General features: G+C 47.4%; 54 protein-coding genes. 30 read left to right on the top strand and 24 right to left on the bottom strand.

Going from position 1 to position 57671, the window contains the following annotated elements:
* Positions 1 to 237: 237 nt before the first annotated feature.
* Both Q0393_RS06855 and Q0393_RS06850 read right to left on the bottom strand, forming a co-directional pair.
* Positions 238 to 1002, bottom strand: a complete 765-nt coding sequence (locus Q0393_RS06855) for a hypothetical protein (RefSeq protein ID WP_298978952.1) — start codon at positions 1000 to 1002, stop codon at positions 238 to 240.
* A gap of 322 nt (positions 1003 to 1324) precedes the next feature.
* On the bottom strand, positions 1325 to 2383 hold the full coding sequence (locus Q0393_RS06850) for a hypothetical protein (RefSeq protein WP_298978950.1): 1059 nt from the start codon (positions 2381 to 2383) through the stop codon (positions 1325 to 1327).
* Between the two features lie 311 nt (positions 2384 to 2694).
* Between Q0393_RS06850 and Q0393_RS06845 the strand changes: the two genes are divergently transcribed.
* A complete protein-coding gene (locus Q0393_RS06845; protein ID WP_298978947.1) occupies positions 2695 to 3432 on the top strand; it encodes a DUF2314 domain-containing protein in 738 nt (245 codons plus the stop codon).
* Between the two features lie 467 nt (positions 3433 to 3899).
* Here Q0393_RS06845 and Q0393_RS06840 read toward each other — a convergent pair whose 3' ends face one another.
* From Q0393_RS06840 to glmU, 17 genes are all read right to left on the bottom strand, one after another.
* Positions 3900 to 5294, bottom strand: a complete 1395-nt coding sequence (locus tag Q0393_RS06840) for a cytochrome C (RefSeq protein WP_298978945.1) — start codon at positions 5292 to 5294, stop codon at positions 3900 to 3902.
* Positions 5295 to 5554: 260 nt separating this feature from the next.
* Positions 5555 to 6121: an AAA family ATPase gene (locus Q0393_RS06835; RefSeq protein WP_005873246.1), complete on the bottom strand. Its 567-nt coding sequence runs from the start codon at positions 6119 to 6121 to the stop codon at positions 5555 to 5557.
* Between the two features lie 9 nt (positions 6122 to 6130).
* The gene (locus Q0393_RS06830; protein WP_298978944.1) at positions 6131 to 6823 is read right to left on the bottom strand and encodes an LrgB family protein; all 693 of its coding nucleotides are present in this window, start codon (positions 6821 to 6823) and stop codon (positions 6131 to 6133) included.
* Complete coding sequence (locus Q0393_RS06825) at positions 6820 to 7278, bottom strand: CidA/LrgA family protein (protein WP_298978942.1); 459 nt, start codon at positions 7276 to 7278, stop codon at positions 6820 to 6822. The genes Q0393_RS06830 and Q0393_RS06825 overlap by 4 nt, the downstream gene beginning before the upstream one ends.
* Before the next feature lie 199 nt (positions 7279 to 7477).
* Entirely contained in the window at positions 7478 to 7729 is a 252-nt protein-coding gene (locus Q0393_RS06820) for a hypothetical protein (protein ID WP_298978940.1), read from the bottom strand.
* A gap of 169 nt (positions 7730 to 7898) precedes the next feature.
* On the bottom strand, positions 7899 to 8795 hold the full coding sequence (locus Q0393_RS06815) for an alpha/beta hydrolase-fold protein (RefSeq protein WP_298978938.1): 897 nt from the start codon (positions 8793 to 8795) through the stop codon (positions 7899 to 7901).
* Positions 8789 to 10912 carry a TonB-dependent receptor gene (locus Q0393_RS06810; RefSeq protein ID WP_298978937.1) on the bottom strand — a complete coding sequence of 708 codons (2124 nt, stop codon included), beginning with the start codon at positions 10910 to 10912 and terminating at the stop codon, positions 8789 to 8791. The genes Q0393_RS06815 and Q0393_RS06810 overlap by 7 nt, the downstream gene beginning before the upstream one ends.
* A gap of 677 nt (positions 10913 to 11589) precedes the next feature.
* Positions 11590 to 13671, bottom strand: coding sequence for a TRAP transporter permease (locus tag Q0393_RS06805; RefSeq protein WP_298978935.1), 2082 nt, complete (start codon positions 13669 to 13671; stop codon positions 11590 to 11592).
* Between the two features lie 8 nt (positions 13672 to 13679).
* Complete coding sequence (locus tag Q0393_RS06800) at positions 13680 to 14621, bottom strand: TAXI family TRAP transporter solute-binding subunit (RefSeq protein ID WP_298978934.1); 942 nt, start codon at positions 14619 to 14621, stop codon at positions 13680 to 13682.
* A gap of 233 nt (positions 14622 to 14854) precedes the next feature.
* Entirely contained in the window at positions 14855 to 15583 is a 729-nt protein-coding gene (gene truA / locus Q0393_RS06795) for a tRNA pseudouridine(38-40) synthase TruA (protein WP_298978989.1), read from the bottom strand.
* Between the two features lie 452 nt (positions 15584 to 16035).
* The gene (locus Q0393_RS06790; protein ID WP_298978933.1) at positions 16036 to 16188 is read right to left on the bottom strand and encodes a hypothetical protein; all 153 of its coding nucleotides are present in this window, start codon (positions 16186 to 16188) and stop codon (positions 16036 to 16038) included.
* Positions 16172 to 17203, bottom strand: a complete 1032-nt coding sequence (locus Q0393_RS06785) for an LptF/LptG family permease (protein ID WP_298024948.1) — start codon at positions 17201 to 17203, stop codon at positions 16172 to 16174. Before Q0393_RS06785 ends, Q0393_RS06790 begins: the two co-directional genes overlap by 17 nt.
* Positions 17196 to 17951 (bottom strand): A24 family peptidase, encoded by a 756-nt coding sequence (locus Q0393_RS06780; RefSeq protein ID WP_298978932.1) that lies wholly within the window; start codon positions 17949 to 17951, stop codon positions 17196 to 17198. Before Q0393_RS06780 ends, Q0393_RS06785 begins: the two co-directional genes overlap by 8 nt.
* 65 nt (positions 17952 to 18016) lie before the next feature.
* The gene (locus tag Q0393_RS06775) at positions 18017 to 18442 is read right to left on the bottom strand and encodes a hypothetical protein (RefSeq protein WP_298978931.1); all 426 of its coding nucleotides are present in this window, start codon (positions 18440 to 18442) and stop codon (positions 18017 to 18019) included.
* A 308-nt stretch (positions 18443 to 18750) separates the two neighbouring features.
* On the bottom strand, positions 18751 to 19428 hold the full coding sequence (gene uppS / locus Q0393_RS06770; RefSeq protein ID WP_298978929.1) for a polyprenyl diphosphate synthase: 678 nt from the start codon (positions 19426 to 19428) through the stop codon (positions 18751 to 18753).
* 3 nt (positions 19429 to 19431) lie between these two features.
* Positions 19432 to 20613 carry a bifunctional phosphopantothenoylcysteine decarboxylase/phosphopantothenate--cysteine ligase CoaBC gene (coaBC, locus tag Q0393_RS06765; RefSeq protein WP_298978927.1) on the bottom strand — a complete coding sequence of 394 codons (1182 nt, stop codon included), beginning with the start codon at positions 20611 to 20613 and terminating at the stop codon, positions 19432 to 19434.
* The gene (glmU, locus tag Q0393_RS06760) at positions 20606 to 21907 is read right to left on the bottom strand and encodes a bifunctional UDP-N-acetylglucosamine diphosphorylase/glucosamine-1-phosphate N-acetyltransferase GlmU (protein ID WP_298978926.1); all 1302 of its coding nucleotides are present in this window, start codon (positions 21905 to 21907) and stop codon (positions 20606 to 20608) included. Before glmU ends, coaBC begins: the two co-directional genes overlap by 8 nt.
* A 150-nt stretch (positions 21908 to 22057) precedes the next feature.
* On the opposite strand from glmU, the gene Q0393_RS06755 reads away from it, so the two are divergent.
* The 27 genes from Q0393_RS06755 to Q0393_RS06625 all read left to right on the top strand — a co-directional run bounded on the left by Q0393_RS06755 (position 22058) and on the right by Q0393_RS06625 (position 52817).
* Positions 22058 to 22927: an EamA family transporter gene (locus Q0393_RS06755; protein WP_298978925.1), complete on the top strand. Its 870-nt coding sequence runs from the start codon at positions 22058 to 22060 to the stop codon at positions 22925 to 22927.
* A 64-nt stretch (positions 22928 to 22991) separates the two neighbouring features.
* A complete protein-coding gene (locus tag Q0393_RS06750) occupies positions 22992 to 24176 on the top strand; it encodes an efflux RND transporter periplasmic adaptor subunit (RefSeq protein WP_298978923.1) in 1185 nt (394 codons plus the stop codon).
* 21 nt (positions 24177 to 24197) lie between these two features.
* The gene (locus Q0393_RS06745; RefSeq protein WP_298978921.1) at positions 24198 to 26126 is read left to right on the top strand and encodes a MacB family efflux pump subunit; all 1929 of its coding nucleotides are present in this window, start codon (positions 24198 to 24200) and stop codon (positions 26124 to 26126) included.
* Positions 26127 to 26139: 13 nt separating this feature from the next.
* Positions 26140 to 27498, top strand: coding sequence for an efflux transporter outer membrane subunit (locus tag Q0393_RS06740; RefSeq protein WP_298978919.1), 1359 nt, complete (start codon positions 26140 to 26142; stop codon positions 27496 to 27498).
* A complete protein-coding gene (locus Q0393_RS06735; protein ID WP_298978918.1) occupies positions 27495 to 27848 on the top strand; it encodes a hypothetical protein in 354 nt (117 codons plus the stop codon). The genes Q0393_RS06740 and Q0393_RS06735 overlap by 4 nt, the downstream gene beginning before the upstream one ends.
* 75 nt (positions 27849 to 27923) lie before the next feature.
* Positions 27924 to 28058 (top strand): 50S ribosomal protein L34, encoded by a 135-nt coding sequence (gene rpmH / locus Q0393_RS06730; protein WP_005873223.1) that lies wholly within the window; start codon positions 27924 to 27926, stop codon positions 28056 to 28058.
* Positions 28046 to 28381, top strand: coding sequence for a ribonuclease P protein component (rnpA, locus tag Q0393_RS06725; protein ID WP_367179177.1), 336 nt, complete (start codon positions 28046 to 28048; stop codon positions 28379 to 28381). Before rpmH ends, rnpA begins: the two co-directional genes overlap by 13 nt.
* The gene (gene yidD / locus Q0393_RS06720; protein ID WP_298978916.1) at positions 28378 to 28716 is read left to right on the top strand and encodes a membrane protein insertion efficiency factor YidD; all 339 of its coding nucleotides are present in this window, start codon (positions 28378 to 28380) and stop codon (positions 28714 to 28716) included. Before rnpA ends, yidD begins: the two co-directional genes overlap by 4 nt.
* A complete protein-coding gene (gene yidC, locus Q0393_RS06715; RefSeq protein WP_298978914.1) occupies positions 28716 to 30359 on the top strand; it encodes a membrane protein insertase YidC in 1644 nt (547 codons plus the stop codon). Before yidD ends, yidC begins: the two co-directional genes overlap by 1 nt.
* Complete coding sequence (locus Q0393_RS06710; RefSeq protein ID WP_298978912.1) at positions 30356 to 31111, top strand: Jag N-terminal domain-containing protein; 756 nt, start codon at positions 30356 to 30358, stop codon at positions 31109 to 31111. The genes yidC and Q0393_RS06710 overlap by 4 nt, the downstream gene beginning before the upstream one ends.
* Positions 31112 to 31113: 2 nt before the next feature.
* Positions 31114 to 32862: a tRNA uridine-5-carboxymethylaminomethyl(34) synthesis GTPase MnmE gene (gene mnmE / locus Q0393_RS06705; RefSeq protein ID WP_298978910.1), complete on the top strand. Its 1749-nt coding sequence runs from the start codon at positions 31114 to 31116 to the stop codon at positions 32860 to 32862.
* 59 nt (positions 32863 to 32921) lie between these two features.
* Complete coding sequence (locus Q0393_RS06700; protein WP_298978908.1) at positions 32922 to 33803, top strand: lysophospholipid acyltransferase family protein; 882 nt, start codon at positions 32922 to 32924, stop codon at positions 33801 to 33803.
* The gene (locus Q0393_RS06695; protein WP_298978906.1) at positions 33788 to 35209 is read left to right on the top strand and encodes an ELM1/GtrOC1 family putative glycosyltransferase; all 1422 of its coding nucleotides are present in this window, start codon (positions 33788 to 33790) and stop codon (positions 35207 to 35209) included. The genes Q0393_RS06700 and Q0393_RS06695 overlap by 16 nt, the downstream gene beginning before the upstream one ends.
* Positions 35206 to 36282 carry a glycosyltransferase family 4 protein gene (locus tag Q0393_RS06690; protein ID WP_298978904.1) on the top strand — a complete coding sequence of 359 codons (1077 nt, stop codon included), beginning with the start codon at positions 35206 to 35208 and terminating at the stop codon, positions 36280 to 36282. The genes Q0393_RS06695 and Q0393_RS06690 overlap by 4 nt, the downstream gene beginning before the upstream one ends.
* Complete coding sequence (locus Q0393_RS06685) at positions 36279 to 37466, top strand: O-antigen ligase family protein (RefSeq protein ID WP_298978902.1); 1188 nt, start codon at positions 36279 to 36281, stop codon at positions 37464 to 37466. The genes Q0393_RS06690 and Q0393_RS06685 overlap by 4 nt, the downstream gene beginning before the upstream one ends.
* Entirely contained in the window at positions 37463 to 38275 is an 813-nt protein-coding gene (locus Q0393_RS06680) for a polysaccharide deacetylase family protein (RefSeq protein ID WP_298978899.1), read from the top strand. The genes Q0393_RS06685 and Q0393_RS06680 overlap by 4 nt, the downstream gene beginning before the upstream one ends.
* Complete coding sequence (locus tag Q0393_RS06675) at positions 38272 to 39504, top strand: glycosyltransferase (RefSeq protein ID WP_298978897.1); 1233 nt, start codon at positions 38272 to 38274, stop codon at positions 39502 to 39504. Before Q0393_RS06680 ends, Q0393_RS06675 begins: the two co-directional genes overlap by 4 nt.
* On the top strand, positions 39492 to 40658 hold the full coding sequence (locus Q0393_RS06670; RefSeq protein ID WP_298978895.1) for a glycosyltransferase: 1167 nt from the start codon (positions 39492 to 39494) through the stop codon (positions 40656 to 40658). The genes Q0393_RS06675 and Q0393_RS06670 overlap by 13 nt, the downstream gene beginning before the upstream one ends.
* On the top strand, positions 40655 to 41446 hold the full coding sequence (locus Q0393_RS06665) for a polysaccharide deacetylase family protein (RefSeq protein ID WP_298978893.1): 792 nt from the start codon (positions 40655 to 40657) through the stop codon (positions 41444 to 41446). The genes Q0393_RS06670 and Q0393_RS06665 overlap by 4 nt, the downstream gene beginning before the upstream one ends.
* A complete protein-coding gene (locus Q0393_RS06660) occupies positions 41443 to 42198 on the top strand; it encodes a glycosyltransferase family 2 protein (protein ID WP_298978891.1) in 756 nt (251 codons plus the stop codon). The genes Q0393_RS06665 and Q0393_RS06660 overlap by 4 nt, the downstream gene beginning before the upstream one ends.
* 64 nt (positions 42199 to 42262) lie before the next feature.
* Positions 42263 to 44458, top strand: a complete 2196-nt coding sequence (gene purL / locus Q0393_RS06655; protein ID WP_298978889.1) for a phosphoribosylformylglycinamidine synthase subunit PurL — start codon at positions 42263 to 42265, stop codon at positions 44456 to 44458.
* Between the two features lie 3 nt (positions 44459 to 44461).
* Positions 44462 to 45442 (top strand): molecular chaperone DjiA, encoded by a 981-nt coding sequence (locus tag Q0393_RS06650; RefSeq protein ID WP_298978886.1) that lies wholly within the window; start codon positions 44462 to 44464, stop codon positions 45440 to 45442.
* Positions 45443 to 45896: 454 nt separating this feature from the next.
* Positions 45897 to 46928 (top strand): hypothetical protein, encoded by a 1032-nt coding sequence (locus Q0393_RS06645; protein ID WP_297949654.1) that lies wholly within the window; start codon positions 45897 to 45899, stop codon positions 46926 to 46928.
* A 479-nt stretch (positions 46929 to 47407) separates the two neighbouring features.
* Positions 47408 to 47998, top strand: coding sequence for a hypothetical protein (locus Q0393_RS06640; RefSeq protein WP_298978883.1), 591 nt, complete (start codon positions 47408 to 47410; stop codon positions 47996 to 47998).
* Between the two features lie 16 nt (positions 47999 to 48014).
* On the top strand, positions 48015 to 49553 hold the full coding sequence (gene purH / locus Q0393_RS06635; protein WP_298978882.1) for a bifunctional phosphoribosylaminoimidazolecarboxamide formyltransferase/IMP cyclohydrolase: 1539 nt from the start codon (positions 48015 to 48017) through the stop codon (positions 49551 to 49553).
* A gap of 1592 nt (positions 49554 to 51145) precedes the next feature.
* The gene (msrB, locus tag Q0393_RS06630; protein WP_298978986.1) at positions 51146 to 52093 is read left to right on the top strand and encodes a peptide-methionine (R)-S-oxide reductase MsrB; all 948 of its coding nucleotides are present in this window, start codon (positions 51146 to 51148) and stop codon (positions 52091 to 52093) included.
* A 451-nt stretch (positions 52094 to 52544) separates the two neighbouring features.
* Positions 52545 to 52817: a hypothetical protein gene (locus Q0393_RS06625; RefSeq protein ID WP_298978881.1), complete on the top strand. Its 273-nt coding sequence runs from the start codon at positions 52545 to 52547 to the stop codon at positions 52815 to 52817.
* A gap of 546 nt (positions 52818 to 53363) precedes the next feature.
* On the opposite strand, the gene Q0393_RS06620 is transcribed toward Q0393_RS06625, so the two are convergent.
* The 3 genes from Q0393_RS06620 to Q0393_RS06610 all read right to left on the bottom strand — a co-directional run bounded on the left by Q0393_RS06620 (position 53364) and on the right by Q0393_RS06610 (position 54936).
* The gene (locus tag Q0393_RS06620; protein WP_298978877.1) at positions 53364 to 53705 is read right to left on the bottom strand and encodes a hypothetical protein; all 342 of its coding nucleotides are present in this window, start codon (positions 53703 to 53705) and stop codon (positions 53364 to 53366) included.
* A gap of 65 nt (positions 53706 to 53770) precedes the next feature.
* Complete coding sequence (locus Q0393_RS06615; protein WP_298978875.1) at positions 53771 to 54394, bottom strand: hypothetical protein; 624 nt, start codon at positions 54392 to 54394, stop codon at positions 53771 to 53773.
* Positions 54395 to 54567: 173 nt separating this feature from the next.
* Positions 54568 to 54936, bottom strand: coding sequence for a hypothetical protein (locus Q0393_RS06610; protein ID WP_298978873.1), 369 nt, complete (start codon positions 54934 to 54936; stop codon positions 54568 to 54570).
* A gap of 268 nt (positions 54937 to 55204) precedes the next feature.
* On the opposite strand from Q0393_RS06610, the gene panD reads away from it, so the two are divergent.
* Positions 55205 to 55555: an aspartate 1-decarboxylase gene (gene panD / locus Q0393_RS06605; RefSeq protein ID WP_298978871.1), complete on the top strand. Its 351-nt coding sequence runs from the start codon at positions 55205 to 55207 to the stop codon at positions 55553 to 55555.
* Positions 55552 to 56505 (top strand): lysylphosphatidylglycerol synthase transmembrane domain-containing protein, encoded by a 954-nt coding sequence (locus tag Q0393_RS06600; RefSeq protein WP_298978869.1) that lies wholly within the window; start codon positions 55552 to 55554, stop codon positions 56503 to 56505. Before panD ends, Q0393_RS06600 begins: the two co-directional genes overlap by 4 nt.
* Positions 56506 to 56582: 77 nt before the next feature.
* Here the strand turns inward: Q0393_RS06600 and rimM are convergent, their stop codons facing one another.
* Positions 56583 to 57116: a ribosome maturation factor RimM gene (gene rimM / locus Q0393_RS06595; protein WP_178976732.1), complete on the bottom strand. Its 534-nt coding sequence runs from the start codon at positions 57114 to 57116 to the stop codon at positions 56583 to 56585.
* Positions 57117 to 57120: 4 nt separating this feature from the next.
* Positions 57121 to 57671: 30S ribosomal protein S16 (locus Q0393_RS06590; RefSeq protein WP_298978866.1), on the bottom strand; the 551-nt coding region annotated here is incomplete at its 5' end.

Below are 57671 nucleotides of genomic sequence, written 5' to 3'. Positions count from 1 at the left end.
TTTATAGAATCTTAAAATTTGTCCTAGTCAATCTTTATAATTTTTATAAATTTTGCAAAAGAGCTTTTGCGGAATTTTATCCACATTTTATTTCGCGCCTAAGCTTTTGCGTGCTTGTTTACCTAAATTTTAAAAATTTATAAAATTTCGCTCTATTTATGCGATCCGTCAAGCAGCGAAGTAAAAAGGGATAAATTCTAGCGACGATTGTACGGATTATTTGCTGCGCGAGCCGAGTTATTTCATTTTTGGGCGAAACGAGCGCTTTACGTCAAAGCCCTTGCTAGTGATTTTTATATCATTCGGTATCGTGCCCGCCGGAGCGGAGGCGTCCTTTTTGGCGGATAAAAACTCGACTAGGCTTTGCCAGACAAAGTCGGCATCTAGATAAAACCCCATCGCGTTAAGCTGCGGATTTATCGCTGCGGTGTGAATGCTTTGCGTGAGCTTAAAAAATACGATTGGGGCGCTCAAAATTTCATCTTTGCTTATAATTTTATCGTCGCGAACAATATTTTTTAGCGTCGTTTTGCGGTCGTCCTCTAACGCCACGAGCTGCAAAATTTCCTCGCGCGTAGCCTGCTTGCCGATCATCTTGCTTAGCCATGAGACGATATGGGCACGAAATCCATCGCTAAAGCTCAAAGTTCTGTCATTCTGATACTGCCTTCTTAGCTCCGTCTCGTCAAACTCTAGACTTGTGTAAATTTTACTCTGAGAGGCGAAAATATGGACTAAATTTTTGCCGATGAAAATCACGGAGTGAAGCAGGCGCGGCAGTTTATTTACGTCAGTTTTGCTCCAGTTTATAAATTTACCGCGGATAAAGCGGTACCCGCTAAGCTTTCTTTCAAAGACCTTTTTATCGCCCTCATCAAGCCTCCATAGCTCGTCCGCACCTACTAGAGTAGAGTTTCTGCGGTCATAGACCAAAGTCTCGTCAAGTCCGTATTTTGACACCATAAAATCGTAATTATCTTTAAATTTCGAGATAATTTTCATGTTCGTCCCTTAAAATTTTATCTTTCCTAAGCTTCTTAATCGGCGCGCTTTGTACTGAAACCGAAGCAAAATTTTATCATCGTAAATTCGCACTGCGAACCTCGCAAATTTTACTAAAATTTACTGCTAAATCGCCAAAATTTATATCGCAAGCTCACGGCTCGCTCAATTTTACCGCGTGTCGGCGAAATGGCAAAACCGAACGAAAAGCGTGCGGCGCGGCAAATTTTAAATTTATTTTACGCGGCGGCATAGAATTTTAAAATTTATTTTCTGCGATGGCGCAAAATCTCAAATTTATCTGCCGCAAAAACAGAGGCCGCTACCGCTTAAAGTCGTGGATTTCTATATTCGCACCGTATTTTTTGCAAAGCTCGCTTACTTTTTCTTTTAGCCTCTCCTCGTCATAGCAGATGAGATCGATGTATGCGTGCCTCTGCCCGGTTGCGCCGCCGATTATCTCTAGAAATGAGCTGCAGCTTTCTAGCTCCTCGTCCTCGATCTTGTTTCTCAGATCAAAGCCCGCCTGCATGTCGCCGCCGTTACCTATGCTAAGAAAGCAAAATTTGATGCCGAGCTCGAAGGCTTCGTTATAGATGTCGCGTTCGCCGTTTAGATATTGATTTACGATGGCCGTTAGGCAGGTGGTGCCTACGATCACGTCCTCGCGTACCTCGCTACCGCGCGGCTCCATCTCGTAGCTGAAAAAATTCTTTAGCGGTTCGCGCGCGGCTTTTTCGCCGAATTTCTCATCGACCAGATCGGCAAATTCGCTTAGCGGCACGCCGTTTTCCTGCGGCTGGGCCAGCACCTCGAGCTCGCCTAGCGTATTTATGATCGCCGTTTCGCCGATCATATTGTCAAGCAGGATAAAGCTAAGGTTATAGGCCTTGCCCTCGTCCTGCGCGAGCAGAGCCGCTAAATTTGCATTGTAAATTTTGATATCCACGTCGCTTTCGTTAAACTGCGCGTAGATCATCGACTCCTCGGCGTTTACGCTCGTGTCATACATCTCGATCCCGCCGATACCTCGCGGCGCGCGCGGCTTTCCGAGCGTGCAGAGCATCTTGGATTCAAGCTGCCTAGGCATAGCGTTTTTGATAAAGCTTAGCCAAAATAATCGGTGCCTCATGCCCTCGGGAGTTAGCACCAGATCGAGCTTATCGCCCGCAAGCCCCGTCATAAAATAAGGCTCGGCAAGGCAGATGCGAAGCTTTTCGTCGGTCTTTTGCATCGCCTTTTCAAACTCCTTCGCCGCCAAATCGGCCTTGATCTCGTCTACCATGCCGCTAAATTCCGCCCAAAATTTATCCACTCTGCCCGCGAACGTGCTCGGCTCCTGCGATTTCTCAGCCTTTTTGCTCAAACTGAATAGCCCCATAATCTCTCCTTTAATTAAATTTAAACGCAATTATAGCTTAATTTTTGCAGACGCGGAACGCAAGCCGTAAGACCGCCCTGCTCTTCTGCGCTCCGCTATACGGCTCGTGCGGTGAAATTTTACCCGCCATTTTAATCAGGCAAATGAAAGTAAATTTAAAATACAATACGAATCTCAACTAAATTTAAGGAGGGCAAATGGGACTATTTAAAAAACTATTCGGCGGCGATGACGCGTGCTCGAAAGATAGCGATAGCAAAGGCGCGCAGGATGAAAACGCCGCGGCAAAAGACGCAAAAGAGAGCTAGTCCGTGTTTTACGCGAACGGCGAAGATGAGGCGATGCTAAAAGCATTCGAGCAGGCGCGAAAGAGCTTTCGCTACTTCTGGCGCGAGCTGTACTGGGAGCGCCTCCGCATCGTCCCTGCGCTTAGCTTTGCCTGCGTCAAGGTCGCCTTTTCGCAAGAGCTAAACGGCAGCACCGAGGTCGAGCATATGTGGGTAAACGACGTGTATTTTGACGGCGAGCGCGTTTGCGGCGTGCTCGTAAACGACCCGAACGTGCTAAGCAACGTCAAAAACGGCGAGCAAGTCTCGGTGCCGCTAGAGCAGATCAGCGACTGGATGTTTGCGATAGAGGGCAAGACCTACGGCGGTTTTAGCGTGCAGGCGATGCGCAAAGCTATGAGCCAGAGCGAGCGCGCCGAACACGATGAGGCATGGGGGTTAAATTTCGGCGATCCTGACGTCGTGTTGGTGGCGTACGAGCAGCAGGAGCATCCGCAAAATTTAACCGAGCACCCGATGAGCGTCAATACGAAGAAAAATTTCGAGGAGTTTTTGCGCGGGTATCCAGACGAGATCACGCGCACGGACGATGAGGGCTACACGATGCTGCACCACGAGGCGATCGCGGGCAATCTGACGAGAGTTGAGCTTTTGCTTGCTAAGGGTGCGGATAAAAACGCTAAAAATATCCACGGCAAAACCGCGCTCGATTATGCTAGAGTGCTCGGCTGGGATCACGTCGCGGAGGCGCTTAGTAAGTAGGCGACGCAAATTTCTCGCTTGAAATTTAGCTTTTGCCATTTGTGAAATTTAGTGGCAAGTCTATGGCGATAAATTAGGCTGCGTGCGAGATGAAAATTTTATTATCGCTAGATGTGCCGAATACCGTTGCGGGCATTGTTTAAATTTCGCCGCTTGTAAATCCGTTTGTCGCCGAATACGTCCGATATAGCACGGCGGGCTTATTTAAAATTTGAAACTTTTAAAATTTAGGCTCGCTAGATTTATATATTTGGTTACAGTGCGAACTGCTTTGATAAAATTTCATTAGCCAAATTCAGTTATTGCGCGAAACGCCGGCGAGGTTAAATTTTATGGCTTGTAAATTTAACTAGCGCCTATTCTTTTTGCCGAGGCCAAATAGCCCATAAGCTCCGTCTTGATTAAATTTAAAGAACACGACGCCGATTTTTGCGCGGGCGCGGGGCGCAAATTTTAAAAGCCTACCCTCACGTGCACTGAAAGCAGCCGCCCAAAACCTCGCATTTCTCGCAGATCTGCACGTATATGATCCCCTCGCCCTGCACCAGCTCGCCGAATGGGATCTGCGCTAGATGCTTCATCGTCCCGCCGCAGCTAGGGCAGCTCAGATACGCGGCGTCCTGCACCCACTGCGGATAGCCGCCCACGGTCGTATCAAGCTCGCTAAAGCAGCCGTAAAAAGGCGAAACCTCGCCGCTTAGCTTAAATTTCATACCGCTCAGCCGCGCCATATCCTGCTGAGAAAAGTAGCTTTTCTCCATCCCTTCGCCCTCGCAGCGCATCTGCAGTTCGCCGTCCGCGCCGCATTTGCAAAAATACATTACCGAACCGACGCAGGTCGGGCAGCAGCGAAAGATCGCGTCGCGCTTTAAATTTAAAAACGCAAGCCGCGGCTCATCGGCCTTAAGACGCAGCATATCGAGCATCTCGCAGCCGCAAAACTCGCACTTTTGCCCCGTAGGTTTGCCGATTTGTACGGGCTCATCCGCGTTTTGGTTTGCGCCTTCGTAGCGGGCGTCCTTTGCATTTTCGCTTAAATTTAAACTGCCACTAGCGTCTTTTTGCGCGTCTGATTTGAAATTCGCGCGTTCGTTCTGCAAGATCGCGTCTTCGTCCATGCTTGCGTGAGCACTTTGCGCGCCCGCGTGTAAATTTGAAGTTTTATCCACGCCGTTTTGCGCGTTTTGTTCGTAATTTTCGCCGCCCGCGCCGCCTTTGAAATTTGAAATTTCGTTTGCGTTTTCATCTCCGCGCCCGTTCGCGCAGCCACCGTTTTTCTCCGCGCCGTCTCTCGCGCGCACTACCGCGAGGCACTTATCAAAAACGAGCGATTTTCGCTCGCCCCTCTGATCAAAGCTCCAACCGCCGATTTGCGCGTAAATTTCAGTGCCTGCGTAGAGCTTTTGGCGCCACGGCCTCGGGTTTTGATACAGCTCGTAAAAAAGCTGCATCGTCTGCTCGTCGCCCTGCCACGCAAGCGAGCGCAGAAGGTGATTTAGCGCGTTTTTGGAGTTATCTTGTAGCGAGTCTAGTTTGGCTATGAGCGAGTCTCTTACGTCCTTAGGCGCGCCGAAGTAGATTTCAGGCGGATAGTAGATCTGCTTCGCTGCCGCAGCTCGCGCGATCCTTGGATCGTGGATATCCAGCAGGCTAAAAAGCGCCCAAAAATCGTTACAAATCTCATCCCATTTTTCGATCTCATCGATTCGGTCTGCGATTTTTAGGATCATCGCCTCCACTTCGCCCGCGCCTAGGTTTAAAATCTCCTCTCGCCTCTGCTTTTGGCGGCACGAGTGGCAGATGCCGTCGAAATAGATCGTGTTTTCTCCGCATTTTGGGCATAGATGGGCTTTGCTTTGCATTTTATCTCCTTAAATTTGGATTTAAATTTCGTCAAATTTTAGCTAAATTTTACTGTTTTATGGCGATCAAGCGCGGTTTAGAATTTAATGTCGCATTGAATTCGAGGCTTTAATACACCTAAAATGCGTCATTTACAAATGGAATTCAAGCTGAAAGAGATGTGAATTTTAAATTACAATAGAAGTAGGGTGGGTTTGCGAGATCAAGTGAAATTCATCTTCGAAAAGATAAATTCCACTTTTATGCTCTTAGGCGCAAATCACTTTTCAATGTGATGTTTGACTAGATACTCGATGATATTTACCGCATTATCGATGCCGCAATACGACGTGTCGATGCAGATATTGTAGTTGGCGGATGCGCCCCAGACTTGGTTGGTGTAGTATTGATGAAAACTCATCCTGCCTGCGTCGCTGTTTTCCATATACTCTCGCGCGTCGGTGTGACCCTCTTTTTCCAATCTAGCGAGCTTAAACTCATCGCTCGCGCGTAAAAATACCGTCAGCAGATCCGGATGTCCGCGCAAGAAAAACCCGGCGCAGCGCCCAAGCACTATAACGTTGCCGCCCGAGACGATCTTCTCGTAGATTGCTACGATGCGATCGCGCTTTTGCTCATTGGCTAGCTCGTTGTGCGATATTGCCTGAAGTAGCGTATTTACGGGCATTTCGTTGTAGAACTCATACATCTGCTCGAAGCAGCCAAGCTCGTCTGCTTTGCGGAGCAGATCCGCCTTGGCTAGATAGGTGTAGCCTAAGCGCTCGGCTAGTTTGCGCGCGGTTTCGCGCCCGCCTGCGCCCGTTTGTCTAGCGATCGAGATTATCATATTTTCTCCTTAGATGAAATGTGCAAATATACCGGCGCCGATGACGGTAAGAAGCCCCGTAACCGCCATCGCTAAAGACGCCATCGCGCCCTCTACGTCACCGATCTCAAGAGCGCGTGCCGTTCCCATCGCGTGGCTCGCGCAGCCTAGGGCGATACCTTTTGCCATCGCCTTTTTGATGCCAAAAATTTTAAGTAGCGCCTCGCCAAATACGCTGCCGATGATGCCCGTAGCGATGATGCAGGCTACCGTTAGTGTCACGATGCCGCCTAAGCTTTCGCTGATACCCATACCGATCGGTGCCGTGACGGATTTCGGTAGTAGCGTGACATACATTGTGTGATTTAGCCCAAATATCACCGACATCGCGTAGATGCTGCCTAGTCCTGCGATCATACCCGAAATCAGTCCTGCAAAAATAGCTAAAAAATTACTTCGCAAAAGCGCCAGCTGCTCGTATAGCGGCACGGCTAGACAGACGGTGATCGGCGTTAAGAAAAAGCTAATGTGCGAGGCGCTGGCGTTAAATTTCTCATACGGAATTTTAAAAACCAAAAGCACGCAGACGGTAAGCACGATACCGATTAGAAGCGGGTTGAAAATCGTTAGCTTAAAGCGCTTTTTTAGATAAAGTCCCAGCTCAAACGAGCCTAGGCACAAAAACACGCCGAAAAAAGCGGAGTTCATTAAAATTTCTCTCATTTTTTGTCGTCTCCGGATAAAATTTCGCGCTCCAGCTTCGCATCCACGCCCTTTGTATTCACGCCGTCTTGTTCGTGCGCGGCTGCGTAGAGCCTGCGCTTAACGCGGGCGAGGGCAATTTTATAAAAAATTTGCGTTACCGCGCCACTTGCACCCATGACTACTACCGTAGAGACTGCTGTAATCGCGATGATTGCGAAAAGATGCTGGCGTAGCGCGTCGCCTGCGATGATGATCGCAGCGCCCGCCGGGATGAAGATCACAGGCATAATCTGCATAAAAAACGACACGGTTTCTCTGATCTGCGATACTTTGATGAGTTTGAAGATCAGGGCTAAAAGCATAATGACTAGCCCGTAGATGCTAGCGGGGATCGGCACAGGCACGAGCGCCGCCAAAATCTCCGCAACAAAAGATATTCCTAAAATCACACTAAATTGGATTAAGTAGTTCAAAGTTTACCTCGGATTAAAATTTAGGGCTAAATTTAGCACTTTGCAGTTAAAATAGATATTAATCTTGCTAGGTTTGGGCGAAATTTTGCGGCAAAATTTACTTAAGCAAGCTCTGTAGCTAGGCTGTAGGTAGAATTTTGCGATTTATCGTAACGCTAAATTTAGCCTTGCGGCACGGATAAAATTCGGCTACGACTACTCAATCAAGCGTCTCGCCTAGCTCAATTTTGACGCCTAGAACCTTGCAGACTAGATCAAAAATTTCAATATCGACGTTGGGCGCGTATTCGTCCAAGACCGTGTAAACTTCGGCGCGCATATCCTCGTCATGGCCCGGGTGCGAGCGCGAATACAGCTCGTCCGTGCGGCGCACGAGCGCGAGGTTATCGATATCTCGCTCGCGCATCGCCTGTTTGAGCCGTTTTGAAATCTGCCATTTGAAACTTTGCATTTTCCATCCTTTAAATTTGTGCGATACTAGCCAAAAGAGCTTTAAAATTTAATTTCTTAAATCCGGTGGCGCGTTTCGGCGCGATCAGCGAGCCTGCGCCACTCGGTCTTACGCTTGCAAATATAAACGAGCCGGGTTTAGATTAAGGCTTTACCAGCTAAATAGAAAATTATCTTTGCGTAAATAGCGCTAAATCTCGCAAAGCCAATGGGATTACTTCGCCGTGCGAAGCGCCTTCGTAGAGCTTAAACTCGCAAGAAAGCCCCTTTGTTTTTAAAATTTCAGCTAGATCGGCCGCTTTTAAAATTCCCGCTTTATCGGTTTTTCCTTTACGTATTTCACGCGAGCCGGCAACGAGTATTATGAATTTCGCTTTTAAATTTGATCTAAGCTTTCCTTCGTCTAGGGCATCTCTGATCAGCTGTGATTCGCCCCACCACAACGAAGGTGAGGCGATAAAAAACTCGTCGAAAATCCCATCGTCGCGCAGCAAAGCATAAATCCCGAATAGCCCGCCGAACGAATGTCCGAAGTAAATTTTATCGCTTTTTGCCGTAGAGTATTTTTTCTCCACGAGCGGAAATAGTTCATCTTTTACGAAATCGTAAAATTCTCCCGCGCCGCCGCCGTTTGCATATTCTTCGCCGCTCGCCGCAGGCGTTAAATCTCTCGTGCGACGCTTAGTATCATACGCTAGCGGGCTGTCGTATCCGATACCTACTATAAGGACGGTTTTGCTTAATTTCGGCACCGCTTTTGCGTTTTGCTTTGCGCCATTCGCATAAATTTTCGCATAGGAGTTTAAAAGTATCGGAAACTGCGCGTTCGCATCAACCATAAAAACTACCCTATCGTAGCGAGCGACATTTTTTTGGCGAGCTATAAAAATTTTATATTTTTCGCCGCTCTTGCTTTTTAGAATAAAATCGCTCACGTTAAACATTTCGCGCGCAACTTCACTTGCCTGCTCAATCTTTTGCGGCGGTTTTGCCCTCAGATCGCAAGCGAATAAGCATACTAAAAAGAGTGCGTCGAATATCACAAGGAAGTTTTTTAGGCTTACCATTTAGCGTTTACCTTAAACCAAAACCTCCTGCCCTCCTCGGGATACCAATAGTAATTGCCGTCGTCTGCGAGACCCTCGTCGTATCGGACGTTATCAAAGATATTATAAGCGGTTAAATTTAGGCTCAGATTATCGTTTAAATCGTATTGTGCGCCCAAATCCGTAGTAAAAAGCTTTTTGTCGTTTTTGCTGACTCTATTGCCCGGACCGAATTGTACGCTTGTAAGCTCACTTTCGTAATTAAGACCGATAAAGGTAGAAAGCGGAGCGATAGGCCTATAGCTAAGCGTCGCATGTGCGGCATGCTTCGGAGTAGCGGTCAGGGATTTGCCATCTAGCCTACTAAGATTGGTTTGGCTAAATTTAACGGCGCCGTTTGGCGTATAGATCGTAGGATCCCCGGTTTCGATCTCGGAGTGGCTATAGGTGTAGTTTGCCTTGAAATTTAGCCTTTTAGTAATATCGTAATCGCCACTCAGCTCAACGCCGTAAACCTCGGCTCCTTCTATATTAAAATACGTTCCCCAACCAGGACAATTAACGCTCGGCGCGCCGGCGCAGCCTCCGTAAGCGGGAATCCTATTGATATTGCTGCCATCGGTATCTAAAATTTTATCTTTGAAGTCGTTTTTAAATAGCGTGATATTGCCGCGCAGATCGTCTGCATTGTCGTAATAAAGCCCGATCTCGTAGGTCGTGCTTTTCTCGGGCTTTAAATCCTTGTTACCGAAATCTATAATCCTCCAGCCGCCCTGAATCGTGCCTACTTCAGGCGAAATTTGATTGACGTTGGGAGTTTTATAACCGGTTGCGACGCCGCCTTTGATCGTCCAAGTGTCGCCTATATTAAATGTCGCGTAGGCTCTAGGAGAAAAGTGGTTGCCGAAGTATTCGTTGTGCGTGAGCCTGCCGCCGAGCGTTAAAAATAGCGTATTTTCCAAAATTTCAATCTCGTCCTCTAAAAATCCCGCATGCTCGTTCATAGAAAATCGCTGCGGAGAGCGTAAATTTTGCCTGCTCGCGTTTGAAACGATGAAAGTCGTTTGCACATCCTGTTTGCTAAAATCGTAGCCGAAGGTAAGCGTATTTATACCGAGATAAGTCGTAAATTTGGAATTAAAATTTCTATTTTTTACGATTGCGGGCGAAAGGCTATCAAAAATGCTCGTACGGCGAGTCTTGTCCCAAAAATAACTTATATCAGCGCTTAAGCTTTCAAACTCGCCCAAATATCCGACGCCGTGATTTTCTCTTTTATATTTATAGTGATTTAATCCACGCGCGTTGGGATAAACGGCGGTTTTACCAAGAGTCCTTGAATAATCATGATTTTGTCTTCCGGTTTGAAAGTAAAATTTATTATTTTCATCCGGCATTAGCCAAAGTTTTGCGTTAGAATCCGATTTATCGCTCTTTTGATAGCCTCCCTTATAGCCGTCCTCGTCGCGCAGTTTCTTATATCCCCACAGCTGAAGCGCCGCATACTGCCCGAAGGGAATATTGACGTAGGCTTCGCCCATCTTGCCGTTTCCGATACCCTCGTGATCTTGGATAGTTGTAGATATAGCAGCACTTCCGCTAAATTTAGAAAAATTCTTTTTCGTAATGATATTTATCACGCCGCCTACTGCATCGCTCCCGTAAAGCGAGCTCATCGGTCCTCTAATCACCTCGATACGCTCTATCGCTCCTGCGGGCGGGATAAAATTCGAGTTCATATCGCCCGCTCCGCCTTTTGGGTTCGCCGCCGCGGAACTTACGCGTTTGCCGTCGATAAGCACAAGGGTTTGAGAGCTTTCCATTCCTCTGATAGATATCCCGCTTGCCGGGCCGTCGTCGCCTGCGATAACGCTGACGCCAGGCATTTTATTCGCGATATCGTGCAGCGAAGTGAAGCTGCCGCTTGATATCTCTTTATTATCCAAGGTGGAAATGGAGGCCGGCGCCTGCCTGATATCTTGGCGAAAGCCGCTCGCGCTTACTACGATTTCGCCAAGATTCGTGCTATTTGCGTCACTGCTTAGGTGTGAGCCTTCGACGCCGCATAAAATCGAAACGCTCGCGCATATCGATAATGCGATAAATTTCGCCTTTTTAAAATACATATCTTTTTGCATTTTTGTTCCTCTATTTTGAAATTTAATCGCGGATTATAACTCAAAGCGGATAAATTTAATATTAATTATTAAAGTATTTCTATAGAATTAAATTTAACTAATAATTCCCCATTACATCGATATTTTTATAAAAATTATTTTAAATAAAGTACAACATATAATCAAGAAATTGCTGTAAATAAGTAAAATTTTATAACGCCCGGTCTTAATTATCAAATCGTTTTGAAGAAATTTTGCACAGTTTTTGATTTTATCTGCTTTAAGAATCATTTTCGCTTTTGTGGACGTGTATATCTTAAACTATCGAAGGCATTACAAGCGGCAACGCGAAAACGGCTTTGCTCTATTGATTTCGTGCATCCTGCGGCTTGCAATAATTATTAGACTAGCATGGGATTAATATGCGACGTTTTTTAACACAGTAGCTTCGTATGAATAAATTTATCTTACTAAGGGGCATAATCGCTTCGGCGCAATTTAAAATTTTGAGTAGTTTATATAGGCGGATTTAATTTTAAAATAGTTTTATCAGCACGGCATAATCTGCCGAGGTTTTAAATTTATAGTAAAGAGTCGATTCAAATTTAAAATCCTGGCGCAAGAATGCAAAATAAGAAGATAAAATTTAATAAGACCCCGCAAATTTATCTTAAAATTTAGCGAGATCAAATTTGGATTTACGCCGTAGGCGTGCTATTTTCGGCGTGCGAATCGCCCGAATCTTTAGGTCTTAAAACCCACTGCTTTGCAAATATCAGCGCGTAGATCGCAGCGCCGATGCCGTAGCTAACGTATTCGCTCGGAATGAATTCTATAAATTTCGCGCAGATATTAGGCACCAGCATTAACGGCGTTACTAGCAGTAATAGCAGGCGCTCTAGCGGATTACATTTTGTAACAAACCAGCCTTGTAGCGAGGAGCTGAAGGCAAACATGCCCACGATCGCCGTGGCAAAAATCAGCACGATTTGCAGTGGATCGCTGATCCAAACGATGCTCTTTGAATCCATCGGATCGCCGATGCTTTGGATCAAAAGCAGCTTATTGTTGAAGAAAAACGCAAACGGAAGCACCGCGGTACGCAGATCGTAAATAAAGCCCTGAAGTCCCACGGTTACCGGATTTGCCTTTGCGATGCCCGCGGCGGCGTATGCGGCGATGCCCACCGGAGGGGTATCATCGGCTAAAATTCCAAAATAAAATACGAAAAGATGCACTGCGATCGCAGGGATCAAAAAGCCGTTTTTGCCCGCTAGTATCAAAATCACTGGCGCAATCAGGCTTGAAACGACGATATAATTCGCCGTCGTAGGAAGTCCCATGCCCAAAATCAGGCTCATTATCGCAGTCATCAGAAGTATCAGCACTATGCTATTTCCCGCGACCGCCTCCACGAGCTCTGAAAGAACCTGTCCCAGCCCGGTAAGCGAGATCGAGCCGATGATTATGCCCGCTAGCGCGGTGGCAACGGCTACCGTGACCATATTTTTGGCAGCACCCACCATAGCCCAAAAAATATCGACAAAGCCGACGATAAAATCGGACTTGCCAACCTTTTCGCCAAATATCGTTTTCTTTGCAGGCTCTTGTACGATCATTATTAAAAATAGCACGCAGATCGAGTTAAATGCTGCAGAGATCGCACTTTCTTTTAGAATCAATAGAGTAAAAAGAAGCACCAAAATCGGTATTATGTAATGAATGCCGCTAAATATAATTTTTAGCTTTGAAACCTTGGCGTAATCGCGGCTGCCGTGAAGCCCCAACTTACAGCTTTCCAGATGCACGATAAAAAATAGCCCCGCGTAGCAGACGAAGGCAGGAATCACCGCTGCGATCATTACGTTGGTGTAGCTCATACCTAAAAATTCTGCGATGATAAACGCCGCAGCGCCCATGATAGGCGGCATAAGCTGCCCGTTTACGCCTGCGGCGACCTCGATAGCGCCCGCTTTAGTGGCGGTAAGTCCTGCTTTTTTCATTAGAGGGATCGTAAAGGTGCCCACTGTCACGACGTTTGCGGTTGAGCTGCCGCTTACCATGCCGGTTAGTCCGCTAGCGATTACGCTAGCCTTGGCGGGTCCTCCGCGGAAGCGACCTAAAATCGCAAACGCTACGTTTATAAAATACTGCCCCGCTCCGGCTCGCTCCAAAAGCGCGCCGAATAGCACGAACAGATAGATGAAGCTGGTGCTGACCCCTACCGGCACGCCAAATACGCCCTCTGTAGTTAAAAACATATGCCCTGCAAGCAGTTCAAAGCTTGCGCCGCGGTGCGCGATGATATCGGGCATATAAGGACCGAAGTAGCAATACAGAAGGAAGGTAAAAGCGATAATGCCAAGCGCTGGTCCCATCATACGACGACCTGCTTCAAAGAGTATGAAAATTCCTATAAAGGCTGCTACGATATCTCTGGTTAGATAATTTCCCGGGCGCTGCGCTAGCCCGTTAAATTCTATTGCAGGATACAAGATCGCGGCGACTCCGACGATTAATAAAATATAATCGTAAAACGGGATATAAAAATGTGCTTTAGAGCGCGGGCGAAACGGAAAAAGCGAAAAAATTATAAAAATGGCGAACGCTAAGTGGATTGAGCGCGCGATATTCGTATTTAGCGTAAAATACGCGATGTAAAGCTGAAAGACCGACCACGCGAAGCAGACCAGCGTCACGAGCCAGAAGAGCTTTTTAGAGGTAAATTCTCTACTTTTTACCTCTAAAACCTGCTCGTCGTTTTGTGTAGATTTCTCCATCAACTAGCCTATTTCAGCAGCCCGGCTTCTTTATACACCGCCTCTGCCGCAGGATGAAGCGGCGCGCTAAGCCCCTCTAAAAGAGATTCTTTGCTCACTAAATTTAACGCAGGGTGTAGCTTTTTATACTCGTCGAAATTATTAAGTATCGCCTTAACTACCGCCCTAACCGCCTCGTCGCTTTGGCTAGCGTCGGTTACGAGTACGGCCTTTACGCCGATAGTCTGCGTATCGTGATCTACGCCGTCATACATTTTTGCAGGTATCACGCCTTTGGCAAAATATGGATATTTTTCTAGAATTTTTTTAATATGCTCATCGTCGATGCCGACTAAGTCGATAGGAAGCGAAGTCGCCGCATCGGTAATATTTGCGGTCGGATGTCCTACGACGTAGAAGTATCCGTCGATTTTCTTATCTTTTAGCGCCATAGGGCATTCTTGCGCGGTTAAGACGCCGTGCTGGGCGAGCTTTTTGAGATCAAAGTCGTAGTTTTCAAAAACTATCGTGCTGGTTAGCTCGTTGCCGCTGCCTGGATTTCCGATATTGATCTTTTTGCCCGCAGCGTCGCCGTAAGCTTTGATACCGCTATCTTTAGAGACGACGAAAGCCAAAAGCTCCGGATAGATCGAAATTACGGAGCGTAAATTTTTATCCGCCGCGCCTTGAAATTTGCCCGTACCGTTGTATTTATCATAGACGACGTCGCTTTGAACGAAGCCGAAATTTAGCTCTTTTTTAAGCACGTTATTGACGTTATACGTCGAGCCGCCCGTCGATTGCACGGAGCATTTCATATTTTTATCCATATTTACCAAGCGGCAAATCGCGCCGCCTACCGGATAATAGGTGCCGGTCATACCGCCGGTGCCGATATTGATGAACTCCTTAGCGCCTGAAACGCTAGCTAGTAAGGCCAAACCGGCCAAAGCAACAGAAAATTTTTTCATCTTTGCTCCTTTTTGAGTTAAAAGTTTGAAAGTATTGCTAAATTTCTATAAAATTCTAATAAAAATAGATCGAATTTCGCGCAAATTTACGATTTTACACATCGTGGTGCAGGTGATTTAATATCAAAGTAGCTCGGCGATCTGCTCTGATATGCGGAATTTTACCGCGATAAAATTCTAAGCTTGAAATCCAAACGCCCGTGGATAAAATTTAACGCTATAAATTTCAAGCCTTAATAACTTACGCTGCTAAGATACAGCCCGTTCGGCGGAAAGGGGATTCTGCTAAGAGCTCGAGAGAAGCTGATCTTGCGCCCGCTCTGCACGGATTTTAGGGCGTTTGCGACCATCAGCCGCACCTGCGCTCGTAAAAATCCGTTGGCTTTAAAATTTATCAAGGTCAAATTTCTAAAAGAGTAGGCGCGCGCAACGTAGAGCTCGCGCACAGGGCTTTTTATGTCGCTGCCGCTTTTCATAAACTCGCTAAAATCGTGCTCGCCGACGAAATTTGCAAGCGCAGCATTGAGCGCGGCAAGATCCACGCGCGGATAAAACACGCAAAAATCGCTAAGAAAGGGGCTTGGGCGTCCGTGGTTTAAAACGTAGCGATAACAGCGCGCCACGGCGTCGTAACGTGGATGAAAATCGCGCGGCACCTGGCTGATGTGTTGCACAAAAATATGGGGCGCGCAGTGGCGATTTATGAGCTCTTTTAGACGCGGCAGCTCCCAGTGCACGGTACATTCGACGCAGCTTACCTGGCGCAGCGCGTGCACCCCTTTATCGGTGCGCGAGCTGCTGATAAGCGGCGCAAAGATCCCCACTCGCCCCAAAGCCGCGCGCAGCACGTCCTCGACGCCGAGCCCGTGAGGCTGAGACTGTGAGCCGCTAAATTTCGAGCCGTCGTAGGAATAGACGAGTTTAAGCTTTACCCGATCGGAGTTTGTGCTCGCTGCGAAGATGCACGCATCTGCAGTGGTATTTGGCAGGGTGTTTATTTTGCCGATGTGCGCAAGTTCGCTCGCTGCGAAGTCGCTTGCGGGCGAGCTTTCAAGAATATTTTTGAGTTCGGACGCGCTTGCGAGGGCGTTTGCGGAAATACCCGCTTTGTAGGCGGCGTCTGCTTTGAGAGAGTTTGCGGCACGGGCGTCTGCGGGACTTGTGCAAATCTTTTCTATGCTTGTCGCGCAAATATCGGAAGCGGCGGTATCGGCGGAATTTTTGCGGGCGGAATTTAAATTTGCCGCGCGCGTAGTCTTTTTAGCGGAAACGGCGTCCAAATTTCGCCTGACGCTTTCGTGATTCAAACCGCAATCGGGCACAGTATAGGCAGCTGTATCGCTTGCCGTACTTGCAAGAGCGGAATTTTTAAAATTTGAAAACCCGTCGTTTAAGATCAAAGCCTGCTCCCGTTTTATGCTTCGTGTTCTAAATTTACCCCACGCAAAATTTTAGACGCGCTAGGCTTACTTGTCGAAATTTTATCCGCTAAATTTCGAGCAGACGAGCTTTTGTTTAAAATTTCGCCGCCGCAAAGCTCGGAGTCTTTTTCAGTACCTCGGGGCAATTTTGATCCTGTAGTAAAGCAACGATGCGATAAGCGTAACGCCGAATGTTACGGGAAGCGCGATGCTCGGATGTTTGGAGAGTAGCATGATCAGCGCGAAGTAGCTAAAAAGCACGCCGAAAATCCCTGCGTAAACGAAGCCCTTTTCGTAGCGATAGGTCACGATACCGAGGCTTAGCGCAAACAGAAAGCTCGCCAGCGGAAAGAGCGAGACGAGGGTGTAGATGCTAAATTCCTTCCTGCGCTTTTCGCTGCCGCCCATCTCGCTCCAGTATCCGATCACGCCGCCTCCGCCGCGGATATTGCGGTCGCTTTGCGTGCGCAGAGTTAGGCTTTCAAACTCGCTTACGTGCCACTGATCGCCGCCCATCGTGTAAATTTTGCCGTCGTGTAGCATCGCCGAAAAGCTCGCGTTTTCGTTTTTAAACTCGCCGCTGCGCGCTACGATCATCCGCTCATGATCCTGCGAGCCACCTGGATTATACAGCACCAGATCCTTATACAGGGTGCTTGTGCCGTTGTTTTCCTGCGAATCGATAAAAACGAGCCAGTCGGAGAATTTCTGCCCGAATTCGTTGGATTTGATATTTAGCGTCGCGCTAATTTTTTTGTAATCGATGAAATTGTCCTTTAAATTTTCGGCTATCGGCATCATAAAAAGCGATACGAAAAGTAGCGCCAAGGAACACAGCGCGGCGCTTATGCCAAAAAATAGCGCGATCTTGCGCGTGGCGTAGCCGATGGTAAATATTACTATGGTTTCGTTCTCTTTAGATAGCCTAAAAAGGGAGATGCTAAGCGCTACGAAAAACGCGATCGGCACCGTAAATATGAGTATACGCGGCAGCATGAAAAGATATAGCTTGACTAGCTCTGAAAAATTTATCTCGATAAACGACGTAATACGCGCGATCTGAAGAAAAAAGACGATCGACATTATGATAAAAAGCGTGCTGAAAAGCGATGCGAACGAGCCGACGAAATTGCTAAATAAATAGCGCTGCACCCTATCCATAAATGATGTCCAAGAGCCTTAAAATTTGATCTCTAAAAATAAAAGTAAGAAGCAGTCCCATCGATAAAAACGGCACAAACGGCAGCTCGTAGCCCTTTTTGTGCGCGATGAGATACGCAGGTAGCGTCAAAATCGCGCCGATGTATATCGAGATACCGCCAAGCTTCCAGCCCAAAATCGCCCCCATAACGCCCGCGATAAAAATATCCGCGCTTCCCATCGCTTCGCGCTTTAGCACGAAAGTAACGATGAGGCGCAGCACGAAAAATATCGCCGCGTATCCCGCCGCCGCGCCCACGCCGCTGAGATTAAAATCATACATCAGCGTATAAGCAAGCGAAAGCGCCGTAACTACGTAAAGAAGGCTCTCGGGTACGGCTTTATACTCAAAATCGATCGCCGAAAGCGCCATAAGTAATATGAAGCAAAGCCCAAGCACCGCGGCTTTTGCAAGATCGGGTTCGCCGAAATACGCCGCAAGCGCAAGCGCGCCGCCTAAAAGCTCAACGATCGGGTAGCGGATCGAAATTTTGGTTTTACAAAAGGCGCATTTGCCGCCCAAAAAGAGCCACGAAAGCAGCGGAATGTTGTGGTAAAATTTCAGAGCGTGAGAGCACTTGGGGCAGTGCGAAGCGGGAAAATTTACGCTCTGTCCGCGCGGCAGGCGGTAGATCAGGACGTTGCAAAACGAGCCTACGCAGGTGCCGAATACCGCAAAAATCACGCCGTAAACGATATTTAAATCCATCTTTTTCCTTTGGAGCTTTAACTTTTTAAAATTTAATCAAACGCTCTATGGTAGCGAGAAATTTCTTAGTTTTCATTGATTTTTTGGCTCTCATAAGGGAAAAATTTTACGAAAATCGCCGCCGCGCCTACGCAAAATAAAATGGCTATGAGCCCGGCGAGGAGCGGCTCGCCCCATGCCTCATATAATCCGCCGAAAATCAAAAATCCCGCCACCAGTATCACGGCGTCCAAAAGATCGAAGTTCAAAGTATCTACGATCCATAAAAACATAATATATGCGCCTATCCCGCTGCCTGCGGATGCTAAAATCCCCATTTTATCGGGGATGAGGGCAAACGCTAGCATAAAAAACACAAGCAGGCAAATATAGACCGACAGTATAAATTTCTTTGATTTTTTATACACGCTGCCGCATCTTGGGCATCTTAGAGTTTTCATCGGCTTTTTCGTAAGCTTTTTGCCGCAACCACATTGTATGTAGTAGCTCATAGCCTTCCTTTCGGTCTTTGCACGAATGCGCGGCGTGATTTTTAAAATTCTGCCGCGTTAAATTTACCGCACCTCGTAACACGGCTCGCGCTAGAGCTTTAAATTTAAAAGGGCGAAATTTAAAATTTCTATAGCGCCGCGCGCCTACATATTAAAATTTTAAATTTTACGATGCCGTAAATTAAAATCCTGAAATTTTAAAATTTCATGGTGTCGCGAGCGCCCACGGATTAAATTTTAAAATTTACCGCGTCGCAGGCGGTAAATTTTAAAATTTAAAGTGACCGTCAGAGCGACTGCGCCGCAGCTTAAAGACCGCCGAAGCGGCGCTGTTTGCGGCGGAAATCATCCACTATGCGTGCAAGCTCCTCGCGCGTGAAATCCGGCCACAGCGTCGGCGTAAACGCAAGCTCGGCGTAGCTCGCCTGCCAGAGCAAGAAATTCGACAGCCGCTGCTCGCCGCCAGTGCGCACCAGCAGATCCACGTCGCCGCTGTGCGCTGTATCCAGATGCGCGCCGATGCCCGCTTCGCTTAGTCGCTCGCCGCTTGCAAGCAGCCGCTCGCATGCTCGCACGATCTCGTCTCGCGAGCCGTAGTTGATCGCCAGGTTAAAATTTAGCGCTCGTCCGTTTTGAGTTAAATTTGAAAGATATTCGATCTCGCTTCGCAGATCGCCCTCAAAAGCCGATATGTCGCCGATCGGATAGAATTTTATCCCGTTTTGGATAAATTTTTCGCGGCGAGAGATTAGGAATTTTTGAAGCAACTTCATCAAAAATTCCACTTCGCTTTTCGGACGCTTCCAATTTTCGGTGCTAAAGGCGTATAGCGTGAGGTTTGCGATGCTTTCGTCGATGCAAAACTCGCAGATCTGTTCCACGACCTCCGCGCCCACTTCGTGCCCGCCGGTGCGCAGTAGACCGCGCTTTTTCGCCCAGCGCCCGTTGCCGTCCATCACAAGAGCGAGATGATTTAGGCTATTCACGGATCAGATTTTTTTCAGCTCAGCCGCGATTTTTAGGGCGACTTCGTCCTTTGGCGCGGTGTCGATTACGACCTGATCGTTTTTCGTGATAAAAGTGACCTTAAGGACGTCGCCGCCGAGCTTGATGATGTCGTCCAGCACGTTTAGGCAGACGGCGTCGAGATGCTTTTCGTTAAGCATGCGTTTGGCCTCACCGACGGCGTTTTCGCGGTCGGTTTCGAGTTTAAAGCCCACTTTTTTGATATTTCCGCGCACGGAGCTTAAGATATCCTCGTTTTCGCCTAGGCGTAAATTCCAAATTTCGCCGATCTCCGCTTTTTTCACTTTGTCTTTATAGCGCACTTTCGGCGAATAATCGCTTACCGCGGCGGCCATTATCAAATACGCGCCGTCTGGGAATTTTGTGCTGTCAAGCGCCGATTTTAGCCCGATAGTGCTTTCAAATTTAACGAGCTTGTACGGTAAATTTTCATATTCGTTGCTAGAGATCAGCGTCACGTCCGCGCCTAGGTAAAACAGCGCGTCGGCAATTGCTTTGGAGGTTTTGCCGCTGGAGAAATTCGTAATGCCGCGCACGCTATCGATCTTTTCGATCGTCGCGCCTCCGGTGATGATGACGGTTTTATCCTCCCAAAATTTATCGTTGTAAAGCGCGCGCTTTAGCGTCTTCATAATCGCCTCGGTGCTCGCTAGTCCGCCTTTGCCGGTATCTCCGCAAGCTAGGGTTTTTTCTATCGGATCCACAAAATACGCATTGACGCTTGCTTTTAGCATATCGATGCAGTTTTTTGTGATGTTATTTTCAAGTAGTGCGGGATTTGCAGCTGGCGCGATAACCACCTTAGCGTGGGCGAAAGCCGCGTTTAACACCTCTAAAAATACGTTATCGCAGACGCCCCATGCGAGCTTGTTTATAGTATTTGCCGTAGCAGGCGCGATTAAAACCAAATCCACCTTAGAATAAGCGATATGGTTGATGCCCGCCTGCCAGTTTTCGTTGGCTTTGCAAAGTACCGGGTGATCGCATAGCGCCTCGAATGCCTTGTAGCTGACGAACTCCTGCACGCCGTCGCTAAGCGCGACATAGACGTCGAAATTCGACTTTTTCAGAGCGGATAAAATTTCAAACGCTTTGTAAAAACTTATACTCCCGCAAACCGCCAGTAAAACCTTTTTCTTACTCATCTTCGCTCCTAAAAAATTTATGGAAAAACCCATCTTTGTTGATTTGTTTGCTTCGGCTGATCGCCAGTGCGCCGCTGGGAACGTCGCTCGTAACCGTCGTGCCCGCGGCGATTATGACGTCGTCCGCCACCCGCACGGGCGCTACTAACTGTGTATCCGAGCCGATAAAGACGTTTTTTCCGATTATCGTTTTGTATTTTTTCTTGCCATCGTAGTTGCACGTAATCGTGCCGCAGCCGATATTACTGCCCTCATCGATCTCGCAATCTCCGAGATAACTTAAATGCCCCGCCTTGATCTTGTTTACTTTCGCGTTTTTAAGCTCGACGAAATTTCCGATATGGGTGCCTATAACTTCGCATTTTGGGCGCAGATGTGCCATCGGACCGATGTCGGAGTTTTTTACGACGCTATCTTCGATGACGCAGCCGCTTTTGATGAGTGAGCTTTCGATCACGCAAGGACCGATGATGCTTACGTTTTCTTGCAGCTCGCACTCGCCGATAAATTTCGCCCTGCTATCAATGTAGATACTTTGCGGTAGGCGCATTAAAACGCCTTGCTTCATCAAATTTTCTTTGATCTCGTTTTGCATTAAATTTTCGGCGATGCTGAGGGCAAATTTATCGTTTATGCCCATGAAATTTTGCTCATCCACCCACACGGCGGAGCATTTTAAGCCTATATCTTTGGCGATTTTGATCGCGTCGGTGAGGTAGTACTCTTTTTGCGCGTTATCTGGTTTGATCTGCGGCAGAATTTGTTTCAATGCCTCGCTTTTGAAGCAGTAGCAGCCGGCGTTCGCGTCTTTTACCGCCTTTTCTTCCTCGCTTGCGTCCTTCTGCTCGACGATCTTTAAAATTTCGCCGCCTCTGGTGATTACGCGGCCATATCCGAATGGATCGCGCGCGCTAAAAACGCTTAAATTTACTTCCGCGTTCCCCTCGCAGAGTTTGCGAAGCTCGGCGCTTTTTACCAAAGGCATATCGCCGCAGATTATGAGCGTTTTGGCTCCGCTGATTTCGACCTCTTTTAGTCCACCTGCAGTGCCCGGGAAATGCTCGTGGTCTTGTTTGTAGATTTTGGCGTTTGGAAAGTGCGCTAGAACTGCGCTTTTAACCTCGTCGAATTGATAGTGTAAAATCACGCTCACGTCGTTTGAAATTTCGTAAGCTTTCTTTAAGATGTGGATTATCATCGGCTCGCCGCAAAGCTCGAAAAGAACCTTGGCTTTTTGCGACTTCATCCGAGTGCCCAGTCCTGCGGCAAGAACTATAACCGAAACGTCGTTCATTTTTACCCTTAAATTTCAAAAATCGGATAATTTTAACACATTTAAAATAAATAAAAACCTAAATTTATGCCGCGTGGGCGAAATTTAAATCCCAAATTCAACTAAAATTTTATAAAATTCCGCCTAAATTTTAAAGCTTAGGCGGACGTTTTGAAAAAACTGATTTTGGTTACTTGTATTTGGGCTTTTAGTTTCTCGCTGATAGGCGAGTTTTTGCGCGGCATAGATAGCGCGTATTTGGCGTTTTCGCGCGTATCATTGGCGCTAATTTGCTTTTTGCCGTTTATGAAATTTCGTGGCGTAAATCTAGCCTTGGCGCTTAAAATTTGCGCCGTGGGCGCCGTGCAGATCGGCGTGATGTATATCTTCTACTACCGCAGCTTTGCGTATTTGAAGGTCTATGAGGTGGCGCTTTTTACGATATTTACTCCGTTTTACGTGACGCTGCTTTACGATGCGCTTAAGCTTAGATTTCGCGCGCTATATCTTTTCAGCGTCGCAGTCGCGGTGCTAGGTGCCCTGGTGATAAAATTCGGCGCGATAAACTCCGAGTTTTTGACGGGCTTCTTGCTCGTGCAAGGCGCAAATCTATGCTTCGGGCTCGGACAGAGCGCGTATAAATTTATGCTGGAGCGCCACGGTTTTAGCGAACAAAAGGAGCTTTTCGGCTACTTTTTCATGGGGGCTACCGCGGTTACGGCGATTGCCGCGATCGCGCTCGGGGATTTTTCTAAATTTAATCCTAGCTTCTCGCAAGGCGCGGTGATTGTGTACCTGGGCACGGTAGCCAGCGCTTTAGGGTATTTTTTGTGGAACAAAGGCGCGTGCGAAGTCGATAGCGGTGTGCTTGCGATTATGAATAACGCGCTCATTCCCGCAGCGATCGTCGTAAATTTGGTATTTTGGCAAAAGGATGCCGATCTGGTGCGCCTACTTGCGGGCTCGGCGTTGATCTACGTTTCGCTAATTTTACATAAAAAGATCATGAAATTTTACGCCGTGCGCGAGCAAAGAATTTAGTATTTAACTAAAATTTTATATTTTTACATTAGAATTAGCCCTTATTTTATTTGAAGTTGGCAAAATGAAAAAAACCTTGAAATTTATCGCCTTTACTCTGCTCATAGTCATTGCGATATATTTCTTATACGGCAAATTTTTTAAGCAAGAAGAGGCGCCAAAGGCCCTTACCACAAGGCTTGAGAAGGGCAGTATTAGAGGCACGGTGACGGCTGCGGGAGAGGTTTATGCCAGGGATTTGGTAGACGTGGGCGCGCAGGTAAGCGGACAGATCAAAAAGCTCTACGTCAAAGTGGGCGATAAGGTTCAAAAAGGCGATATGATCGCACAGATCGACTCGGTCACTCAAGAAAACGAGATCGCGCAGCAAAAGGCGCAGCTTCTAATCCACGAAGCAAATTTAGCTTCGGCAAAGATCGCCGCGGCAAACGCCAAAACGCAGTATAACCGCGAGCTTGGGCTGTATAAAAGAAACGCCGCTTCCAAAGAGGCTGTGGAAAACGCTAAAAATAGCGCCGCTTTAAAGGAAGCCGAGCAGAAGCAGATCGAGGCGCAGATCGAGCAGACCAAACTTCAGCTAAGCACGGCGGAGACGAATTTCGGCTACACCAAGATCACGGCTCCGATAAGCGGCACGATCGTTTCCATGCCGGTAGAGGAGGGCAAAACGGTAAATTCCAACCAAACTACGCCTACGATCGTAAAGATCGCCGATCTGAGCAAGATGGAGATCAAGATGCAAATCGCAGAGGGCGATATATCCAAAGTAAAGGTTGGAATGGACGTAGAATACTCCATACTATCGGATCTGGATAATATCAAAAAGGCTAAAATTTACAAGATCGATCCAGGTCTTACCTCCCTTAGCGACGGGACGTACGATAAAACCTCTAGCGGTTCGTCCTATTCTTCGAGTAGCAGCGACAGCGCGATCTATTTTTACGCAAAGATGCTAGTGGATAACGAAAATAATTTTTTAAAGATCGGTATGACGACCGAAAACAACATAATCGTAAGCGAAGCGAACAATACGAGCTACCTGCCTACCTCGGTTATCAAGCGCGACGGGGGAGGCGATTACGTCACTGTGCTTAACGGTAAAGAGCCCGAGCAGCGATACGTAAAAACGGGCGTTAGCGACGATTTGAATACCGAAATTTTAAGCGGTCTTGATGAAAAAGATGAGGTGCTCATCGCCGACGGAAAAGCCGCGCCGTTAAATATGGACGGGCCTCCGATGGTGTTTTAGTTAAAATTTTATGGTGTGAAAATGCTAGAGCTTAAAGATATAAACAAAAAATTCATTCTCGGCGATAACGAAATCCACGTGCTAAAGGACGTAAGTTTAAATATCGAAGCGGGCGAGTTTATATCGATAATCGGGCAATCGGGAAGCGGAAAATCCACGCTGATGAATATAATCGGCTGCATCGATACGCCAAGTAGCGGAAGCTACAAGATAGAGGGTCGCGAAACCGCGAATTTAAGCGGCGACGAGCTTGCGGCGCTTAGAAGTAAAAAATTCGGCTTCGTCTTTCAAAAATACAATCTCATCGCCACGATGGATGCGACCGCAAATGTCTCGCTGCCTGCGGTGTATGCGGGAGTAGGAGCGAGCGAACGGACGAAACGGGCGGTAGAGCTTTTGGATAAGCTGGAGCTTGGCGATCGCACCAAAAATTTACCGAGCAAACTTAGCGGCGGGCAGCAGCAGCGCGTAAGCATCGCCCGCGCTCTGATAAACGGCGGCGAAGTGATTTTGGCAGACGAGCCTACCGGCGCGCTTGATAGCAAAAGCGGCGAGACGGTGATGCAAATTTTAACGGCGCTACACAAAGAGGGCCACACCATCATCATAGTTACGCATGATGCGCATATTGCGGAATTTGCGGATCGTATCATCGAGATCAAAGACGGCAGAATTTTAAGTGATAAAAGAAAGACGGAACGGGTTTTCGAGCGCAAAAAAGAGCAGATCAAAACGAAAAATTCTTTCATACTGCGCAAAGACCAGCTCATCGAAAGCTTTAAAATGTCCATTAGCGCGATATTTTCGCATAAGCTAAGATCGATTTTGACGATGCTAGGCATCATCATCGGCATCGCGTCTGTTATCTGCGTAGTAGCTCTCGGTAAGGGTTCGGAGGAGAAAATTTTATCCGAGATCCGTAAAATTGGCACCAATACGATCGATATCTTTCCCGGTAAAAATTTCGGCGACGTGCGTGCGGGCTTTGTAAGCACCCTTACGATAAGCGATTCTAAGGTTTTGGCGCGCCAGCCCTACGTCGATTATGCCACACCAAATGCTTCTGCAAGCGGTACGGCAACATATGCTAATTTAAGCTCCAAGGCTCAACTGCGCGGCGGCGGCGTGAATTCTTTGGCGGTTAATGGCATAGATATAGAAGATGGTAGAAATTTTAGCGACGATGATATTAAAAATTCTGCCTCTGTCGCGATTATCGATCCAAACACTAAAAAAACATTTTTTAAAAATTCAGATCCGATCGGCAAGACGATTTTATTTTCGGGTAAGCCACTTAAGATCATAGGAGTTTCGGGCAAGGATAAAAACGCCTTCGGAAGCAACGAAAATTTAAGAATTTACGCGCCGTACTCAACTGTGATGAATAAAATCACGGGCAATCGAAAAATCAGCTCTATCACCATCAAAATAAAAGACGATGTCAATACTCAAGTAGCCGAAGAAAGCCTAACTCAGCTACTTATCCAAAGACACGGCTCGCGGGATTTTCATACGATGAACGCAGATACTATCAAACAAACAATACAAAGCACTACCGGCACGATGACGATTCTGATCTCATCAATCGCGGTGATCTCACTCGTCGTCGGCGGCATCGGCGTGATGAATATCATGCTCGTAAGCGTCACCGAGCGCACGCGCGAGATCGGCATCAGGATGGCGATCGGCGCGAAGCAATCCAACATCTTGCAGCAATTTTTGATAGAGGCGATCTTGCTTTGCTCGCTCGGTGGAGCTTTGGGAATTTTAATCGCTTTGGCGCTTGGATTTGCATTTAATACCATAAGCCCAGATTTTGCGATGAAATTTACTACCGCGCCTTTCGTGATCGCCTTTGCGGCGTCGTCCGCGATCGGCATAGTTTTTGGCTATCTGCCGGCAAGAAACGCCAGCAGATTAAATCCGATAGATGCTTTAGCACAAGAATAAACAAGGAGAGAAAATGATAAATTCTAAAGTAATTTTAAGCGGCGTCTTAGCTGTTTTTATCGGCGGTTGCGCCTCAAATCAAAGTGAGGTCGAATTTAAGCCTGTAGAGCATTTCAAGGACGAAAATGCAAGCTATGAAATCGATACGCTGTGGTATAAAAAATACGGTGAATCATACCTAAATAAGCTTGTAGATCAAGCCCTTGCAAATAACTACGATCTAAAAACAGCGGCTTTAAACGTTGAGAGTGCTTATGCAAATTTAGGGCTAAGTAGGGCTGATCTTTTTCCTACGCTAAGTAGCTCGTGGAGTGCGGGCGCTAATCGCGACATAAGCACCGGCTCGAACTGGAACAAAACCTATAGCTCTGGTTTTAACGTAAGCTATGAGCTTGATCTTTTCGGCAAGATCCGCTCGGCGGTAAATGCCGATGGCTGGAACGCTAAAGCCAGCGAGTTTGACCTTGAAAATACTCGCCTGACTCTTATAAATTCCGTCGTAAGCGGCTACTTCGAGATGCTTTATCTAAACGATTCACTAAAATGGACAAAACAGAATTTAAGCGATTACCGAGAGATCGAAAAGATAATCAAGGCAAAATACGATTACGGCAAGTCCGAGCAGCTAGATTACAGGCAGATTCAAAATTCTATTCTAGGGCTTGAAAACAAGGTATTAAGCATTCAAAAAAATATTGAGGATAATCATAAATATATGAGAAATCTCATCTCCTCCGGCTTGCAATTTGATGATAACACAGATTCGATAAATTCCATAGAATTCCAAGGCGTTGATCTAAATGTGCCTTACACGGCGCTTGCTAATCGCCCCGACATTAGAGCTGCGATCGCTAGGTTAAATTCCAGCTTTTACGACGAACAGACCGCTAAGTTAAATTTTTTTCCTAGCGTAAATTTAGGCGCAGGGCTTACTAATGGGCAAGGCGTGAGCGCTAATGATAGCTTCAAGCTAAATTTTTTAAGTGGCAACGTAAGCATAAGTCTGCCGTTTTTGGATTATGCGAGGGTTGAAAACCGCCTTAAAATTTCGGAGATCGCTTTTCGTAAAAACGTCGTAAATTACGAACAGACGCTCTCTAACGCTACGAATGAGGTGCTAAATTTATATAGAATTTATCAGATCAATCTGGCTAGCCTTAAAAATTTAAGTGCCGCTTATGACGAAAAGGCGCGTATTGCCGATCTTTACGCTGCGAAATACGAAGCTGGCTCAAGTGAGCTGAAGGATATGCTAGAAGCCCGCACCGACGCCGTAAATGCCAAGATAAACGAGCTAAATCAGAGATATTTGACGCTTCAAAACGAGGCGGCGATCTATCGCGCGATGGCAGGTAAATTTAAACGCAAATGAAAAAGGCTTTGATATTTTGGTTGCTTTGCGGCGCGATATTTGCTGATTCCACGGCACTAAGCGCGCAAGATGGTGCAGTAAGCCTTAGCTCCAGCGCTTACGTTGCGAACGATAAACAATCAGAATTTGAGAAAAACCATAGTGAAATTCTGCTAAATCGTCAAAAAAATGAACTAGATAGGCAAAGCCTGCAAAATAATTTGCAACGTGAATCAAAAGGCGCAGGCGACCACGATGATTTTTCGATGAAAAAACAGCCGATGCAAGATATCAAGGAGCGAAACAATAGAAATGAACAGGACTTAAAACTGCGCCGTAAAAAGCTGCAAGGCGACGCTTATCGGCGCTAGGGCTACTTTTGTTTATCGGTTTTTAAGTAAAGTTTCTATAAAATCTCCGCTTTACATTTTCTTAAAGGAACAGTTATGAAAAGAACGTACCAACCCCACAATACCCCTAAAAAGCGTACTCACGGCTTTCGCGTCCGCATGAAAACAAAAAACGGCCGCAGAGTTTTAAGTGCAAGACGTGCTAAAGGCAGAAGAAGATTGGCTGCGTAGGCGAATTTGCTGCGATAAGCGATAGCAGGGTTTTTTCGGAGGTTTATAAAAGTGCGGCAAAGTGGCATTGCGAATGTGCTGTTGTATATTTTTTGGCTAGCGAGCAGCGTAAATTTAGCGCGGTCGCCAGTAAAAAAATAGGCAACTCGATCACGCGAAACCGCGCCAAAAGACGTTTGCGCGCCGCGTTTTATAATCAGCAGAATTCCATCGATAGCGGCATTTTTATACTGATCGCGAAAAAACAGATGAATGATATGAGTTTTAGCGAGCTGGAACGAAATTTAAAATGGGCGCTTAAAAAGATCGGCGCAGTAAAATGAAGAGATTTTTTATAGCCGCGATCGGGTTTTATCGAAAATTTATTTCGCCTTTGCTACCGCGCTGTTGCCGTTATTATCCGAGCTGTTCGGAATACGCGCTTTATGAGTTTAAGTTTAACGGCGCCTTTGGCGCGCTCTGTGCTGTAACGGCTAGAATTTTAAGATGCAATCCGCTCTTTAGCGGCGGCATAGATTATCCGATAATCGCGCGAAATTTCAAATTTTGCGTATTTTCTAAAATCCGCAGCAGCAATGCCTCTGCGGATAAATTTAAGCTTTGGTTCATACCATATAAAAAAAATAGATATTACGTCATACGACTAGGAGAAAAATAGTGCTAGATAAACTACCTCAATCAAAACGCCTTGCTATCGCAATAGCAACTGCGCTCATATTTTTTGTAGCTTACGATCATTTTTATTTATCAAAAATTCGCGCCGCAATGGAGGCAAATGCAACCGCAGCGCAAATAGCGCAAAAAAATGCCGCCAAGTCCGCTCCGCAAACTTCCGCCGCTGGCGTGAGCGCGCAGGGAGCGAATTTAAATACTGCAAATTCCATATCTGCACCGTTAGTACGCGTGGTTGGCAAAGAAGCAAATTTTACGATCGACAGGCTCGGTCGTATAAGCTCGTATGTGTTAAACGATGCGAAATTCCACGACGGAAACGGCGAGGCTCTAAATTTAATCGATGCCAAATCGCATTCCAAGCCGCTTGAGGTGCGTTTCGAGGACGCGGCGTTGAATGCGATGGCTTTCGATACTCCTTACAGCGCTTCATCTAGCGAGCTGGACGTACGAAACGGAGAGGCTAGCGTTACATTAAGTCAAAGTTTAGGCGCCGTTAGCATAAATAAAATTCTTACCTTTTATCCAAATGGTAGTTATAAATTGGATCTGAAGTTAAGCGGCAATGCGCATTATTTTATCAGCCCCGGCTCGCGCCCGAACGTAGAAGTAGATAGCTATACGGTTCACGGCGTCATCGTTGGAAAACCGGGCGAAGCGGGAATTTCAGATAAAATCGCTTCATTTTTTACTGGCTCGCAAGCTATAAGCGAAAGCGTAGAAATTTTTAAAGATGGCGATGTGGATAAAAACGAGCGAATAAGTGGCGCAAATATCGCTGCAAGCTCCGATCGCTATTATACGACGCTATTTTACGGAGAGAGCTTGAATGCGACCGTGACTGACGCAGATAAAATTTCGCAGGTTTTCATAGGCTCAGACGGCGATCTTAGTCTTACGGGCTATATCGGCGCGAAAGATCACGCGACGCTAAGCTCGATAAATCCTGCTCTTACGCACATTATCGAATATGGCTGGTTCACCTTCATCGCCCGCCCGATGTTTAAATTTCTAAACTGGCTGCACGGCTATATTGGTAACTGGGGCTGGTCGATCGTCGTGCTTACGCTCATCATCCGCCTAATCTTATTCCCACTAAGCTACAAGGGAATGCTATCTATGAATAAGCTAAAAGATCTGGCGCCTAAGATGAAAGAGCTTCAAGAAAAATACAAGGACGATAAGCAAAAGCTGCAGATGCATATGATGGATATGTATAAGAAAAACGGTGCCAATCCAATGGGCGGCTGCTTGCCGATCCTGCTTCAGATACCGGTATTTTTCGCGATCTACCGCGTTTTGCTTAACGCGATCGAGCTAAAGGGCGCTGAATGGGCGCTGTGGATCCACGATCTGTCGCTTAAAGATCCATATTACATCCTGCCGATTACGATGGGAATTTTGATGTTTTTGCAGCAAAAGATTACGCCGACTACGTTTACTGATCCGATGCAAGAGAAGATGATGAAATTCTTGCCGCTCATTTTTACGGTGTTTTTCGTAATGTTCCCGGCGGGTCTTACGCTATACTGGACGGTAAATAATTTCTGCTCCATTATCCAGCAATATGTCATTAATAAAGCCTTTGCTAGGCATAAACAAGCTCAAATAGCGGAGAAAAAATCATGATAATTGAAGCAGAAAATTTAAAAGACGCATATAATAAAGCAGCAGCTGAGCTTGGATGCTCAGTAACGCAACTTAATGTGCGCGTCTTGCAGCATCCAAGCGGCGGATTTTTGGGCTTTTTTAAAAAAAATGCTATTATAGAAGCGGTTTTGGAAGGGGAGAAATTTAGCGAAAATCCGGAATTTAACGCCCCGCAAAATAAAGCCGGCAAAGCAGAGAAAAAGCAGGGCGATAAATCAGAGCCGCAAAGCCCGCGCACCACGCATTCTAAACATCGCAAAGAAAAGCAAAAGGGCGTTGTGACGGATGAAATTCTATCCGATATCAAAGAGAAGCTATCTGCACTTTTCAGATCAAGCGAGTTTAAGATCGAAGTTAGCGATGTTAGCAAAATCGACGAAAATACCGTCTATATCAAGCTGCAAGGCGAGGATAGCGCGCTTTTGATAGGCAAAGAAGGACACCGCTACAAGGCGCTTTCGTATATGATTTACAACTGGATCAGTATCAGATATGATCTTGCCGTGGTTTTTGAAATCGCGGAATTTTTACAAAATCAAGAACGATTTATCGATTCTTATGTAAATGCGCTCGTGGAACGCTCCGGAAATGAGCGTATCGTCACGAAGGCTTTTGATGGCGCATTTATCAAAATTGTAGCCGATAAGCTAAAACAAGCATATCCAGATCGTTTCGTGGGCATCAAATCCACGCGTAGCGGCAAAATCGTCATCGTAGACGAAAAAAGCTAATCGTGAGCGAGACTATTGCCGCTATCGCTACGGCTCACGGCATCGGCGGAATTTGCATAGTTAGAATTTCAGGCGAGGAAGCGCTATCTATCGCTCTAAGCCTTTCACATCGCAGTTTTTTGCGCCCTCGCTATGCCACGCTTGTGAATCTTTTTGACGCGAGCGGCGAAGCGTTCGGTGAGGCGATTTTGATATATTTCAAGGCTCCGCATAGCTTTACCGGCGAGGATGTCGTAGAAGTGCAGACCCACGGCGGCTTTACGGCTTCGTCCTTGGCGTTAGATGCCGTGCTGGCTCTAGGTGCGCGCGTAGCAAATCCGGGCGAGTTTAGTAAGCGAGCGTTTTTAAACGGTAAAATGGATCTTAGTAAAGCCGAAGCCATAAGCGATCTGATTAATTCGCGCTCGCAAAGTGCGGCTAAAATTTTAGCTAGAAACCTGCGGGGCGAGCTGGCAGACTTCGTTGCAAATCTGCGCGCAGCTCTGGTTAAGACGTTGGCCTTCGTCGAGGTTTGCATCGATTACGCGGAGGATGATCTGCCCGCAGATGTGCTGCAAAACTCGCAAGAAATGCTTAGCCAAAATATCGCTTCGCTAGAAAAAATCACTCGCATCAGCCGCAGCCGCAAGGGACTGATCGAGGGCTTTAAAGTAGCGATTGTGGGTAAACCTAATGTCGGTAAATCAAGCATTTTAAACTCTATGCTGAGCTTTAATCGCGCTATCGTGAGCGACGAAGCGGGCACTACGCGCGATCTTATCGAAGAAAGCCTGCAGATAGGCACTCATCTAATCCGTATAGTCGATACCGCAGGTATCAGACACAGCGGCTCAAAGCTCGAAAGTATCGGCATTTCATATTCGCTTCGCGCTGCAAGCGAGGCAGACGTGATTTTGGCAGTGTTTGACGCAAGTCGCGAATGGGACGCCGAGGACGCGCAGATCTTAAAAATATTGCGTGAACAAAAAGACAAAAAAATCATCTACGTTTTAAATAAATGCGACTTGCCGCGTAAATTTCATCCTAGCACAGAGGATCTTGGCGATGATTTAGAGGCTTTTTCTGCAAAAAATTTAGCATCCGAAAATCCCATATCAGAGAATTTCGCAGCCGAAAATTTAAAGCAAAGTCGGACCTGCGATGCTTCTTTAAATTCCTGCGCGCAGAATTTAAAAGCTAAAAATTTAAAGCGTGACTTAAGCGCGCAAAATTCTACTTCCACAAATTCCACGCCTACAAGCCAAACAGTTCTTGCGAATTTCATAAATTCAAAGGAACAGAATTCCGCCGCAAAAGCGGGACTAGCGTCGCCAAATACCGAGCGCGCTACTGCAAGCTGTGCTGCGGAGAATTTTACGAAAGATGATTCCAAACAAAATTCTGCAAATTCCATCGCTCCTAATAGCTCTGCAATAAATTCCGCTAAGCAAAATACCCAAGCAAATTCCATTTTTGCGCCACTTGAAATTTCTGCAAACGAGGGTGTGGATAAAATTTTAACCGCGCTGCAGAGCTACTTAAATTCTCAAAATTTCGATGGCCTTATGCTAAGCAACGAGCGGCAAATTCTATCTTGCGAGAGCGCGCTCGCAGCTCTTAAAAACGCGAGCGAGCGCCTAGCTTGCGGCGAGCTTGAGCTTTTTGCATTTGAGATAAATCGCGCGATTGAGGCGATTGCACGTATTTCGCGTCCATTTGAGCGAGATGAAATTTTAGACGAAATGTTTAGCAATTTTTGCCTCGGTAAATAGCGTTTTAGCTACTAATTAGCCAAAATTCAATATAATCTCGCATTTAAAACGAGGTCTTTATGAAGGAAAAAATCCAATATTTTTTGGCGCTGGGTCTGATAAAATTTGCAAAATTCGCGCCGAAAAGCTTCATATTCGCATTTTTCGATAAGCTCGCACTTTTCGCATCGTGGAAGCTTAGTAGGCGCGTTAAAGTCGCGCAGGATAACCTTCGCGCCGCTTATCCACAAAAAAGCGAAAGTGAGCTTCACTCTCTTGCGATCGAGAATTTTCGCAGTATCGCTAGGACGCTTACCGACACGCTTTTATTTTACAACGGCAGACTAAAATTTGATGATCTGATTTCAAACGGCGAGCAGGCGCTAGAGCGCGTCCGAAAGCTAAAAGGTGATAATCCGCACGGGATTTTATTTTTTACCGCACATTTTGGAAATTGGGAAATTTTAGCTAATTTTTTCGGCGCCAACGGCTTTCCCGTCTCGGTAGTCGGGCGTCGCAGCGATAATGAGTTGATCGAAGAGCGGCTCGTGGCGCCGTTTCGCGAGCGCTACGGCAATGACCTCATTTACAAGGACGATGCGATGCGCAGGCTCGTGCAGGCGCTAAAGCAGGGGCGCAACGTAGGCATTCTGCCCGATCAAAAGCCGGGCCCTAAAAATAGCCTGATTACGACCTTTTTTGGACGGCAGTGCTACACCACGAAGACTATCGCGTCGCTTTATTTGAAATTTCATCCCGTGCTGATACCCATTTTTGCGCGGCGCGGCGCGGATAATCGCTATGAGATCGTGATCAAGGATTTTCCGCCACTACCTGAAGGGTTAAATAAGGACAAAGCCGAGCTGTTTATCACGCAAAAGTGCAACGACATTTTCGAAGAGGTCGTGCGAACCGCGCCGCAGCAGTGGTTTTGGATACATAAACGATGGAAGATGGACTGATGGCGCGGCAAATTTCAAGAGGCGAGAGCAGGCGGGGTGTCATAAGAAATTTATCCGCACCGCAGGGCTCGCGCCTCTTTGCAAAAGAGCAAAGCGTCGAAAATTTAAGTAGAGCCGCGCGAGCGGGTAAAATTTTAAATCGCGAAAGCTCTATGGCGATCGCTGCCGTCGCGCGAGCGAGCAAAAATTCGGATTTCAAAAATTTTATATCGGTTTGCGGCCGCCCTTCTTGCGCTTTGCAGCGTGAAAGCTTTAGAGGTAAAAATTTAAGATCCGACGCCTCAGATTACGTATGTCGCGTAGGCGGCGGACCGCTAAATTTTAATAGCGAAAACTCCGCTGCAAATCCGCCCGCCGCTAAAAATCCGCATCGCAAAGCGCTCATCTTAAGTGACGGCCGCAAGGGGCATGAGAACCAAAGTATCGCATTTTGCGAGCTAAAAGGGCTTGATTTTTGCATTTGCAAGATCGCTTACGCAAACAAGCTTTTTAAACTCTGCTCCTACGCGCTTGATTTTTTCGGGCTTTATTTTAAAATTTTTAAGTACGACTTCGGCGAGGGCGGCACGGCGGCGGACCTTAAAAACGGATCAAATTTAAATAGTCCCGCTTTAAACAGCCCCGCCGCGCCGAATGGCACCAATTCAGGCGCCGTATCAGATAGCGCAAATTTAGACGCTGTATCAGATCGTAATTTAAATTTCGCAGATTTCGATCTGTTCGTAGGCGCGGGCTCTACGATCTATTACGCGCTGAAATTTTACGCACGCAGATATGCTAAGCCGAGTATAGCGCTGATGTATCCGAAGGGCTACCGCAAGGATTTTAGCGTCATCATCGCAGGCGCGCATGATCGCCCAAAGCCGCGCGCAAATCTTAAAATTTCACCCGTCTCGCTTAGCTTTTCGCGCCCGCAGGGGCTGTACCGGCCGCAGCGCAAATCCATCGGATTTATCATCGGCGGGCCGAATTCCTGCTTTGAGATGGGGGATGAAATTTTAAAGCAGATCGAGGGCGTGAGGGCGCAGTTTGCGGACTGCGAGTTTGCGCTAACGACCTCTCCGCGCACGCCGCAGGCTACCGAGAGCGCGCTAGAAAAACTCGGTTGGGATTACAGCGTGATTTATAGCCGCGAGCTCGTAAATCCGATCGGCGATTTTTTGGCGCAGTGCGAGTGGGTCTTTATCAGCGAGGACAGCGTCTCGATGATAAGCGAGGCTGCATCTAACGGGAGCGCGAACGTAGCCATTTTAAGTTTAAAACGCAAAGTCGCTCATAATAAATTTGACGATTTTATAAGCGCTCTCGTTTCTACTGGGCATGCTAGGCGATATAGCGAGGGCGCGAAGCTGAAAAAGACTGCGAAGTATGATCTTAAGGCATTTGTGAGGGAGATAAAAATATGAGGGTCGTGCAAATTTTGCCTGAGCTGAACGAAGGCGGCGTCGAGCGCGGCGTAGTCGAGCTAAATAGAGAGTTTGCGCGGCGCGGCATCGAAAATTTCGTTATCAGTAACGGCGGCAAATTGGCGCCAAAGATAGAAAAAGATGGCGGCGTGCACGTACAGCTCGACGTTTGCTCCAAAAATATCCTAAGCGTTGCGGCGCGCGTTTTAAAGCTGCGTAAAATTTTAAGCGAAATTTCTCCAGACATCGTGCATGTCCGCTCCCGCGTGCCGGCGTGGCTGGTTAAATTTGCCCATCCCAAAGCAAAGATCGTAAGCACCGTGCACGGGATAAATTCCGTAAATTTCTACAGCAAAATCATGACGGATGCGGACGCGATCATCTGTCCTAGCGGCTATGCGTGCGATCACGTGGTGCGAAGCTACGGCGTAGATGCAGCCAAGATCACGATCATTCCGCGCGGCATCGATCTGGAAAAATTTAATCCCAAAAATTTAGACGAGCGCTTCATTGCGGAATTTCGGCAGAATTTTAACCTCGCGCAGGATGATTTCATCGTCTCCGGAGTTGGGCGCATCACGCAGATTAAGGATTACAAAACCCTAATCCGCGCCGCGGCTTTGGCAAGCGAACAAAAGCTTAAAATTTTGATCGTAGGCGGCGTGGGAGCGGGCCGCGACGAGTATTTTTCCGAGCTAAAATCGCTCGTAGAGGGGCTTGGTCTCTGCGAGCGCGTAATTTTTGCAGGTTCGCAGAGCAAGGTAGCCGAGATTTACTCGCTCTCGTCGGTCACGGTAAGCGCTTCAAGCAAGCCCGAGAGCTTTGGGCGCTCGATGGCTGAGGCGATCGCGTTAAATTGCCCGGTGATCGCGACCCGTCACGGCGGCGCGCTGGATATCGTAAGAGAGGGCGAAAACGGTTATTTTTTTGACGTGGGCGACGCACAGGCGCTGGCGGGGCTGTTTGCCCCCGCGCGCGAGCTGAAATTTGACGGCTACGGCTACGTTTCGCAAAACTTCAGCCTAGAGCAGATGGTAGAAAAAACGATAAAGGTTTATGAGAGTTTAATATGAAAAAATTTTTTTACGAAAACGGCGCGCCTAGCGGCTGGAGAATCACATTTTTAACGCTGCTGCTTCTTTGGTGCGCGTCGCTGTTTTTTAAAAACGCGGTCTATCAGATCTCCTTTGCAGCGCTAAATTTACTCTTTTTGGCGCATCTATTGTATTTTAAAAACTACTTGGTTCTAAGCGAAATTTTGAAAAAGACGCGATTTATCGCGATCTGCTTCCTCTGCCTGGTAGTGACGCTAGCGATCTCAAACCTCCTAAACGAGGCCGCGATCTCAAAAAAAGCATGGCAGAGCACGCTATTTTTCGTGCTTCGATACGGCACAATATTTTTGGCGCTTTGCTATTTTTACAAGCTTAAATTTTTTGATCAAAACGCCGTTTTTGCTTTTTTGTTCGTGGGGCTTGGAATTTTATCGGCGAGCACGATCTATCAGTTTGTAAGTAGTCCTGATGCGATCGTCTTTTCAAACAATTCTGTTCGCGGAGGTCTTAGCGGAGCGCTTTCGAACCGCAATATTTTAGGGCTTTTTATGGGTTTTGGGCTCTGCCTTAGCGCGGTGGCGATACGGCGGCCTTTGGCGCTTAAATTTGCAACTCTATTTTTATTTGCATTTTTTATGATCTTTTCATTTTCCAGAGCGGCGTGGGTCGGCGCGTTCTGCGCGCTCGCGTTTTACGGCGCGCTAAATTTAAAGAGCCTAAACAAAAAATACCTACTTTTCACGGTGGGTTTCATCGCACTTTTTGCCGTTTTGCTTGCGCTTTCGCCGTCGTTTGAGCAAAGGCTAGCCGCGCTGTTTAGCGGCGATTCTTCAGGCAGGACCGTGATTTGGAGCTATATTTTAGAGATGGCGCAGCAAAAGCCTATCTTGGGCTATGGGCTGGGCTCATATATAAATTTGCCGGGCTCTCCGGTCCTTGAGCATCCTGAATATAACGCGCCGCACAATTTATTTTTAGAAATTTTACTTTATAGCGGCGCGCTCGGGCTTATCTTTTACGGCGCGATCCTATTTGGCGTTTTTAAAGAGTGCGTCCAAAGCAGGCAGTTTGGGGTTCTTACGCTTCTAATTTATCTTTTGATAGATTGCCAGTTTGACCACGGCGCGTATCTGTCGAAAGAAGCGCTAAGCCTGGCTACGATACTAAGCTTTTTGGCCTATCGCATGAGGATCGAGCGATGATCTACGCGGCGGTTTTGGCTTTTGCGGTGCTTTTTGCGTGGTTTAGCCTGCGCTTTGCGTGGTGGGCGAAGGACCAACCTTACGAGTATCCGCGCGTGCTGATGTATCATATGATCCGCGAGCATCTGCCAAAGCGCGCCTCTAAATTTAACCGCCTGCGCGTGACCCCCGCTGCGTTTGAAAAACAGCTTGCGTGGCTGAAGCGAAACGGCTTTACGAGCTATACTTTAAGCGAGCTTGCGAGTTTGAATGAGAAGCCTACGAAGGCGGTTTGTATTACTTTCGATGACGGGTATCGCGATAATCTCACGGGCGCTCTGCCGATACTTCAAAAATACGGCTTTAAGGCGACGATTTTCATCGTGAACCGGCGCTTTGACGGGGATTGGGCGACCGATAAAGATCTGAAAAAATCAAGCGATGAGCTAAATCGCGAGCAGATGCTAAGCGACGAGGAGGTTCGCGAGCTTTTGCGAAGCGGGCTCATCGAGATCGGCTCGCATACGCTGGATCACGCAAACTTGCCTAGCCTGGATCCGCAAGAGCAGCTGCGCCAGATGAGCGAATCAAAGCGCGAAATAGAGGCGAAATTTGGCATTACTTGCAGCGCCTTTGCCTATCCGTTCGGCTTTTACGACGAGATTAGCGTCCGCTGCGCGCGCGAGGCGGGCTTTAGCTGCGCCGTTACGACGCAAAACGACGTGTTGCGCCCGCACTACTCAAATTTTGAAATTCCGCGCATCATGGTTAGCGGCAGGCAGGGGCTTTTGAGCTTCATTTTGAAGATGAAGAAGGGCAGAAACAGATGAAAATCGCCTATCTGTGCTGCTCCAGATTTTACGGCGGCGTCGAAAAGATCGTAATCGACTCGCTAAATGAGCTTTGCAAAAGCGAGCAGGCGGCGCTAATCGTGCCTGCTAGATGCGAGTTTTTGCAGCGTCTGGATGCTCGCGTGCAAATTTATGAGTACAAAAGCCGCGATAAGCGCTACAATCCGTTTTTGTTCGTTGAAATTTATCGGTTTTTACGCTCGGGCGGATTTGAAATTTTGCATTCGCACGGCGCCAAAGCCGCACAGATCGGCTTCGTGGTCGAAAAATTTTTAAATCTTAAGCTTGTTGCGACCAAGCACAACGATCGCAAAGCGCCGGTTTTCGATCGCGTGCGAAACGTCATCGCAGCCTCGCGCAAGGTCGCAACCACGATAAATCACGCCGCAAAGGTGATATATTTCGGCATAGAGCCGCGGCGGGAGTTTGAAAATCATGAAATTCTCGCGCGCTGCAAGGACTTGGAGGGTGCCGCAAACGAAGCGCTCAAGGAAACAAAGGATGCGCGCGGCGACTCGGCCGGCGCTGCGAATACGTCGCAAAATATGACTGGCACTGTATTTGCATCGCAAGATACGCCTGATGGGGTGAGTGTATCGCAAGATAGGGCTTTCGATGCGGACGCATCGCAAAATAAGACTAGTAGCATATTCGTATCGCAACAGGGCGTAAGCGCGGCGGCGGGAAATTTTAAATTTAGCATCGTTGCGGTCGGCAGGCTCGATAAGATCAAGGGTTTTGATCTTTTGATCCACGCCGCAAGCGAGCTGAAATTCGATTTCGAGCTTAAAATTTACGGGCAGGGCGGCGAGAGGCAAAATTTGCAAAATTTAATCGATTCGCTAAAATTGCAGGATCGGGTGCGGCTGTGCGGCTTTTGCGACGACGTTGCGGCGGCCCTGAGCGCGTCGCACCTGCACGTCATCAGCTCGCGTAAGGAGGGCTTTCCGGTGATTTTGATCGAAGGTATTTTTTATTCGCCCGTGCTGATATCTACCCGCGTGGGCGGAATTTCGGAAATTTTAAGCGAGGAGTTTTTATGCGAGGCGGCAGCTCTGGGCGCTAAGATCGATGAAATTTACCGCACTTACGGCAAATCCGCCCGGGCTTTTGCGCAAAAACATGCCAAGTTCAAGCAAACTTTGACGCTGCAAAATTATATTAGCTCGCTTAAAAATTACTACGAGGAGCTGTTATGCGAAGTCTAAAGATCGTGCATTGCGGCATTTTCAACGAATACGACGACGGCAGTTTTTTCTACGGCATGGAGCGCAAAATCAGCCACGGGCTCATCCGCGGCGGGCACTTCGTCTATGATTTTAGCTACCGCGATTGGGAGCGGAGCCTGCGCTTTTGCGGGCTGAAAAACAGCGGGCTAGAGAAGATGAACGCCAAGCTCGTGCGTATCTGCGAAAACATCGGCGCCGATCTGCTTCTAATCGGCAAGGGCGAAAAGATCGGTCTTAGCGCGCTGCGGGCGATAAAATCGGCGCTTCCTAAGATCAAAATCGCGATCTGGTACGTCGATCATCTGCAAGAAAAACGGGAATTTTTCGAAAAGCTAAGCTTCATCGACGTGTTTTTTTGGGCGAATGCGCTGAAGCTACGCGATCTTTCGGCGAGATACGGCGCGAAATTCGCCTTTTTCCCAAACATCTCCGACGTGGCGTTTGATAGACGTCTAGACGCCGCTAAAACGACCGACGTGATCTACATAGCGCGTGATTATAAAGAGGACGTGAGGTATAAATTTGCGCTTTTGCTGCGCGATTTCTGCGAAAAAGAGGGGCTTAGGCTTAAAATTTTTGCGAGCCTCGGCGCGCCTGCCGTATTCGGCGATAAATTTCATCGCGAGATCGCGGCTGCGAAGATCGCGATAAATTTTAATCGCGACGACGAGCTTGAGTGCGTGCGCGCTCATAAATTGCTCGGTGCGAGCGACCGCATGGCACAGTTTTTAGGATGCGGCGTCTGCACTTTTAGCCCCAAGATCGCGGGGTTTGAGCGGCTTTACGAGGATGGCTCGGAGATAGTTTATTTTGACGATCCTGCGGATTGCTTTTCAAAGATCAAATGCCTCCTTTCTAGCGGCGAATACGCGCACATCGCGCAGCGCGGCAGAGCCAAGACGCTAAGGATCGCAAATGCCGCCCGAGTGGCAAAATTTATGCTTGAGACGATCTTCGAAGAGAGCTTTGGCGCAGATGCCTGCGGTGAAATTTCTGATGAAAAATGCAGCGAGAGCGGCGGCGAACGTCACGACGCACCAAACGGAAGAGATAAAAACGAGCGGAGCGATTTTTACAGCGATCCTTACGAGTGGCGCGAGTTCGTCTATAAAAACGGAGAAAAATTCAGATGATTTATTTTGCGGCTTTTCTGATCTTTGCCGCCGCGGTAGGCGTTTCGCTGCGGTATAACTGGTGGCGGATCCCGCAGGGTTGGCATAAGGCGCGGGTGCTGATGTATCATAGCGTAGAGGAGCACAAGGGCGATAAATTCGACAAATGGCGGCTAAGACCTGCGGATTTTGAAAGACAGATCGCGTGGCTTGCGAAAAACGGCTTTAAGAGCTTTAAATTTGGCGAGCTAATTGCTCTAGAGCGGCTGCCTAAAAAGGCTGTTTGCATCACATTCGACGACGGATTTGAAAATAACTTTACCAGCGCCTTTGAAATTTTGAAAAAATATGATTTCAAAGCGAGCATATTTTTGGTCCCGGACGCCGTGCAAAACGACTGGGAGCGCGCTAATACGACCCATCTTGCAAGGATGCTGAGCGAGGAGCAAATTTTAAAAATGCAGGCAAGCGGGCTAGTGGAGTTTGGCGCGCATACGATGCATCACGTAAATTTAGACTTTACCTACGCGAGCGATCCGAAGCTCGCAGCAGATGAGATCATCACGTCCAAAGCTCGCGTAGCAGGTATTTGCGCTCAGCCGTGCGAGGTGTTTGCCTACCCGTACGGTAAATTTAATGACGAAATTTTAAATATCGCCAGATCAAATTTCAAAGGCGCGGTGGTCGTCAAGCGCGGACTTTACGAGGCGGGCGACGACAAATACGCCGTAAAACGTATCGGCATTTTGGGCACGGAGGGGTTTTTTGATTTTTGGCTGAAATTTACGAGGATAAGGAACAAACTATGATTAAAGCGTCCGTTTATGCGATAGTGATGAATGAGGAGCGCCATATCGAGCGTATGCTGCGTAGCGTGGCGGATTTTGCCGAGATCATAATTGTCGATAGCGGCAGCACCGATGCCACGCTGCAAATCGCGCGTAAATTTACCGATAAAATTTACCACCACGACTGGCAGGGCGAGGGGGTGCAGAAAAACTACGCATTTTCGCTCTGCAGCAACGAATGGGTGCTAAATCTCGACGGCGACGAGGAGGTAAGTCCTGAGCTAAAAGGCGAGATAGAGGAGTTTATGAGCCAGAGCGATTACTCGGCGCTGGATATTAAATTTCATGAATACTCGCTCGGGCGCAAGTGCTCGGATCTAGTGCGCAAAAATACTCACATCCGCTTCTTTCGTAAGGAGTGTGGCGAGTATAAAAATATGGGGGTGCACGCGCAAATTTCGATCATAAAAGGCGCGGTGAAAAAGAGCAAATTCTGCATCAACCATTTTAGCGAAAAGCCGATCGCAGAGCTCGTTATGAAAAACAACAACTACTCCACGCTGCGCGCGCAGGGGGATTTTGAGAAGGGTAAGAAGCCGAGCCTTGCGAAGCTTTTGCTGATCTATCCGTTTGCGTTTTTTAAATCATACATTTTGCGCAGATCGCTTTTTGACGGGCGCAAGGGATTTATCACGGCAAACATTAACGCATTTTACGCGTTTTTAAAAGAGGCGAAACTTTACGAGAAGTATCTTAAAAAGGGCGAAGATTAATCGAAATGATAGAAAATTTTAGCTATCATACGGACCTAAATTTAACGGCGAAAAGGGCGAAAAAATGGACAAAAAAGTAGTAGCGGCACATAAAATTTCAGACGAAGAATATGAAAAAATTTTAAAAATTTTAGGTCGCGAGCCAAATCTGCTCGAGCTTGGGATTTTTAGCGCGATGTGGAGCGAGCACTGTAGCTACAAATCAAGCAAAAAATATTTAAGCGGCTTCCCGACCAAGGCGCCTTGGGTTATCCAGGGGCCCGGCGAAAATGCAGGCGTCATCGATATCGGCGGCGGCATGGCTGCGGTTTTTAAGATGGAAAGCCACAACCACCCTAGCTTCATCGAGCCATTTCAGGGCGCTGCGACCGGCGTGGGTGGGATACTGCGCGATATCTTTACGATGGGCGCGCGCGTCGTAGCCAATATGAACTCGCTTCGCTTCGGCGAGGTGCGAGGGCAGAGTGAGAATGCGCGCAAGCAGCGCTATCTGCTAAAAGGTGCGGTTGCCGGCATCGCGCACTACGGCAACTGCATGGGGATCCCTACGATAGGCGGCGAGACGACGTTCGACGCTAGCTTTGACGGCAACATTTTAGTTAACGCCTTTGCTCTGGGCATCGTTAAAAAGGATGAAATTTTCTACGGCAGAGCTGAAGGTGTCGGCAACAGCGTGATCTACGTGGGCTCTAAGACCGGTCGCGACGGCCTCGGCGGAGCTGTGATGGCGAGCGATAGCTTTAGCGACGCGAACAAATCCCTACGTCCGACGGTGCAGGTGGGCGATCCGTTCGCCGAAAAGCTGCTGATGGAGGCGTGCTTGGAGCTTTTTAAAACAGATTACGTCGTGGGTATCCAGGATATGGGTGCGGCGGGGCTTACTTCAAGCAGCTTTGAGATGGCGGGGCGCAGCGGCAGCGGCATGAGGTTAAATTTGGATCGCGTGCCAATGCGCGAGGAGGGGATGAGCCCATATGAGCTGATGCTGAGCGAGAGCCAAGAGCGTATGCTGATCTGCGCCAAAAAGGGCTGCGAGGAGAAAATCAAAGAAATTTTTGCCAAATGGGATCTTGATGCCGCCGTAATTGGCGAGGTGACGGATAGCGGCAAGATGGAGCTTTTTTGGCACGGCGAGCTGGCGGGCGTTATTCCGATCGAGCCGCTTAGCGAGGCGGCTCCCGTGCTGGATCGCCCGATAAAAGAGCCTGCATATATGGCGCAGATCGCGCGGCAAAATTTGTGCGGTTGCGGCGCGAGCGAGCGTGAACTAGACGCGGCGTTTGATAAAATTTTTGAGGACCCCGAAGTACTAAATAAATCCTACATCTACGATCAATACGACGCTAACGTAGGGCTAAACTCCGCCAAGCGTCCCGGCATGCTGGGCGCTGCGGTGATGCGAGTTAAGCAAAACGGCGTAAAGCTCGCGATGGCTGCGGATTGCAACACGCGGATGAATTACGTCCATCCTCGCATAGGTGCGGCGCTTGCGGTAGCGTCGGCGGGGCGAAAGGTCGCGATGAGCGGCGCGACGCCTTTAGCCATCACCGATTGCCTAAACTACGGTAATCCGCAAAATCCAGAGGTTATGTGGCAGTTCGCGCAGGGCTGCGAGGGGATCAAGCAGGCTTGCGCCGCGCTAAATACCCCCGTCGTAAGCGGCAACGTAAGCCTGTATAACGAAACGGGCGGCGTTAGCATTCAGCCCACTCCCGCGATCGTATGCGTGGGAACGAATGAGGGCGAGATCATCCCTAGCGATTTTTGTGCTAGCGGCGTGAGCGTCTATCTGGCGGGCGATACGAAGGGCGTTTTTGCGGGCTCGCTTTATATGAAAACGGTAGAAAATCGCGTCGCAGGCAGCCTGCCTGAGTTAAGCTTAAAAGCAGAGCGCGCTCTGTGGGACTTCGCGATAGAAGCTGGCAAGAGCGGGGTTTTGAAATTTGCAAACTCCGTAGGTATCGGCGGCGTGGCGATTACGCTTGCGAAGATGACGTGCGTGGGCGGCGTAGGCGGCGAGTTTGAGATGAGCTGCGATGATAGCAGAGATATTTTCGACGAGAGCTTTTCGCGCGCGATTTTCGGCGTGCGCGACGAGGCGAAATTTAAAGAGCTGGCCGCAAAATACGGGTTAAGCTTGATGCGACTAGGCACCAGCGGCGGCGAAACGTTTCGCATAAATTCCGTCCGTAAAAACCTTGCTGCATTAAAAGAAATTTACTTCGGCGAGTTTGCCAAGATCATAAAGAGCGAAGATTAGCGCGTGCTTAGCATCATATTTCTTTTAATCGCGCTGTATATTTTCGCGCAGATCGGCGTGGCTTTCGGCAACTCCGGCTATCGCGGCAAGGCGCAAATGCAGCTAGGAGAGGCTAAAATTTTAGTAGCGCTTCTAGCCAAGGTCGCCAAAAGCGACGGGCACGTAAGCGAGTCCGAAGCCGCGATGATAAGCGAAATTTTAGACGATTTGGTGCGCCAAATGGGCGCCGGCGAACGCGAACGCCAGGCGCTGAAGCTCGTTTATAAGCTCGAGAAAGAAAACCTCGCAAATGTTCGCGAGCTCGCCGAGAAATATAACCAAACCTACCGCCCAAGCCCGAGCCGCAAAACTGGGCTAATCTATTTCTTTTTAAATTTAGCCTACGTCGATCGCGGTTTTAGCGCGGCAGAGCGGCGCACAATCTCGCAGATCTGCGACGGATTGGGCATTGCGGAGCATATCCAAAGCCAGATATTCGCGACCTTTGAGCGCAGCTTTTACGGCACCTATTACGAAAACAGCGGCGCGCAAAGCGATACGGCTTACGACGAATATGACGGCTATAGCACAAGAAGCGGCGGGTATTGGGACAAATACGGCGGCAGAAGCACCGGCGGCTACGGAAGTAGCAGTTATGGCGGCGGCACCGGCTACGGATATGGCGGCACGGCGGGTTCGGGCTACGGAGGCTCGCAAAGCTCGAGCGGCTCATACGGCGGGTATTCGAGTGGATATGGCGGTTATTCGGGCAGCTCGCAAGGCTCCGCCAAAAGCAAAAGAGATCCGTATGAAATTTTGGGGCTTCCCAAAGACGCTACGTTTAACGAGATCAAGAAAAAATACCGCGAACTCGTGAAAAAATACCACCCCGACATCCTGATGGGCAAGGGCGCGGACGAGGAGATCATCCAGGAGGGTACGAAGAAGCTTCAGGAGATCAATGAGGCGTATAAAATTTTAAAGGAGCGCTTCGGCGAAAAGTAGGGCGAAATTTTAAAATTTGAGGGCGCAGAGCGTCTTGAAATTTTAAAATAGGATGGCGAGACGGCGGCAAGGTGCAGCGAAGGAATTTTAAGGCGCGATATCGCAATATGCGCGGCGTGCGAAAATTTCAGGTCGCGCAAGAGCACCGAGCTTGTTTGCCGAAATTTGTGTCGCGAGAGATTGGCTGCAGCGCGGCAGCGAAATTTCAAAGCGTGCGGCACAGTTAAATTTGTATCTAAATTTTAAAATTCCAAGCTTGCGAGACCTGCAGGGCGCTTAATACAGCCTTGATGCACATCGTGCAGGCAGTCTAGCATGCGGCACGAGAATTTTAAGTGCAAGATAAAGGCGGCAAGTATGCGCGGACGTTAAAATTTTAATATGTAATAGCGTTAAGGCTGCTTGTTATTTATGAAATAAAATTTAAAAACCAAACCAACACGAAAGGAAAAACATGGGATTTTTATCCAAAGACGAAGAGCCGCATAGGCAGGGCGCCAAAAAGGCGGCGAAGCAACCGCCGATCTTGATGAAGCAAACGCAAGAGGTGATCACCAATATCGAGAAATATCTGGGCGCGCCGCTGCTTACCTACTTCAATTCGGGCGCGGGCAGCGTTTGCGGCAACGACGCGATCAGTATCAACGACCACCTCAAGGGCAAGCATTTCGAAAAGCTCTACCTTTACATCAAATCTGACGGCGGCAGCGGCATCGCCTCGCTTAAGATCGTCTCGATCCTGCGCAACCACTGCGACGAGCTGATCGCGCTGGTGCCGGCAAACTGCGCTTCGGCGGCTACGATGATGGCGCTTGGGGCGAATAAAATTTTAATGGGGCCGCTAGGCTATCTCACGTCGGTCGATACCTCGCTGCGACATGAGCTTTCGCCGGTTACGAACACCAACGATCAAGCCAACGTTTCGATGGACGAGCTAAGCCGCGTGGTGAAGCTTTGGAAAAATAACGAGCGCCCGAACGACGAGAACCCGTACAAGGAGCTTTATAAATATATCCATCCGCTCGTTTTCGGCGCCGTCGATCGCGCAAGCAGCCTGTCGCTTAAAATTTGCCGCGAAATTCTGCGCTACCACTTCGAAGATGAGCAAAAAATCGCCTTTATCAGCGACAAGCTAAACAGCGGCTATCCGTCGCACGACTATCCGATCTTATTCAGAGAGGCTAATGAGCTTGGGCTTCAGGTCGAGAAGATGGATACACGCCTAAGCGAGATGCTTCAAATTTTAAACGAGCTCTACGCCGAGATGGGGCAGCGCACCTTCACCGACTTCGACGAGAACAACTATCACGACAACAACATCGCCAATATCATCGAAATTTCGGGATGCCAGATCTACTATCAGATCGACAAGGATTGGTTTTACCGCGAGGAGGAGAAGCGCTGGATCGTGCTAAACGACGAGAGTTCGTGGCGCAAAAACGAACTCGACGGCAAAAATATCAAAAACAGCATCTATTATATTTAGTGCGGTTTTGGATTGCGTGCCGTTTTAAATTTGCGGCTTGTAAAATTTAAATCGGCGCGTAAAATTTCAACGAGCAGCAGCGGCAAGGTGCGATTGATGATGACATAGCCGCGCTTATGGATGAGCTGGAAAACAAAATGTGCAGGTAAATTTAAAATTTTAAAAACGGCAAGAGGCGGCGCCAACCTGGCTTGGCGATAAAAGCTGCGCCGCGAATTTTAAATTTAGCCGGTTCGCGCCGATCTTTTTGGCTAAGCTTACACTGCGGTTTAAATTTACGTTTTGCGCTCGGCTTTTAAATTTAGCTTTTGCAAGCGGCGTAGAATTTTAAAATTTACGTCCGCGCGAGCAACGCGGCGGCATTTGAGAAGCAAAATTAAAATTTGCGCGCGGTAAATGCGGTAAATTTAGCAAATTTCGCTTTGCCGATTTCCGCTTCATAAATTTGGCAAAATTTTAGAATTTAAAGGGTTTTTGCGATGAAATTTTTTATCTCGTCTCTGTTTTTGGCTCTGTCGCTGCTCGGCTGCGCGGGCAAAAACTCGCCCGAAGCCGATAAAATATACGTTCTTTCGGACGAGCTTGGGGATACGAAATACGCTTTTTACGGCGGCAATCTCTACGAAAACGGCGCGATTTTAGGCCCTTACGAAACGCGAGGCGATGCGAAGCTTGCGATTTTAGACGGTAGCGGCGCAAATTTAGACAAAAACGCAAAGCTCATAAAACTATATTTTTTCGAGCGCAGATACGGCGCGATCTACGCCGTAAGCCACAAAAACGGGGTCTGCGCCGAGTACAATAAGGGGAATTTCGTAGATTTTCAAATTTTATTTAATATTTTTCAAAGCAAAGAGTGGTTTAATTATAGCGGCGGCATTTCCCCGGGCGGCGAGAGGCTAAAAGAGCTGGCTTCGGCGCATATGGCGAAATTTAACGGCGCAAAGCTCGGCGCAGTAGATGAAAAGACAAGGCGCGAGTATCAAAAGGCTCGCCGCGAGGCGATTTTGTATTTTCAGCTTAACGCAAACGACATGCGCGAGCTGATTTTTAAAAAACTATGCGAATAAATTAAAAGGAGAAAAGATGAGAGCGTTAATCAGCGTCAGCGATAAAGAGGGCGTCGTAGAGTTTGCTCGCGGGCTACAGAAGCTAGGATTTGAAATTTTAAGCACGGGCGGCACGTTTAAGCTTTTGCGCGAAAACGGCGTCGCGGTGCTCGAGGTTAGCGAATACTCGGGCTCGCCCGAGATGTTTGAGGGGCGGGTTAAAACCCTGCATCCAAAGATCCACGGCGGAATTTTGTATAAGAGAAACGACGCAAATCACGCCAGCCAAGCCGCGCAGCACGGCATCGGCGGCATCGATCTCGTGTGCGTAAATTTATATCCTTTTAAAGCGACCGTAGCCCGAACCGACGATTTTTCCGAGATTATCGAAAATATCGACATCGGCGGGCCTGCGATGGTTCGAAGCGCGGCTAAGAATTTCGCAAGCGTCTATGTCGTCACGAGTCCGCTTGATTACGGCGCGGTTTTGCAAAATTTAAGCGGTACGGACGAGAGCGAGAAGCTCAAATTTAGGCAAAATTTAATGATAAAAGCTTATGAGCACACCGCAGCCTACGACGCGATGATCGCAAACTATATGAACGAGCGCTTTAACGGCGGCTTCGGCGCGAAAAAATTTATCACGGGTAGTAAGGTATTCGATACTCGCTACGGCGAAAATCCGCACCAAAAGGGCGCGCTGTACGAGTTCGAGGAGTTTTTTAGCAACCATTTTAAGAGTCTAAAGGGCGAGGCGAGCTTTAACAATATGACCGATATGCACGGCGCACTGATGCTCGCTAGCAGCTTCGGGGAGGCGCCTGCGGTAGCGATCTGCAAGCACGCCAATCCATGCGGCTTTGCCGTAAAATCTAGCCTGCTTGAAAGCTACGTAGAGGCGCTAAAATGCGACCCGGTCTCGGCATACGGCGGCGTCGTGGCGATAAACGGCGTTTTGGACGAGGAGCTAGCGAATAAAATTAACGAAATTTTTGTCGAGGTTATCCTCGCCGCTCGCGTCACGCCCGCGGCGCTTGCGGTATTTGAAAAGAAAAAGCGCATTAAAATTTTCGAGCAGGGCGGGGAGTTTTTAATGCGCGAAAACGACAAATATGATTTTAAATTCATTGACGGCGGCTTCGTATATCAGCAGCGCGACTACGTGGGCGCGGGCGAGGTCGCAAACGCCCGCTGCGTCACGGGGCGCGCGGCTAGCGAGAGCGAGCTTGATGATCTAAAAATCGCGTGGCAGATCGCTGCGCTTACGAAGAGCAACTGCGTGGTTTACGTCAAAAATCGCGCGATGGTCGCGATCGGCATGGGTATGACGAGCCGTGTGGACGCCGCGCGTGCGGCAGTGGCAAAGGCTCGTGACGTGGGCGTCGATCTGAGCGGTTGCGCGCTTGCCAGCGAGGCGTTTTTCCCGTTTAAAGACAGCATCGAGATCGCCCATGCTGCGGGCGTCGCGGCAGTGGTGCAGCCCGGCGGCAGCATCCGCGACGATGAGGTGATCGTAAGCGCCGACGAGTTCGGCATGGCGATGTATTTTACGGGAGTGCGCCACTTTTTGCACTAAATTTCGCTCGCCTGCGCAGGGGCGGATTTATTGCGATAGCTTCGCAACTTCTTATGCCGTTGCAAATTTTGAAAACCGCGCGTGCGGATCTCGTTGCTCGTTTCGTAGCGGACACTGCGCGGATCTAATGCGCGGTGCTTTGTTACACGCCAACGCGGTGCGGATCGGGCTATCTCCGCTACACAGCTCCGCGCGATGTAAATGGCTGTACTCTGCTACGTGGCGGAGGCAGTGCGAATCCGACTGTTCGCGCTTCGTTATACTATTGCGCGGCGCGGGTTTAGCTACGCGATATGGCGCTACGTATCGGTGCGGCGCAGTTTAAATTTAATCACTCGCCGCTCCTGAATGGTCGCGAAATTTTATCTCGCGGCCGCAGTGCGAAAATTTTAAATTTAATCGCGCACGCAGCGGATGGGTTCGTGCCTCGCCGTCGTATAGCGGCGCACAAATTTTATCTCGCGGCGCGAAAATTTCATGGCGCCCATTTTGCGTTGAAATTTCGGCGCCGTTTCGCAGTAGATACGGAGCGGAGTATAAATTTTTAAGGCGGTGCCTCGTCGCGATCGGGCGCGCGCATAGACAAATTTTAATCGTGCTGCGAGCAGATGGACGCCGTGCCGCAACCTAAGCGGCGTGTAGAAAATTTAGCCGCGCGGTGGATAAGTGCCGTGCCGCGATCGCAGCGGTGCGTAGATAAAATTTTAAATGCGGCAAAGCAGCGGGCGCAGCGCAAAGCTTCCGTCTCGCGAGCAGTCCGTGCCCTCGCAAAACGGCGCCTGCGGTAGAATTCGGCCGCGTCGTAAAACTCGCAAAGGCGCTAATCAGGCTAAAATCACGGTTGCGCAGCGGTAAAATTTTAATTATCGAGACGGTAGCAAAATCTAGCCGCGAGGCGCGACAATAAAATTTCGCGCCGCAATAGGGCGTATCAAAATCTCTAAATCCCCACGTAAGCTGCGATGAATGGATAAATTTCACGCGAGCCGTAGCGCAGGCGAATGGGCGGCGCAAGGGTCTCGCTCGTAAAAGGGACAAATTTCATCGTAGCGCAGGGGCGATGAAATTCTAACCCTGCAGCGGTAGCGAAATTTTAATTCCTGCCGCGGCGATCAAATTCAACCGCTTGCCGCGTTAGCAAAATCCGGTCTCCGCTGAAGCGGTAAAATTTTAATCTTGGCGGCGGCGATAAAATTTCAGCCCTCGTTATAGCATAGAATTTTAACCGCTTGCGAGGAGGTAAAATTCCGATGCTGTAGCGCGCCGCGAGGATAAGATAAAATTTTTGGTCCTGCGTCACTACGGCGATAAAATTCTAATTCTGCGGCGACGGCGAGCGAAAGCCCCGATCCTGCGGCGATAAAATTTGGGTACCGATCCGCCGTAAGCGATAAAATTTCTCTCTTTCACTCTCGCTTCATTTAGAGATTGTAAAATTGCGCAAAATTCAAAACGAAAGGATCAAAATGAAAATTTCTAAAGTTTTAATCTACCTCTTTGCTTTGGCGGCGGGTTATTTAGTCGCGCTCAATGCCGCAGGCGGCAGTAGCGCCGGTGCGTCGGACGCAAATTTTAAAGTTAAAGGGGGCGGCATGAACGCAAACGTGAAAGAAATTTATCTGGCAGGCGGCTGCTTTTGGGGCATGGAGGCGTATTTTAAGCAGCTTGACGGCATAGTCGCGACGCAGGTGGGCTACGCCAACGGCAAGAGCGATAAAGCAAGCTACGAAGGGCTGCACAGCAGCGATCATGCCGAGACGCTACACTTAAAATACGACGCCAACGTCATTAGCGAGCCTGAAATTTTGGCGCATTATTTCCGCATCATCGATCCGTTCTCGATCGACAAGCAAGGTAACGACCGCGGTCGCCAGTATCGCACGGGCATCTACTACACCGACGAGGCGAGCGGCGAGATAGCGCGCTATTTCATAGCGGCACAGCAGGCAAAATTTAAAGAAAAGATCGCCGTCGAAGTGGCGCCGCTAAGGAATTTCGTTCGCGCCGAGGAGTATCATCAAAATTACCTCGACAAAAACCCGGGCGGATACTGCCATATCGATCTGCGCCTTGCTAAAAAGCCGCTTGAGGACGATGAAAAATTTAAAGTGCAAAGCAAGGAGGAGCTGAAAAAAAATTTGACCGAGCTTCAGTATCAAGTCACGCAGGAAAAAGCGACCGAGCAGCCGTTTTCTAGCGAATACGACAAGAATTATAAAAAGGGCATCTACGTCGACATCGTGTCGAAAAAGCCGCTCTTTTCCTCTACCGATAAATACAACTCCGGCACCGGCTGGCCGAGCTTTTCAAAGCCGATAACGACCGACGCGATCGCGTATGAGAGGGACGACAGCCACGGCATGCAGCGCGTCGAAGTCTCAAGCCGCGTAGGAGGCAGCCATTTAGGACACGTCTTTGAGGACGGACCGAGAGATAAGGGCGGTATGAGATACTGCATCAACGGCGCTAGCTTGGAATTTATACCGCTTGAGGAGATGGACGCGCGCGGCTACGGCGAGTATAAAATTTACGTAGAGTAAGCGGCGGTTTCGGGATTAGCCTGCTTATTGGGCGGCTTCTAGTTTAGCTTGCAACCGAGCAGTTTTGGGACCGGCTTGCGGCTTGGGCGACTTTGAGGCTAGCCCGCTTGCCGTGCGGCTTCGGGATCGGCTTACGACCGGACCGGACGGCTTCGGGTTATGCTTACGGCTTGGGTAGGTTCAGAATTAACCTGTGGCAGGGCGGCTTGGAAGCGGGTCTGTGACCGAGCGGTTTAGCGGCTCGGCTCGCAATTAGTCGGCAATTTGCGGCTAGATCGTCTAGCTCGTTAGCCCGTCTGCTTATTTGCGGATCAGTTCGCTCGGATTGCAATCAGTTGGGGATTTGCAGCTCGGTTCCCTCGGTTCGTTAGTCGGGCCCGCTCATTGTGGTGGACCAAGCGGTTTTGAAACCGGACCGATGATCGATTTAGCGCTTCGGCGATCCCTTGATTTGACGACAGGTTTGTTTGCGATCGATCTTTTCGATTTTGCTAGATCGTTTGCTTCGGCGGGCTGCTGGTTTGTGGCCGGCTTGCTGCCGATAGGTCCTGCAACTGAGTCGGTAACCGATCCTGCGGCTGGTCGGCGATCGGTCGGTGCAGCGGAATTTAAACAAAGCGGGGGCGGTTCATCCTCTGCCTTAGTACTCGGCAAAATTTGCGCGATAGAATTTAAACAAGGCGAGGGCAGTTCGGCGGCTCCGGTCGCACCGCTGCCAGAATAAACGCGCCACGGAGAAGCTGCGCTGTGGATGGAATTTGAGCTCGCATTGCTTAAATTTCATCGCCGCAAGCCGTTTCGGTTTCGCGGTCGGTCGGTTGATTTTACAATCCATATCAATAGCTAGCTTACGGGTATTTCATCGATCGATTTGACGGCTACGGATGGAATTTTAAAATTCCAAATACGATAAAAATTTAGTGGTAGTGGAATTTTAAAAATTTATCGATACGGAATTTTATGCGGTGCAAGCCGCTAAATAAAAATGCGCGGACGCAGTCCGCCCCGCTAGCGTCGTCGGAGGTTAGGTGGGGTTTGGGGTGGGAAGGGAAGCGACCTCGCAATTGGGATCCCCTTCCCGCCCCAAGAAATAGAAAATACGGCATAAATTCCACAGGTCGTGGATTCGGCGATAAAATTTTGAAATTTTACTTTTAAGACGCGGAAGCGGTGCATGCTCAGCAAGAGATGCGGCGTAAAATTTGAAATTCTGCAACGAAAACGGCGTCTATACAATGCCCGCTCTGCATCCGCGTCGCAAATTTTAAATTTAGGATAAAATTTTAATGGCTAGCCCCGCGCAAAATAGAAAAATCCCCGCGTAGATCACTAAAAACGGCGCAATTATCGCATAGTGGATGATGAACTCGAAGAAATTGTAAATTATGTGCTTACTTTTGGGCTCTTTAAATCTTAATTCTAGCGGCTCGTTAGAATCAAACGGCGCATTGGAGCGCAAGATGTGCTTTGGACTAAACATCCAGCGCACAAAATCTATTCTATTGCGCTGCATATAGTCTTTGCCGATGCCCAATACGCCGTTTATATAGCATACAAAACCAAAATCGCCGAAAAACAAAATGAGCCCGATGTCGATCAGCTTATCCGCCATAGCGATCTTTCCCTTGCTATTTAAATTTAGAAATTTAGCCCGCCGTATTTGCTCTCGCCGTTTGCCTATTGAAATTCTAATTTCGCAGGATTGCACTCTTTGTCGGCTTTGCAATCTTGCAATTTTTTGATGATTTTATTGAAATGTTCTTTGTCATACGCCATATCTCGAGCCATCGTCATATATTTAATTACCTCGTCTATGTCTAAAGAGTGATAAAAGTAAGTTAATGCGCAAAATAAGCAAGATTCGCCTATTTTGCCTACTTCACAAGCCCTAGATAATCTTTTTAATCCCATAGGGAATTTATTCATTTTGATTAACAGATTGCCCGATATGTCGCAAGATAAAGCATTTCCAATCTCATCTTTTTCAAAACAATTTTTATCAATGATAGTTAATAAACTCTGACAAGCGCTATATTTACCGTCGCCCATATCGCACTTTTTAATAAGTTGCGAGATCTCTTGTGAGAAAATTTTATTGCATCCTCCATAGGAGTGCGAAGCATCACAATCATTTAATGCCTTACCGCGCTCTTCGGCGGACATTTTATAAAACCCGTCGCTTAAAATTTTAACTCCCGCAGAATTTTGCCCTTGCACCTCGCTCGACTCCGTATCTTGCATCGCAAAAGCAGCCCCGCAAAGACCGAGCAACAGCGCAAACGCCAAAAATACTTGCTTCATTTTCTCTCCTTCGTTCATTTTATTATTCACTTATGATACCTAAAAAGCGATAAATTTTATTTATTTTGCGTGGGATTTGGGCTACAAAGCGGTAAAATTTTAGGGCATTTGTGGTGGTGGGGGACTATGCGCTTGAGACTTTTTATCGAAATAAAGTCGCAAGCGTAGTATGATTATTTTTTAAGTTCTCGTCCTACTATAAACGGTCTTTCGCCAGGCTCGGTGACTTTAACGCATCTGCAGGGTTTATTTAGATTGGCTCCAGCAGTTTTGCTCTTATCGGTGTCGGTCACAACTTCTATGATAGCAATAACATTTCCGTCTATACATATTTTTTGAACGGAGAATAACGCATTGCTATCATCATAAGAAATGTCGCATATATTAGCGTCTTTGGCTATCATCTCTTTCCTACCGCCTTCATTAGCATTTGTTGTAACTAATCCTAACATTATCACTAATGCCGTGATAAATAGTTTTTTCATCATCATTTGTAAAAATATAATTAGGTGGCAAAGATAAGAATATTTTTTAGTAAACAAACACTTTCTTCCTATTTTTTTCTATTGTAATTTATGCAAAATAAATCTTTCTAACTAAAAACTGAGAATGACAACCTCATTTATATAAAATTACTATTCTTTAAGATGTTGAATATTAAACTTATAAATACTCTTTGTATAACAATCGTCCAAGGTTTGTGTAGGCTAAGGGTAGGGCAGAGGTAAACATAATTTTTTTCTTTCTTACACTGTTTTCAATTTTTTAACGTACATTTGCGCCGTTTTTTAAAACAATACAAATATAAATATGCAAATAGAAGTATTAAAATCTAAAATACATCGCGTTAAGGTTACAGGTGCCGATTTAGATTATATCGGAAGCATTACCATTGACGAAGATTTGTTAGAGGCAGCTCAAATGATTGAGGGAGAAAAGGTGTCGATTGTAGATGTTAATAATGGCGAACGCTTCGAAACTTATATTATTAAAGGAAAGAGAAGATCAGGTGCTATTGTACTGAATGGCCCTGCTGCTCGTAAAGTGCAAAAAGGTGATATCATCATCATCATATCCTACGCTTTAATGGATTTTGAAGAAGCTAAAACTTTTAAGCCTTCTATTATCTTCCCTAATGAAACAACCAACCTAATCGAATGAAAAAGTTCTTAAAGATAGCCCTTCCGATATTTGTAGGCGTTTTCTTGTGTTGGTATGCTTATCGCCAATTTAACGAAGAGCAGTTTGTCCAAATAAAACACACATTTCTAAACGCCGATTACTTCTATATCATTTTGGCTGTATTTTTAGGATTTTTAAGCGATCTTTCTCGAGCCATACGTTGGCATTTGTTGCTAAAACCTTTGGGTTACCGCACAGCTTTCTTACATAGAGCAATGGCTGTGTTCATTGGTTATTTGGTGAATGTAACCATACCGCGTTCAGGCGAGGTCTCTCGTGCCTTAGTAGTAAGCAATTACGACGGAGTCCCTTTCGAGAAATCATTAGGCACTATCATCTCCGAACGAATTATCGACCTGCTTTTACTTTTCCTATTCACTATGCTCGCTTTCATTCTCCAATTCGAGGTTATAAGCAACTTTCTTCTCTCCAAAATCCCTTTTCAAAAACTAATATGGTTAATGGGTATAGGAGGTTTTTCGTTTATTGTTTTTTTGTATTTCATTTACACTTCCGATAAACCTTTTTTTATCAAGGTAAAAGTCTTTTTAAACGGAATAAAGGAAGGAATCCTATCAGTCGTAAAAATAAAACATAGAACACTATTTCTTTTTCATACTCTTTTTATTTGGGCAATGTACTTTTTGATGTTCTATATTCCGTTTTTTGCCCTACCCGAAACCGCACATATCAGTTTGCCCAATGTGCTTACAGCCTTTGTGGTGGGTAGTTTTGCAATGACCTTCACCAATGCAGGCTTTGGTTCTTATCCCTTTTTTATTGCCGAAGTACTATTTTTGTTTGGAGTAGCTACTCCTGTGGGTACAGCCTTTGGTTGGATTGTATGGACGTCACAATTTGCTATGACGCTCTTATTGGGTAGCTTTTCATTCTTCTTTCTTCCCTTGTTGAAGAAACATAATCCGTAGATTTTTCTTATTAAGGTAAATAAAATAAGGTTATCAAAACAGCTTTTGATAACCTTGTTTATATTTTATGCTTGTACTTAATTTTCTAAATACAAATCAATAAGTCCTTCTGGAGTTTTTACAATAATTTTCTTGTGGGCTCTATCTATCTTCTCAATAAACTCATCAGCCATAGGAATAAGTATCTCATTTCCGTTCTCATTCTCAATTTCAAATAACGCTTGAGAAGTACTGTCGTTTATTCCAACTATTTTCCCTACTACTCCGTAGTACACATCTTCCACCTGAAACCCTATCACTTCGTGGTAATAAAACTTATTCCCCGATAGTTTAGGCAATACCGCAAGAGGTAAATATACTTTGTGTTTCAATAGAGCCTCTGCATCAGCCTCAGTTTCTATCTCTTCAAACTTCACGCGCAATAAATCCGACTTGTGTAAAGTGCTCTTTTCAATAAAAAAAGGAACCAGATTATTGCCTAAGGCAATAAATACTGATTCCATTTCTTCATACATTTCAGGGTCGTCGGAATCTAACTTAATTAGCACCTCGCCCTTAAAACTAAACTTCGACACAATTGTTCCTATATAAAAACAATCTTTTAAAGTCATAGGGTTATGCCTCAGTTTCGTTATTTTCTTCAGCAGGAGCTTCAGCTTCGGTAGCTTCCGTAGCTTCTGTAACCTCTTCGGTTGCTTCAGCTGTTGCTTCGGTAGCTTTAGCTACAGCAGCGTTCTTGCGTTTCTCATTAGCTTCTTTTTCAGCGTCCAAAGCCTTTGCTTTTGCTTCTGCTTTCTCTTTAGCTAATTTTTGCTCTTTTGTAGATACTTTGTTAGCTTTCTCTTCTACCCAAGCATTAAACTTAGCCTCTGCTTGTTCTTCGGTCAAAGCTCCTTTGGCAACTCCACCAAGCAAGTGGTATTTAAGCAATACCCCTTTGTAAGAAAGAATACGACGTGCTGTGTCACTAGGTTGTGCTCCGTTTTTTAACCATTTTACAGCTGCATCTACATCTATTTCAATCTGAGCAGGATTGCTGACAGGATTGTAAGTTCCTAATTTTTCAAGGAATTTACCATCTCTTTTTGCACGTGAATTAGCAGCTACAATCCAATAGAAAGGCTTGCCTTTTTTTCCGTGACGTTGTAATCTAATTTTTACTGGCA

This window comes from uncultured Campylobacter sp. (genome assembly GCF_938015785.1).
Lineage (GTDB): Bacteria > Campylobacterota > Campylobacteria > Campylobacterales > Campylobacteraceae > Campylobacter_B.
Note: the sequence above shows the minus strand (reverse complement) of the source record. Positions and strands in the feature narration are given on the sequence as shown.

Excerpts from the sequence above, each read along its gene's own strand:
- Q0393_RS06855 (WP_298978952.1), bottom strand. The coding sequence starts at position 1,002 with ATGAAAATTATCTCGAAATTTAAAGATAATTACGATTTTATGGTGTCA.
- Q0393_RS06850 (WP_298978950.1), bottom strand. The coding sequence starts at position 2,383 with ATGGGGCTATTCAGTTTGAGCAAAAAGGCTGAGAAATCGCAGGAGCCG.
- Q0393_RS06840 (WP_298978945.1), bottom strand. The coding sequence starts at position 5,294 with ATGCAAAGCAAAGCCCATCTATGCCCAAAATGCGGAGAAAACACGATC.
- Q0393_RS06835 (WP_005873246.1), bottom strand. The coding sequence starts at position 6,121 with ATGATAATCTCGATCGCTAGACAAACGGGCGCAGGCGGGCGCGAAACC.
- Q0393_RS06830 (WP_298978944.1), bottom strand. The coding sequence starts at position 6,823 with ATGAGAGAAATTTTAATGAACTCCGCTTTTTTCGGCGTGTTTTTGTGC.
- Q0393_RS06820 (WP_298978940.1), bottom strand. The coding sequence starts at position 7,729 with ATGCAAAGTTTCAAATGGCAGATTTCAAAACGGCTCAAACAGGCGATG.
- Q0393_RS06815 (WP_298978938.1), bottom strand. The coding sequence starts at position 8,795 with ATGGTAAGCCTAAAAAACTTCCTTGTGATATTCGACGCACTCTTTTTA.
- Q0393_RS06810 (WP_298978937.1), bottom strand. The coding sequence starts at position 10,912 with ATGCAAAAAGATATGTATTTTAAAAAGGCGAAATTTATCGCATTATCG.
- Q0393_RS06805 (WP_298978935.1), bottom strand. The coding sequence starts at position 13,671 with ATGGAGAAATCTACACAAAACGACGAGCAGGTTTTAGAGGTAAAAAGT.
- Q0393_RS06800 (WP_298978934.1), bottom strand. The coding sequence starts at position 14,621 with ATGAAAAAATTTTCTGTTGCTTTGGCCGGTTTGGCCTTACTAGCTAGC.
- Q0393_RS06785 (WP_298024948.1), bottom strand. The coding sequence starts at position 17,203 with ATGGATAGGGTGCAGCGCTATTTATTTAGCAATTTCGTCGGCTCGTTC.
- Q0393_RS06780 (WP_298978932.1), bottom strand. The coding sequence starts at position 17,951 with ATGGATTTAAATATCGTTTACGGCGTGATTTTTGCGGTATTCGGCACC.
- Q0393_RS06775 (WP_298978931.1), bottom strand. The coding sequence starts at position 18,442 with ATGAGCTACTACATACAATGTGGTTGCGGCAAAAAGCTTACGAAAAAG.
- coaBC (WP_298978927.1), bottom strand. The coding sequence starts at position 20,613 with ATGAGTAAGAAAAAGGTTTTACTGGCGGTTTGCGGGAGTATAAGTTTT.
- glmU (WP_298978926.1), bottom strand. The coding sequence starts at position 21,907 with ATGAACGACGTTTCGGTTATAGTTCTTGCCGCAGGACTGGGCACTCGG.
- Q0393_RS06750 (WP_298978923.1), top strand. The coding sequence starts at position 22,992 with ATGAAAAAAACCTTGAAATTTATCGCCTTTACTCTGCTCATAGTCATT.
- Q0393_RS06745 (WP_298978921.1), top strand. The coding sequence starts at position 24,198 with ATGCTAGAGCTTAAAGATATAAACAAAAAATTCATTCTCGGCGATAAC.
- Q0393_RS06740 (WP_298978919.1), top strand. The coding sequence starts at position 26,140 with ATGATAAATTCTAAAGTAATTTTAAGCGGCGTCTTAGCTGTTTTTATC.
- Q0393_RS06735 (WP_298978918.1), top strand. The coding sequence starts at position 27,495 with ATGAAAAAGGCTTTGATATTTTGGTTGCTTTGCGGCGCGATATTTGCT.
- rpmH (WP_005873223.1), top strand. The coding sequence starts at position 27,924 with ATGAAAAGAACGTACCAACCCCACAATACCCCTAAAAAGCGTACTCAC.
- yidD (WP_298978916.1), top strand. The coding sequence starts at position 28,378 with ATGAAGAGATTTTTTATAGCCGCGATCGGGTTTTATCGAAAATTTATT.
- Q0393_RS06710 (WP_298978912.1), top strand. The coding sequence starts at position 30,356 with ATGATAATTGAAGCAGAAAATTTAAAAGACGCATATAATAAAGCAGCA.
- Q0393_RS06700 (WP_298978908.1), top strand. The coding sequence starts at position 32,922 with ATGAAGGAAAAAATCCAATATTTTTTGGCGCTGGGTCTGATAAAATTT.
- Q0393_RS06695 (WP_298978906.1), top strand. The coding sequence starts at position 33,788 with ATGGAAGATGGACTGATGGCGCGGCAAATTTCAAGAGGCGAGAGCAGG.
- Q0393_RS06690 (WP_298978904.1), top strand. The coding sequence starts at position 35,206 with ATGAGGGTCGTGCAAATTTTGCCTGAGCTGAACGAAGGCGGCGTCGAG.
- Q0393_RS06685 (WP_298978902.1), top strand. The coding sequence starts at position 36,279 with ATGAAAAAATTTTTTTACGAAAACGGCGCGCCTAGCGGCTGGAGAATC.
- Q0393_RS06680 (WP_298978899.1), top strand. The coding sequence starts at position 37,463 with ATGATCTACGCGGCGGTTTTGGCTTTTGCGGTGCTTTTTGCGTGGTTT.
- Q0393_RS06675 (WP_298978897.1), top strand. The coding sequence starts at position 38,272 with ATGAAAATCGCCTATCTGTGCTGCTCCAGATTTTACGGCGGCGTCGAA.
- Q0393_RS06670 (WP_298978895.1), top strand. The coding sequence starts at position 39,492 with ATGCGAAGTCTAAAGATCGTGCATTGCGGCATTTTCAACGAATACGAC.
- Q0393_RS06665 (WP_298978893.1), top strand. The coding sequence starts at position 40,655 with ATGATTTATTTTGCGGCTTTTCTGATCTTTGCCGCCGCGGTAGGCGTT.
- Q0393_RS06660 (WP_298978891.1), top strand. The coding sequence starts at position 41,443 with ATGATTAAAGCGTCCGTTTATGCGATAGTGATGAATGAGGAGCGCCAT.
- purL (WP_298978889.1), top strand. The coding sequence starts at position 42,263 with ATGGACAAAAAAGTAGTAGCGGCACATAAAATTTCAGACGAAGAATAT.
- Q0393_RS06645 (WP_297949654.1), top strand. The coding sequence starts at position 45,897 with ATGGGATTTTTATCCAAAGACGAAGAGCCGCATAGGCAGGGCGCCAAA.
- Q0393_RS06640 (WP_298978883.1), top strand. The coding sequence starts at position 47,408 with ATGAAATTTTTTATCTCGTCTCTGTTTTTGGCTCTGTCGCTGCTCGGC.
- purH (WP_298978882.1), top strand. The coding sequence starts at position 48,015 with ATGAGAGCGTTAATCAGCGTCAGCGATAAAGAGGGCGTCGTAGAGTTT.
- msrB (WP_298978986.1), top strand. The coding sequence starts at position 51,146 with ATGAACGCAAACGTGAAAGAAATTTATCTGGCAGGCGGCTGCTTTTGG.
- Q0393_RS06620 (WP_298978877.1), bottom strand. The coding sequence starts at position 53,705 with ATGGCGGATAAGCTGATCGACATCGGGCTCATTTTGTTTTTCGGCGAT.
- Q0393_RS06615 (WP_298978875.1), bottom strand. The coding sequence starts at position 54,394 with ATGAAGCAAGTATTTTTGGCGTTTGCGCTGTTGCTCGGTCTTTGCGGG.
- panD (WP_298978871.1), top strand. The coding sequence starts at position 55,205 with ATGCAAATAGAAGTATTAAAATCTAAAATACATCGCGTTAAGGTTACA.
- Q0393_RS06600 (WP_298978869.1), top strand. The coding sequence starts at position 55,552 with ATGAAAAAGTTCTTAAAGATAGCCCTTCCGATATTTGTAGGCGTTTTC.
- rimM (WP_178976732.1), bottom strand. The coding sequence starts at position 57,116 with ATGACTTTAAAAGATTGTTTTTATATAGGAACAATTGTGTCGAAGTTT.